At 75.2% G+C, this 56,387-nt stretch carries 55 protein-coding genes (2 of these 55 cut by a window edge); 27 read left to right on the top strand and 28 right to left on the bottom strand.

What is annotated here, in order from left to right:
- The 3 genes in view from cydC to E9565_RS01580 are tightly spaced (at most 32 nt apart) and all read right to left on the bottom strand, a layout consistent with a single transcriptional unit that may run on beyond the window.
- Positions 1-1,464, bottom strand: partial view of a thiol reductant ABC exporter subunit CydC gene (gene cydC / locus E9565_RS01590; RefSeq protein ID WP_236833923.1) — the 5' portion only. It extends 1,875 nt beyond the left edge of the window; only the first 1,464 of its 3,339 coding nucleotides appear in the window; its start codon is at positions 1,462-1,464; its stop codon lies off the left edge, out of view.
- Positions 1,461-2,504 carry a cytochrome d ubiquinol oxidase subunit II gene (cydB, locus tag E9565_RS01585; protein WP_236833922.1) on the bottom strand — a complete coding sequence of 348 codons (1,044 nt, stop codon included), beginning with the start codon at positions 2,502-2,504 and terminating at the stop codon, positions 1,461-1,463. The genes cydC and cydB overlap by 4 nt, the downstream gene beginning before the upstream one ends.
- Positions 2,505-2,536: 32 nt before the next feature.
- Entirely contained in the window at positions 2,537-4,117 is a 1,581-nt protein-coding gene (locus E9565_RS01580; protein WP_236824996.1) for a cytochrome ubiquinol oxidase subunit I, read from the bottom strand.
- Between the two features lie 113 nt (positions 4,118-4,230).
- On the opposite strand from E9565_RS01580, the gene E9565_RS01575 reads away from it, so the two are divergent.
- Complete coding sequence (locus E9565_RS01575) at positions 4,231-4,599, top strand: BlaI/MecI/CopY family transcriptional regulator (protein ID WP_236824997.1); 369 nt, start codon at positions 4,231-4,233, stop codon at positions 4,597-4,599.
- Positions 4,600-4,614: 15 nt separating this feature from the next.
- Complete coding sequence (locus tag E9565_RS01570) at positions 4,615-5,538, top strand: M56 family metallopeptidase (protein ID WP_236824998.1); 924 nt, start codon at positions 4,615-4,617, stop codon at positions 5,536-5,538.
- Here E9565_RS01570 and E9565_RS01565 read toward each other — a convergent pair.
- From E9565_RS01565 to E9565_RS01535, 7 genes are all read right to left on the bottom strand, one after another.
- Entirely contained in the window at positions 5,524-5,883 is a 360-nt protein-coding gene (locus E9565_RS01565) for a hypothetical protein (RefSeq protein ID WP_236824999.1), read from the bottom strand. The genes E9565_RS01570 and E9565_RS01565 overlap by 15 nt on opposite strands.
- Positions 5,884-6,079: 196 nt before the next feature.
- Entirely contained in the window at positions 6,080-8,362 is a 2,283-nt protein-coding gene (locus tag E9565_RS01560) for a cation-translocating P-type ATPase (RefSeq protein ID WP_236825118.1), read from the bottom strand.
- A 50-nt stretch (positions 8,363-8,412) separates the two neighbouring features.
- The gene (locus E9565_RS01555) at positions 8,413-9,306 is read right to left on the bottom strand and encodes a DUF748 domain-containing protein (RefSeq protein WP_236825000.1); all 894 of its coding nucleotides are present in this window, start codon (positions 9,304-9,306) and stop codon (positions 8,413-8,415) included.
- 13 nt (positions 9,307-9,319) lie between these two features.
- On the bottom strand, positions 9,320-9,532 hold the full coding sequence (locus tag E9565_RS01550) for a heavy-metal-associated domain-containing protein (RefSeq protein WP_236825001.1): 213 nt from the start codon (positions 9,530-9,532) through the stop codon (positions 9,320-9,322).
- A gap of 26 nt (positions 9,533-9,558) precedes the next feature.
- Positions 9,559-9,828: a metal-sensitive transcriptional regulator gene (locus E9565_RS22205; RefSeq protein ID WP_211435140.1), complete on the bottom strand. Its 270-nt coding sequence runs from the start codon at positions 9,826-9,828 to the stop codon at positions 9,559-9,561.
- A 118-nt stretch (positions 9,829-9,946) separates the two neighbouring features.
- Entirely contained in the window at positions 9,947-10,273 is a 327-nt protein-coding gene (locus E9565_RS01540; RefSeq protein ID WP_236833921.1) for a helix-turn-helix domain-containing protein, read from the bottom strand.
- A 112-nt stretch (positions 10,274-10,385) separates the two neighbouring features.
- Entirely contained in the window at positions 10,386-10,886 is a 501-nt protein-coding gene (locus tag E9565_RS01535) for an Hsp20/alpha crystallin family protein (protein WP_236833920.1), read from the bottom strand.
- Positions 10,887-11,063: 177 nt separating this feature from the next.
- On the opposite strand from E9565_RS01535, the gene E9565_RS01530 reads away from it, so the two are divergent.
- The 4 genes from E9565_RS01530 to E9565_RS01515 are packed head-to-tail and all read left to right on the top strand — an operon-like array spanning position 11,064 to position 13,846.
- Complete coding sequence (locus E9565_RS01530) at positions 11,064-11,507, top strand: STAS domain-containing protein (RefSeq protein ID WP_236833919.1); 444 nt, start codon at positions 11,064-11,066, stop codon at positions 11,505-11,507.
- A gap of 48 nt (positions 11,508-11,555) precedes the next feature.
- Positions 11,556-12,833, top strand: a complete 1,278-nt coding sequence (locus E9565_RS01525; protein WP_236833918.1) for a YibE/F family protein — start codon at positions 11,556-11,558, stop codon at positions 12,831-12,833.
- Positions 12,834-12,847: 14 nt separating this feature from the next.
- Positions 12,848-13,465, top strand: coding sequence for a class I SAM-dependent methyltransferase (locus E9565_RS01520; RefSeq protein ID WP_236825006.1), 618 nt, complete (start codon positions 12,848-12,850; stop codon positions 13,463-13,465).
- 48 nt (positions 13,466-13,513) lie between these two features.
- Positions 13,514-13,846, top strand: a complete 333-nt coding sequence (locus E9565_RS01515) for a TraR/DksA C4-type zinc finger protein (RefSeq protein WP_236825007.1) — start codon at positions 13,514-13,516, stop codon at positions 13,844-13,846.
- A 76-nt stretch (positions 13,847-13,922) separates the two neighbouring features.
- Here E9565_RS01515 and E9565_RS01510 read toward each other — a convergent pair whose 3' ends face one another.
- The 5 genes from E9565_RS01510 to E9565_RS01490 are packed head-to-tail and all read right to left on the bottom strand — an operon-like array spanning position 13,923 to position 18,855.
- On the bottom strand, positions 13,923-14,870 hold the full coding sequence (locus E9565_RS01510) for a glycosyltransferase family 2 protein (protein ID WP_236825008.1): 948 nt from the start codon (positions 14,868-14,870) through the stop codon (positions 13,923-13,925).
- Positions 14,867-15,748 (bottom strand): glycosyltransferase family 2 protein, encoded by an 882-nt coding sequence (locus E9565_RS01505; protein WP_236825009.1) that lies wholly within the window; start codon positions 15,746-15,748, stop codon positions 14,867-14,869. The genes E9565_RS01510 and E9565_RS01505 overlap by 4 nt, the downstream gene beginning before the upstream one ends.
- A complete protein-coding gene (locus tag E9565_RS01500; protein ID WP_236833917.1) occupies positions 15,745-16,833 on the bottom strand; it encodes a prenyltransferase in 1,089 nt (362 codons plus the stop codon). The genes E9565_RS01505 and E9565_RS01500 overlap by 4 nt, the downstream gene beginning before the upstream one ends.
- Positions 16,834-16,843: 10 nt before the next feature.
- On the bottom strand, positions 16,844-17,608 hold the full coding sequence (locus tag E9565_RS01495; protein WP_236825011.1) for a class I SAM-dependent methyltransferase: 765 nt from the start codon (positions 17,606-17,608) through the stop codon (positions 16,844-16,846).
- Positions 17,602-18,855 carry a glycosyltransferase family 4 protein gene (locus E9565_RS01490; RefSeq protein WP_236825012.1) on the bottom strand — a complete coding sequence of 418 codons (1,254 nt, stop codon included), beginning with the start codon at positions 18,853-18,855 and terminating at the stop codon, positions 17,602-17,604. Before E9565_RS01490 ends, E9565_RS01495 begins: the two co-directional genes overlap by 7 nt.
- Positions 18,856-18,949: 94 nt before the next feature.
- On the opposite strand from E9565_RS01490, the gene E9565_RS01485 reads away from it, so the two are divergent.
- The 3 genes from E9565_RS01485 (at position 18,950) to E9565_RS01475 (ending at position 21,184) form a co-directional block, all read left to right on the top strand.
- Complete coding sequence (locus E9565_RS01485; RefSeq protein ID WP_236825013.1) at positions 18,950-19,243, top strand: Dabb family protein; 294 nt, start codon at positions 18,950-18,952, stop codon at positions 19,241-19,243.
- Between the two features lie 27 nt (positions 19,244-19,270).
- Positions 19,271-20,011, top strand: a complete 741-nt coding sequence (locus E9565_RS01480; protein WP_236833916.1) for a hypothetical protein — start codon at positions 19,271-19,273, stop codon at positions 20,009-20,011.
- 78 nt (positions 20,012-20,089) lie between these two features.
- Positions 20,090-21,184 carry a DUF4192 domain-containing protein gene (locus tag E9565_RS01475; RefSeq protein ID WP_236825015.1) on the top strand — a complete coding sequence of 365 codons (1,095 nt, stop codon included), beginning with the start codon at positions 20,090-20,092 and terminating at the stop codon, positions 21,182-21,184.
- Between the two features lie 9 nt (positions 21,185-21,193).
- On the opposite strand, the gene E9565_RS01470 is transcribed toward E9565_RS01475, so the two are convergent.
- Positions 21,194-23,272 carry a S9 family peptidase gene (locus E9565_RS01470; protein WP_236833915.1) on the bottom strand — a complete coding sequence of 693 codons (2,079 nt, stop codon included), beginning with the start codon at positions 23,270-23,272 and terminating at the stop codon, positions 21,194-21,196.
- Positions 23,273-23,418: 146 nt separating this feature from the next.
- Entirely contained in the window at positions 23,419-24,144 is a 726-nt protein-coding gene (locus tag E9565_RS01465; RefSeq protein ID WP_236825017.1) for a metal-dependent transcriptional regulator, read from the bottom strand.
- Positions 24,145-24,298: 154 nt separating this feature from the next.
- Here E9565_RS01465 and E9565_RS01460 point away from each other — a divergent pair, with 154 nt between their 5' ends.
- Together E9565_RS01460 and E9565_RS01455 are read left to right on the top strand one after the other, a co-directional pair.
- Positions 24,299-25,480: an acetoin utilization protein AcuC gene (locus tag E9565_RS01460; RefSeq protein ID WP_236825018.1), complete on the top strand. Its 1,182-nt coding sequence runs from the start codon at positions 24,299-24,301 to the stop codon at positions 25,478-25,480.
- A complete protein-coding gene (locus E9565_RS01455) occupies positions 25,473-28,166 on the top strand; it encodes a bifunctional GNAT family N-acetyltransferase/acetate--CoA ligase family protein (protein ID WP_236833914.1) in 2,694 nt (897 codons plus the stop codon). Before E9565_RS01460 ends, E9565_RS01455 begins: the two co-directional genes overlap by 8 nt.
- A gap of 78 nt (positions 28,167-28,244) precedes the next feature.
- Here E9565_RS01455 and sigB read toward each other — a convergent pair whose 3' ends face one another.
- Entirely contained in the window at positions 28,245-29,228 is a 984-nt protein-coding gene (sigB, locus tag E9565_RS01450; protein ID WP_308113054.1) for an RNA polymerase sigma factor SigB, read from the bottom strand.
- 277 nt (positions 29,229-29,505) lie between these two features.
- Positions 29,506-29,925 (bottom strand): D-aminoacyl-tRNA deacylase, encoded by a 420-nt coding sequence (gene dtd, locus E9565_RS01445; protein ID WP_374201398.1) that lies wholly within the window; start codon positions 29,923-29,925, stop codon positions 29,506-29,508.
- 162 nt (positions 29,926-30,087) lie between these two features.
- On the opposite strand from dtd, the gene E9565_RS01440 reads away from it, so the two are divergent.
- Positions 30,088-30,624 carry a hypothetical protein gene (locus tag E9565_RS01440; protein ID WP_236833913.1) on the top strand — a complete coding sequence of 179 codons (537 nt, stop codon included), beginning with the start codon at positions 30,088-30,090 and terminating at the stop codon, positions 30,622-30,624.
- Between the two features lie 32 nt (positions 30,625-30,656).
- Here the strand turns inward: E9565_RS01440 and E9565_RS01435 are convergent, their stop codons facing one another.
- From E9565_RS01435 to E9565_RS01420, 4 genes are all read right to left on the bottom strand, one after another.
- Positions 30,657-32,321 carry a cation:proton antiporter gene (locus E9565_RS01435; RefSeq protein WP_236833912.1) on the bottom strand — a complete coding sequence of 555 codons (1,665 nt, stop codon included), beginning with the start codon at positions 32,319-32,321 and terminating at the stop codon, positions 30,657-30,659.
- Between the two features lie 94 nt (positions 32,322-32,415).
- Positions 32,416-34,965, bottom strand: a complete 2,550-nt coding sequence (locus E9565_RS01430) for an HAD-IC family P-type ATPase (RefSeq protein ID WP_236833911.1) — start codon at positions 34,963-34,965, stop codon at positions 32,416-32,418.
- A gap of 264 nt (positions 34,966-35,229) precedes the next feature.
- Complete coding sequence (locus E9565_RS01425) at positions 35,230-35,529, bottom strand: hypothetical protein (RefSeq protein ID WP_236825024.1); 300 nt, start codon at positions 35,527-35,529, stop codon at positions 35,230-35,232.
- A 162-nt stretch (positions 35,530-35,691) separates the two neighbouring features.
- Entirely contained in the window at positions 35,692-35,883 is a 192-nt protein-coding gene (locus E9565_RS01420; RefSeq protein WP_236825025.1) for a hypothetical protein, read from the bottom strand.
- A gap of 366 nt (positions 35,884-36,249) precedes the next feature.
- Between E9565_RS01420 and E9565_RS01415 the strand changes: the two genes are divergently transcribed.
- Complete coding sequence (locus E9565_RS01415) at positions 36,250-36,519, top strand: nickel-binding protein (protein ID WP_236833910.1); 270 nt, start codon at positions 36,250-36,252, stop codon at positions 36,517-36,519.
- A gap of 34 nt (positions 36,520-36,553) precedes the next feature.
- Here E9565_RS01415 and E9565_RS01410 read toward each other — a convergent pair whose 3' ends face one another.
- Entirely contained in the window at positions 36,554-39,439 is a 2,886-nt protein-coding gene (locus tag E9565_RS01410) for an AAA family ATPase (protein WP_236825027.1), read from the bottom strand.
- A 143-nt stretch (positions 39,440-39,582) separates the two neighbouring features.
- Between E9565_RS01410 and E9565_RS01405 the strand changes: the two genes are divergently transcribed.
- The 9 genes from E9565_RS01405 to E9565_RS01365 all read left to right on the top strand — a co-directional run bounded on the left by E9565_RS01405 (position 39,583) and on the right by E9565_RS01365 (position 47,304).
- On the top strand, positions 39,583-40,953 hold the full coding sequence (locus E9565_RS01405; protein ID WP_236833909.1) for an FAD-binding oxidoreductase: 1,371 nt from the start codon (positions 39,583-39,585) through the stop codon (positions 40,951-40,953).
- A 38-nt stretch (positions 40,954-40,991) separates the two neighbouring features.
- Positions 40,992-41,354: a hypothetical protein gene (locus E9565_RS01400; RefSeq protein WP_236833908.1), complete on the top strand. Its 363-nt coding sequence runs from the start codon at positions 40,992-40,994 to the stop codon at positions 41,352-41,354.
- A 106-nt stretch (positions 41,355-41,460) separates the two neighbouring features.
- The gene (locus tag E9565_RS01395; protein WP_236833907.1) at positions 41,461-41,622 is read left to right on the top strand and encodes a hypothetical protein; all 162 of its coding nucleotides are present in this window, start codon (positions 41,461-41,463) and stop codon (positions 41,620-41,622) included.
- 424 nt (positions 41,623-42,046) lie between these two features.
- Positions 42,047-42,337: a hypothetical protein gene (locus E9565_RS01390; protein ID WP_236825031.1), complete on the top strand. Its 291-nt coding sequence runs from the start codon at positions 42,047-42,049 to the stop codon at positions 42,335-42,337.
- 5 nt (positions 42,338-42,342) lie between these two features.
- The gene (locus E9565_RS01385; protein ID WP_236833906.1) at positions 42,343-43,740 is read left to right on the top strand and encodes an FAD-binding oxidoreductase; all 1,398 of its coding nucleotides are present in this window, start codon (positions 42,343-42,345) and stop codon (positions 43,738-43,740) included.
- A 46-nt stretch (positions 43,741-43,786) separates the two neighbouring features.
- A complete protein-coding gene (locus E9565_RS01380) occupies positions 43,787-44,122 on the top strand; it encodes a hypothetical protein (protein WP_236825033.1) in 336 nt (111 codons plus the stop codon).
- Positions 44,119-44,967, top strand: coding sequence for an alpha/beta fold hydrolase (locus E9565_RS01375; RefSeq protein WP_236833905.1), 849 nt, complete (start codon positions 44,119-44,121; stop codon positions 44,965-44,967). Before E9565_RS01380 ends, E9565_RS01375 begins: the two co-directional genes overlap by 4 nt.
- Positions 44,967-46,181, top strand: coding sequence for an NAD(P)/FAD-dependent oxidoreductase (locus E9565_RS01370; protein ID WP_236833904.1), 1,215 nt, complete (start codon positions 44,967-44,969; stop codon positions 46,179-46,181). Before E9565_RS01375 ends, E9565_RS01370 begins: the two co-directional genes overlap by 1 nt.
- A 319-nt stretch (positions 46,182-46,500) precedes the next feature.
- Entirely contained in the window at positions 46,501-47,304 is an 804-nt protein-coding gene (locus E9565_RS01365) for an alpha/beta fold hydrolase (RefSeq protein ID WP_236833903.1), read from the top strand.
- A gap of 138 nt (positions 47,305-47,442) precedes the next feature.
- On the opposite strand, the gene E9565_RS01360 is transcribed toward E9565_RS01365, so the two are convergent.
- Both E9565_RS01360 and E9565_RS01355 read right to left on the bottom strand, forming a co-directional pair.
- The gene (locus E9565_RS01360) at positions 47,443-48,981 is read right to left on the bottom strand and encodes an HD domain-containing phosphohydrolase (RefSeq protein ID WP_236833902.1); all 1,539 of its coding nucleotides are present in this window, start codon (positions 48,979-48,981) and stop codon (positions 47,443-47,445) included.
- 116 nt (positions 48,982-49,097) lie between these two features.
- Complete coding sequence (locus tag E9565_RS01355) at positions 49,098-49,346, bottom strand: glutaredoxin domain-containing protein (protein ID WP_236833901.1); 249 nt, start codon at positions 49,344-49,346, stop codon at positions 49,098-49,100.
- 365 nt (positions 49,347-49,711) lie between these two features.
- Here E9565_RS01355 and E9565_RS01350 point away from each other — a divergent pair, with 365 nt between their 5' ends.
- The 5 genes from E9565_RS01350 to E9565_RS01330 all read left to right on the top strand — a co-directional run bounded on the left by E9565_RS01350 (position 49,712) and on the right by E9565_RS01330 (position 54,833).
- A complete protein-coding gene (locus E9565_RS01350; RefSeq protein WP_236833900.1) occupies positions 49,712-51,349 on the top strand; it encodes a LuxR family transcriptional regulator in 1,638 nt (545 codons plus the stop codon).
- Between the two features lie 135 nt (positions 51,350-51,484).
- Entirely contained in the window at positions 51,485-52,573 is a 1,089-nt protein-coding gene (locus E9565_RS01345; protein WP_236833899.1) for a class I SAM-dependent methyltransferase, read from the top strand.
- A gap of 117 nt (positions 52,574-52,690) precedes the next feature.
- Complete coding sequence (locus E9565_RS01340; RefSeq protein WP_236825041.1) at positions 52,691-53,326, top strand: hypothetical protein; 636 nt, start codon at positions 52,691-52,693, stop codon at positions 53,324-53,326.
- Between the two features lie 470 nt (positions 53,327-53,796).
- Positions 53,797-54,390: an HhH-GPD-type base excision DNA repair protein gene (locus tag E9565_RS01335; RefSeq protein ID WP_236825042.1), complete on the top strand. Its 594-nt coding sequence runs from the start codon at positions 53,797-53,799 to the stop codon at positions 54,388-54,390.
- 98 nt (positions 54,391-54,488) lie between these two features.
- Positions 54,489-54,833 carry a DUF3099 domain-containing protein gene (locus tag E9565_RS01330; protein ID WP_236825043.1) on the top strand — a complete coding sequence of 115 codons (345 nt, stop codon included), beginning with the start codon at positions 54,489-54,491 and terminating at the stop codon, positions 54,831-54,833.
- Positions 54,834-54,840: 7 nt separating this feature from the next.
- Here E9565_RS01330 and E9565_RS01325 read toward each other — a convergent pair whose 3' ends face one another.
- Both E9565_RS01325 and E9565_RS01320 read right to left on the bottom strand, forming a co-directional pair.
- Positions 54,841-55,719 (bottom strand): PfkB family carbohydrate kinase, encoded by an 879-nt coding sequence (locus E9565_RS01325; RefSeq protein WP_236833898.1) that lies wholly within the window; start codon positions 55,717-55,719, stop codon positions 54,841-54,843.
- 8 nt (positions 55,720-55,727) lie between these two features.
- On the bottom strand, positions 55,728-56,387 hold the 3' portion of the coding sequence (locus tag E9565_RS01320; protein WP_236825045.1) for a pseudouridine-5'-phosphate glycosidase. It continues 270 nt past the right edge of the window; only the last 660 of its 930 coding nucleotides appear in the window; its start codon lies off the right edge, out of view; its stop codon occupies positions 55,728-55,730.

Genomic DNA, 56,387 nt, shown 5'->3' with positions numbered 1-56,387 from the left:
CAGCAGCAGCCGGGCGCCGCGGCGCACCCGCACCAGCGCGCGGGCCAGCGCCACCCGCTGCAGCTCGCCGGGGGAGAGCGACTCCGGCGCCCGGCCGGCGAGGTCGTGCGCCTCCACCCGGCCCAGCGCCTCGACGACGTAGGCCTCGGCGACGACCTCGTCGACACCCGGGGCCGCGGCGGCGTGCCGGCGCAGCTCGTCGGCGACGGTCGCGCCGGTGGCGCGGGGGAACTGGGGGACCACCGCGGCGGGGCCGCCGGCGACCACGACGCCGCCGACGTCGGCGCCCGGGTCGGTCAGGCCGGCCAGGGCGGCCAGCAGCGTGGACTTGCCCGACCCGCTGGGCCCGCGCAGCACCACCAGCTCCCCGGGGCGGACGACGAGGTCGGTGGGCGGGAGCGCGGGCACGGCGCGACCCGGGTAGGCGACCCGCAGCCCGGCGACGGCGACCTCCGCACCGCGCGGGTCGTCGTCCGCCGGCGCCGGGGCGGGCGAGATGCCGGTGGGGGCGGCCAGGACGGCGCGCGCCTCGGCGGCGGCGAGCGAGGCGTCCTCAGCGGCGTGGTGGGCGGCGCCGAGCGCGCGCAGCGGGGCGAACGCCTCGGGGGCGAGCAGCAGCGCGGTGAGCCCGAGCGCCAGCACCAGGTGGCCCTCGACCAGCCGCACGCCCACGGTCACCGCCACGACCGCCACCGACAGCGTGGCGATGAGCTCCAGCACGAGGGCCGAGAGGAAGGCGATGCGCAGCGTGGCCAGGGTGCGGGTGCGGTGGGCCTCGCCGAGCGCGGCCAGCGCCGCCGTCTGCTCGGCCGCCCGGCCCAGCCCCACCAGGACGGGCAGCCCGCGGACCAGCTCGGCCACGTGCGCGGCGATCCGGTCCAGCGCCCGGGCGGAGCCGGCCGTCGCGTCCTGGGTGTGCTTGCCCACCAGCACCATGAACAGCGGCACCAGCGGCAGGGTGACCGCGACGACGACCGCCGACAGCAGGTCGGTCCAGGCCAGCGCCAGCAGCAGCGCCGGGGGGACGACGACCGTCTGCGCGACCGCCGGCAGGTAGGTGGCCAGCGCCGGGCCGAGGTCGTGCAGCCGGGTGGTGGCCAGCACGGCGGCCGGGGCCGGGCCGCCGGCCGCGGCCACCGCGGCGGGGGAGGTGGCGAGCCGCTGGAGGAGCCGGCGCCGGAGCAGCTCCTCCGCGCGGCGGGCGTCCCGCGCGGCCACCGCCTCGCCGACGCTGCCGGCGACGGCGCGCACCGCGACACCGGCGGCAGCGAGCAGCAGCGGCACCGCGGGGGAGCCCTCGTCCAGCCCGCTCGCGCGGGCGACGGCGTGGGCCAGGCCGGCGGCGAGCAGGACCAGGCCCGCGGTCTGCGCGAGCGCGGCGAGACCGGCCCGCACCAGCGCGCCGCGCAGGCCCGGGACGCCGGTCAGCGCGGCGAGCGGGCCACGCGGCGCGCCGGCGGTCATGCCGGCAGCTCGCTGGGCGCAGGGGCCTCGCCGCTGCGGGGGGCGTCCTCGTGCTGGGGCTCCGCGGTCAGCCGCTTGCGGAACACCCAGTAGGTCCAGGCCTGGTAGGCCAGCACGACCGGCAGCCCGACGGCGGCCGCCCACGTCATGACGGTGAGGGTGTAGTCGCTGACCGCGGCGTCCGCGATCGTCACGTCGAACGCGGGGTCGATGGTCGAGGGGACGACGACGGGGTAGGCCGCGCCGAAGACGGTGGCGGCGGAGCTGACCAGCAGCACCGCCCAGCCGGCGAAGGCCTGCCCCTCGCGGTCGACCCGGATCCGGGCCCAGGTGACCAGGACGGCCAGCGCGCCGACGACCCACAGCACGCCGGTGACCGGCGTCCCGGAGCGCAGGTGCACCCAGCCGGCCCAGGCCAGCAGCGGCAGCGCGGCCACCGGCGACCAGCGCAGGGCGAAGGCCCGTGCCCGCAGCCGGACGTCGCCGTCGGTCTTCAGCGCCAGGAACAGCGCGCCGTGCACCAGCGAGAAGGCCAGCACCGCGACCGCACCGAGCAGCGCCGCCCAGCCCACGCCGGCGAAGCTGCCGCCGACCCGGATGCCGTCACCGTCGATCGGCAGGCCCAGCGTGGTGGTGCCCAGCGCCGCGCCCACACCGAGGGCGGCGATCAGCGAGCCCACCGTGATGACGTGCGTCCAGGTGCCGTCCCAGCGCGGGTCGTGCGACTGGTGGCGCCACTCGAAGGCCACCGCGCGGATGATCAACCCGAACAGCACGAAGACGAAGGGCAGGTACAGGGCCGGCAGCCAGGTGGCGTACCAGCCGGGGAAGGCGGCGAACACCGCACCGGCGGCGGTGATCAGCCACACCTCGTTGCCGTCCCACAGCGGGCCGATGCTGCGCAGCATCAGGTGCCGGTCGGCGGTCCGGCGGCCCAGCACCGGCAGCAGGGCGGCCACGCCGAAGTCGAAGCCCTCCAGCAGCAGGAAGCCGATCCAGAGCACGGCGACGGCGGCGAACCACAGGGTCTGCAGGTCCATGACGGGGTTCCTCGGGTCTGCGGGGTGGGCGGTCAGTAGGCGAACTGGAGGACGTCGTCGTCGGCGCGGCGGCCACTGCCGGCACCACCGGCGTCGCCGTCCGGGCCCTCGCGGCGGTCGTCGTCCTTGCCGGGGCCGATCGGCGGCGTGGCGCTGGTGTCGCCGGCGGTGATGCCCGACCGGACGAACGTGGTGATCAGCCAGAGCTCGATCACCGCCAGCACCCCGTAGACCAGGGTCAGCGCGCCCAGCGACGTCCAGACCTCCGCGGGGGTGACGCCGGGGGAGACCGCCTGCGCGGTGAAGAACCAGATCTGGTCCTCGACCGGCACGTCCGGGTTGGGGACGACGACGAAGGGCTGGCGGCCCATCTCGGTGAAGATCCAGCCGGCGGCGTTGGCGACGAACGGCGCACCCACGGCGGCCAGCGACCCGTAGACGCCGATCCGGGAGGTCGGCACCCTCCCGCGCCGGGTCGACCACAGCGCGTACGCCGCCACACCGGCGGAGACCGCGCCCATGCCGATCATGAGCCGGAAGCTCCAGTAGGTGACCGCGAGCACCGGCTGGTAGTCGACCGGCTCCCCGGCCAGGTTGCCGAAGCGCGCCGGGTCGTCGGGGTAGGTCGCGCCGTAGACCTCGGAGTACCGCTCCTGGAGCTCGTTGACGCCGGGGACCTCGCTGGTGAAGTCGCCGTGGGCGAGGAAGGAGAGCAGCCCCGGCACGGTGATCGAGTGGACGTCGTCGCACTCGTTGGAGCCGAGCTTGTTCCAGGCGAAGATCGAGAACGACGCCGGCGCCTCGGTCTCGCAGAGCGCCTCGGCCGAGCTCATCTTGAGCGGCTGCTGGTGGTACATCAGCTTGGCCTGCCAGTCGCCGGTGGCGGCGACCAGGACGAAGGCGGCGAGGGAGACCCAGCCGCCGATCCGCACCGACCGGCGCCACACCCCGTGGTCGATCTCCCCGGCCGGCTTCCCGGCGAGCTTCCGCTTGCGCAGGTGGTAGAGCCCGACGCCGACGAGCAGGGCGCCGGCGACCATGAGCGCGGCGACGATGGTGTGGGTGAAGGCGGCCAGCGCGGTGTTGTTGGTGAGCACCGCGAGGAAGTCGACCTGCACCGGGCGGCCGGTCGCGTCGTCGGCGACGACCCCGACCGGGTGCTGCATCCAGGAGTTGGCCGCGATGATGAAGTAGGCGCTCACGATCGAGCCGAGCACCGCGGCCCAGAGCGTCGCCAGGTGCAGCTTCTTCGGGATCCGGCCCCAGCCGAAGATCCACAGACCGAGGAAGGTGGACTCGAGGAAGAAGGCCAGCAGCGCCTCGAGGGCCAGCAGCGAGCCGAAGACGTCGCCGACGAAGCGGGAGTACTCGCTCCAGGCCAGACCGAACTGGAACTCCTGCACCAGGCCGGTGGCCACGCCGAGCACGAAGTTGATCAAGAAGATCTTGCCCCAGAACCGGGTCATCCGGAGCCACTCGGGGTCGTCGGTGCGCACCCACATGGTGTGCATGACCACCAGCAGGATCCCCAGGCCGATGGTCAGCGGGACCATCATGAAGTGGTAGACGGTGGTGATCCCGAACTGCCAGCGTGCGATGTCCAGGACGTCCACGGCCCGGATCCTCTCTGCGGTCTACTATCGACACGTTCTTTCTACGCCTCGTAGAAGACGTTTTTCTACGACACGTAGAAGAGTCGCGTGTGATCTGCCGGACAGGAGGACCGATGGCATCGCTGGGAGACCTGGAGCGAGCCGTCATGGAGCGGCTGTGGGCCGCGGACGTCCCGGTGGCCGCCACCTGGCTGCGCGACGAGCTGACCGACCGGGGCCTCGCGCTGACCACCGTGCACACGGTGCTGAGCCGGCTGGAGCACAAGGGGTTCGTCGTCCACGACGACGCCCGCCCGCGCCGGTTCTCCGCGCGGGCCAGCCGCGAGGACCACGCCGCCCAGGTGATGCGTGAGGTGCTGGGGCAGGCGGCCGACCGGCAGGCCGTGCTGGCGCGCTTCGTCGGCGCCGTCGACGCCGACGAGGCCCGCATGCTCCGCGACCTGCTGGCCGCCGCCGGCGCCGACGACTCCGCCCAGGGCTGACCCGGGCCGCTCCCCGTGCTGCCCGTCACCGCCGCGCTGCTCGCCGTCCTCGCCGCCCTGCTTGCCTGGCCGGTGCCGGCGCTGCTGGCCCGTGCCCGCTGGCCGCGGCGGGACCCGTTGGTGGCGCTGCTCTGCTGGCAGGCGGTCGGGCTGGCCGGCGGGCTGTCGATCATCGGGGCGCTGCTGGTGCACGGGCTGGCGCCGTGGGGGCACTCGCTGCCCGAGGCGGTCTGGGCGGTGGTGCACGGCCGCGCGGCGGCCGAGGCCGCGCGCGGGGACCACTGGGTCGCGCTGACCCTCGCCGGCGTGCTGGCCTTCGAGCTGGTCGGCGTGCTGCTGCTCTCCTGGGCGCGCATCGCCCGCACCCGCCGCCGGCACCGCGAGCTGCTGGAGCTGGTGGTGCAGCCGGCTCCGGAGCCCGACGCCCGGCTGCTCGAGCACCCCGCCCCCGTGGCCTTCTGCATCCCCGGCGCCCGGCCGCTGCTGGTGCTCTCCTCCGGCATGGTCGCCGAGCTCGACGGCGAGCAGCTGGCCGCCGTCGTCGCGCACGAGCGGGCGCACCTGGGCGAGCACCACCACCTGCTGCTGCTGCCGTTCGTGGCGTGGAAGGCGGCACTCCCGGTGCTCCCGGCGGCCGAGCGCGCCCACGGCGCGGTGCGCGAGCTGGTCGAGATGCGGGCCGACGACGTCGCCCTCGGGTCGCTGCGCGGCGCCGCGCCGCGGCGCACCCTCGCGGCGGCGATCGTGGCGGCCGCGGGCGGCGCGGGCGGGGTGCCGGCCGGCGCCCTGTCGGTGGCGGGGGCCGCGGTGCGGGCCAGGGTCGTCCGGCTGCTGGAGCCCGCCGACCCGCTCCCCCCCGGGGCCCGCGCGGCCGCGCTCGCCGCCGCCGTCCTCCTCCTGCTGGTGCCGACCGTCCTCCTGCTGCTACCGGCCCTCTGAGCGCGCCGCGGCGGCGAGCAGCCCCGCGGTCGCGGCCGCGAACCCGCCGCTGACCAGGGCGGTCCGGCGGTAGGCCGGGGAGGCGAGCAGCGGCAGCATGCTGGCCGCGTGGAGGGCGTCCACGGCCGCCGCCGCGCGCGCCGCCGACGGCCGCGGCCGGACCAGGAGCGCGGCGTGCTGGGCGACCAGCCGGGCGCCGAGCACCCGGGTCGCCCAGAGCCGCTCGCGGGGGAACCGCGGGTCGACCGCGCCGACGGTCCTGGCCGGCCGCAGGGCCAGGGCGAGGCCCGCGGCCAGCCCCGCCGTCGCGACGGCGCGGATCGCCGCTCGCTGCACGTTCCTCATCGGTCGGCCTCCGGGGTTGGTGGGTGGGTGGTCGGCACGTAGCGCTCTGCCCCGCTGGTGTGGGCAGAGGGCGACTGTGCCCGAGGGGTGCTGGGTCCTCGGCAGGTAGCGCTGTGCCCCGCTCGTGTGGGCAGAGCGCGACTGTGCCTGACGGGGTGGTCGGTGGCAGGGGCGGTGCTGTGGTCAGGCCGGTCGGTCAGGCGGGGGTGCGGGTGTCGGCGCGGCGGCCGCCGGCCACGGCCCGCGCCGCGTCCCGGTTCTCCGGCAGCGGCGCGAACCCGCGCAGCCGCAGGCTGTTGGAGACGACGAACACCGAGCTGAACGCCATGGCGGCCCCGGCGATCATCGGGTTGAGCAGCCCCGCGGCGGCCAGCGGCAGGGCGGCGACGTTGTAGGCGAACGCCCAGAACAGGTTGCCCTTGATGGTGGCCAGCGTGCGGCGGGAGAGCCGGATGGCGTCCGCGGCCGCCCGCAGGTCACCGCGGACCAGGGTCAGGTCGCTGGCCTGGATGGCCACGTCGGTGCCGGTGCCCACGGCCAGGCCCAGGTCGGCCTGCGCCAGCGCGGGGGCGTCGTTCACGCCGTCGCCGACCATCGCCACCGTCCGTCCCTCGTCCTGCAGCCGGCGGACGACGTCGACCTTCTCCTGGGGCAGCACCTCCGCGACGACCTCGTCGATCCCGACCTGCGCGGCGACCGAGCGGGCGGCCCGCTCGTTGTCGCCGGTGAGCAGGATCGGGGTCAGCCCGAGCGCCCGGAGCTGGGCGATGGCGCGGGCGGAGGTGTCCTTGACCGCGTCGGCGACCACGAGCACGCCCCGGGCGGCGCCGTCCCAGCCGACGGCGACGGCCGTGCGGCCCGCGGCCTCGGCCTCGTCGGCGGCCCGTTCCAGCTCCGCGGGCAGCGGGAGCGACCAGTCGGCCAGCAGCCGGCGCCGGCCGACGACCACCGCGGCGCCCTCGACCACGCCCTGCACCCCGAGGCCCTCGACGTTGGTGAACCCCTCCACCGGGGGCAGCTCGCCGGTGCGCTCCACGGCGCCGGCGGCGACGGCCTGCGCGATCGGGTGCTCGGACGCGGCCTCCAGGGCACCGGCCAGCCGGAGCACCCGGTCGGCCTCCTCGCCCGCAGCGGGGACGACGTCGAGCAGCGACATGCGCCCGGTGGTGACCGTGCCGGTCTTGTCCAGGACGACGGTGTCCACCCGGCGGGTCGACTCCAGCACCTCGGGGCCCTTGATCAGGATGCCGAGCTGCGCGCCGCGGCCGGTGCCCACCATCAGCGCGGTCGGCGTGGCCAGGCCCAGCGCGCACGGGCAGGCGATGATCAGTACGGCGACCGCGGCGGTGAAGGCGGCCGGCAGCCCCGCGCCGGTGCCGATCCAGAACCCGAGGGTCGCCGCGGCGATCGCGAGCACGACCGGGACGAAGACGCCGGAGATGCGGTCGGCCAGGCGCTGCACCTCGGCCTTGCCGTTCTGCGCCTCCTCGACGAGCCGGGCCATCTGGGCCAGCTGGGTGTCGCTGCCCACCCGGGTGGCCCGCACGACCAGCCGCCCGCCGGCGTTGACCGTGCCCCCGGTGACGGTGTCGCCGGGCCGCACCTCGACCGGCACCGACTCGCCGGTCAGCATCGAGGCGTCGACGGCGGAGCTGCCCTCGGTCACCTCGCCGTCGGCGGCGATCTTCTCGCCGGGGCGGACGACGAACAGGTCGCCGGCGCCCAGTTCGGCGATCGGCACCCGCCGCTCGGTGCCGTCGCGCAGCACCGCGACGTCCTTGGCGCCGAGCTCGAGCAGCGCGCGCAGCGCCGCCCCGGCCCGCCGCTTGGACCGCGCCTCGAACCAGCGCCCGGCGAGGATGAACGTCGTCACGCCGGCCGCGGCCTCGAGGTAGATGTTCGCGCCGCCGTCGGTGCGGGCGATGCTGAGCTCGAACGGGTGGGTCATGCCCGGTACGCCGGCGGTGCCCCAGAACAGCGCGTACAGCGACCAGCCGAAGGCCGCGAGCGTGCCCAGGGAGACCAGGGTGTCCATGGTCGCCGCGCCGTGGCGCAGGTTGGTCCACGCGGCCCGGTGGAAGGGCAGCCCGCCCCACACCACCACCGGCGCGGCGAGCGTGAGCGAGAGCCACTGCCAGTACTCGAACTGCAGCGCCGGCACCATCGCCATGGCGACGACGGGGACGGTCAGGAGCGTCGAGACCACCAGCCGGGTCCGGAGTGCCCGCACCGGCTGGTCGGCCGGTGGCGGGACCCCGTCCTCCTCACCCCTCCCGGCCTCGGGGCGAGCCTCCGGGCGGGGCCGGGGGATTGTGGCCGTGTAGCCGGTCTGCTCCACGGTGGCGATGAGGTCGTCGGTGCTCACGCCGTCGGCGTAGCTGACCTTCGCCTTCTCGGTGGCGTAGTTGACCGTGGCGGTGACGCCCTCGAGCTTGTTGAGCTTCTTCTCCACGCGGGCGGCGCAGGAGGCGCAGGTCATCCCGCCGATGAGCAGCTCGACGTCGCTGGTGGCGGTGCCGGAGGCGGTGGTCACGATCCGTGCTCCTCGTGCGGTTCGGCGGTCACCGTGAAGGCGGCCGTGTGCACGGCGTCGCCGTGCCGGAAGTCCAGGAACAGCCGGTAGGCGCCCGCCGACGGGGCGGTGGTGGCGAAGGGGATGTGCGGCCCGGGCGCGAGCTGCGTGCCCCCGCGTCCGGCCGGGTGCACGTGCAGGTGGGCGAGGTCGCCGTCGCGCAGGGCGACGAGGTGGCCGTAGGCGCCGAGGTAGGGCTGCAGGTCGGTGACCGGGGCGCCGTCGCGGCTCACGCTCAGCGTCAGCTCCGACTCCTCGCCGGGGGTCAGCCCGCCGGTGAGGACGACGGTGTAGCCGTCGACCTGCGCGGTCTGCGACGGGGCCGGCAGGGGAGCGGGGTCGTAGGCGCCCGGGACGGCGAGGTCGGCGCCGAGGACGCGGTTCTCGCCGTCTGCCGCGGCGGTGAAGTCGGCGAACAGCCGCCAGCTGCCCGGCTCCAGCGCGAGAGGAGCGCGCCAGACGCCGTCGTCCCCGAGGTCGGGGTGCACGTGCTGGTAGCCGGTGAGGTCGCGGCGCACCGCGACCAGGTGCAGGTCGACGTCGTGGTCGGTCTCGTAGGCGGTGACCGGGGAGCCGTCGGGCCCCAGGACGCGGAAGGCGACCTCGGTCGAGGGCCCCGCCGCGGCCGTGCCGCTGGCCAGGGCGAGGGTGTAGCCGTCCTGGCTCACCTGCAGGCCGCCCGGCACGGTCGCGGGCGCCGGGGCGGCGGCGTGCCCGCCGTCCCCGTGCCCGCCGCCGGTGCTGCCCCCGACCGTGCCGACCGGGCCGACCGCGGAACCCACGCCGACCGCGGCGCCGAAGACGGCGACCAGGCCGACGGCGAACGCGGCGATCCTCGTGGGCGTGTTCATGGCGGCGGCCGCGTCAGCGGCCGCTCACCTCGTATCCGGCCTCCTCGACGGCGGCGCGGACGGCGCCGTCGTCCACCGGGCCCTCGCTGCTGACGGTGAGACCGCCCGTGGCGAGGTCGACCTCGACGTCGGTGACGCCGGGGACCTGCGAGACCTCCTCGGTCACGGCGTTCACGCAGTGGCCGCAGGTCATGCCGGTGACGGTCCAGGTGGCGGTGGTGCTCATGGGAGTTCCTCTCGGGGTCGGGGGGGTCAGGAGCGGACGAGCCGGGCGATCGCGTCGGTGGCCTCGCGGACCTTCTCCTCGGCCTCGCGGCCGCCGGCCCGCGCGGCGTCCACCACGCAGTGGCTCAGGTGCTCCTCGAGGAGGCCCAGCGACACCGCCTGGAGGGCCTTCGTCATGGCCGAGACCTGGGTGAGGATGTCGATGCAGTACTTCTCGTCCTCCACCATGCGCTGCAGGCCGCGGGCCTGCCCCTCGATGCGCCGCAGCCGCTTGAGGTAGTCCTCCTTGCGGTGGATGTACCCGTGCGCGTGGTCGTGGCCGGTGCAGGCACCGTCGGTCGTCTCCACGTCGTCCCTCCTGCCGGCGGCGCACCCTGCGCCGCCGGGAAGAACCATACCCCCCTAGGGTTCCCTGTCAACCGCCGCGGGGTCGGTCGCGCAGCCGGGCCAGATCGGCGCGGGCGGCCGCGAGCTCGTCCTGGAGGCCGACGATCACCTCGGCGGAGGCGACCGGGTGGCCGTCGTCGAGCAGCACCCGCATGCGGGCGGCCAGGGCCAGCTGCCGGCGGGAGTAGCGCCGGTGGCCGCCGGGGGAGCGGTGCGGGGAGAGGATGCCGGAGCTGTCCAGGCTACGGAGGAACGCGGCCTGGACGCCGAGCAGCTCGGCCGCCTGGCTCATCGTCAGCGCCGGGTACTCGGGATCGTCGAGCCGGCGCAGCGGGTCCTGCTCCTCGGGGGTCATCGCGGCGCGCTCCTGTCCTGGTGGGGCGCGGTCCGGCGGGCGGACCGCGAACGGCGCAGGGGCCAGGCCCTCGACGGGCCCGGCCCCTGCGGTGCTGCCGGTCAGGCCGCGGTCAGCTCTCGACCGCCTTGGCCTCCTCCTGCTGCGACTCGCCCTCGATCGTGCGGGCCTCCACCGCGGCGGGGGTGTCGGCGCGGGTCACGGTGATCCGGCGTGCCTTCGCCTTCTCCGCCACCGGGATGCTGATGGTCAGCACCCCGTCGTGGTAGCTGGCCTCGAGCCGGTCGGTGTCGAGGCTGCGCCCGAGCACGAGCTGGCGGGTGTAGCTGCCGAAGGGGCGCTCGGCGATGGTCCACTCCGCGTTCTCCAGCTGGGGGACCGAGCGCTCGGCGCTCACGGTGAGGGTGTTGCCCTCGACCGAGAGGTCGATCGAGCCGGGGTCCACCCCGGGCAGGTCGAAGTGCGCGACGAAGTTGTCGCCGACGCGGTAGGCGTCCATCGGCATGCCCGACAGCGGGCGGGCGGTGGCGGCGCCGCCGCGACCGGTCAGCTGGTCCAGCGCGCGGAAGGCGGCGGACGTGGCGGCGAACGGGTCGTAAGCGGTCAGCATCATGGCTGGAACCTCCTGTGACGGTCGTGCTGGTGTTCGCTGCCCGAGGTAAACCTCTAGTGGCGACTGGAGATTACCTCGGTCGTGCACTCGTGTAAACGTTCGTCGGCACGAAATGTTCCCGGCCGGCCCGCGGGAGCCGGGTGCGTGAACCGTCCGCCGACGGGGCAGGACGGCACCGTGGGAGAGACCAACGACGCGCCGCGCCACGCCGCCCCCGACCACGACGCACCGCCTGCCGAGCCCTCCGTCGCGCACACGGTCGAGGGGGACACCGTCCGCCTGGTCGTCGGCGGGGAGCTCACCGAGGCGGCCCGCCGCCCCCTGGTGCGCACCCTGACCGACCTGCTGCTCGCCGAGCACGCCCTGCAGCGGGTGGAGCTGGACCTGCGCGGCATCGGGTTCATGAACTCCGCCGGGCTGGCGGTGCTGGTGCAGGTGCAGAAGCTCGGCGTGCCCCGGGCCATCGAGACCGTGCTGGTCGACCCGCCGCCCGCGGTGTCCAGGCCGCTGCAGCTCTCGGGGCTGTGGCACCGCTTCACCGTGGTGGCCGACGACGGCCGGGTGGTCGCCGAACCCTCGGGTGGCGGTGGACCGGCACCGCGGGACCCCCGACACACCTGAACCGGCACCGGCGCGCCCGCGGAGCGGCGCGGCTCCTAGCCTGATCGGGTGTCGTCGCACGCCCACAGCCACGGTCCCGATCCGGACGCGCCCCCGCCCACGGAGGAGGCGCTCGGACGCCGGCGGCGCGCCGTCTGGCTGATGCTCCTGCTGCTGGTGCCCGTCGGCCTGGCCACGGTGATCGGCCTGGTCGCCCTCTGGCCGAGCGGGGAGCCGACGCGTGCGGAGCTGGCGGCGGAGCAGGCGCTGCCGCCGGGGACCACCTATCCCGACGGGCGGATCGTCTCGGTCGAGACGTTCGACTGCGGCGTCGACCCCGACCCCACGGCCCCGCCGCAGACCTGCGCCACCGCGGTGGTGGAGGTGCTCGGGGGCGAGGGGGCCGGTGACTTCGAGCAGATCGACATGCCGCCGGAGGTGGTCGCCGCCGGTGTCTCGGAGGGCGACACGCTGGTGCTGACCCGCGACGCCAGCGCCGAGGGCGGCCCGACGTACGCGTTCTACGACTACGCGCGGGACACCCCGATCATCGTCCTGGCCGTCGCCTTCGCGGTGGTCGTCGGGGTGGTGGCGCGGCTCCGGGGGCTGGCGTCGCTGCTGGGCCTGGCGTTCGCGTTCTTCGTGCTGCTCCAGTTCATGCTGCCCGGGCTGCTGAGCGAGGACTCGCCGACCCTGGTCAGCCTGGTCGGCTCGGCGGCGATCATGTTCGTCGTCCTCTACCTCGCGCACGGCTTCACCGCCCGGACGACCACCGCGCTCGTGGGCACCCTGTTCGGGCTCACCATGGTCGCGGTCATGGGGTCGCTCGCGGTCTCGGCCGCCCGGCTCACCGGGCTCACCAGCGACGACGCGTTCACGCTGCAGCGCTTCGACCCGACGCTGGACTTCTCCGGGCTGGTGCTGGCCGGGGTCGTCGTGGCGGGGCTGGGCGTGCTCAACGACGTCACCATCACCCAGGCCTCGGCGATCTGGCAGCTGCACGAGGTCTCCCCGGAGATGACCTGGCGGGAGCTCTACACCCGCGGCATGGCGGTCGGCCGCGACCACATCGCCTCGACGGTCTACACCATCGTCTTCGCCTACGCCGGGGCGGCGCTGCCCCTCCTCCTGCTCCTCGAGATCTACGCCACCCCGGTCTGGACCCTGGTCACCAGCGCGGCGCTGGCCGAGGAGGTCATCCGGACGCTGGTCGGGGCGATCGCCCTGGTGCTCGCCGTCCCGGTGACGACGGCGGCCGGCGCGTTCTTCGCCAAGGCCGCGGACACCCAGGCCGGCGCGGCGACCGAGCGCAGCCTGACCGCGCTGCGGGCGCGGTTCGCCCGATGAGCGAGGCTGTGGCCGTGACCGATCTGCTGCTGGCCGCCCGGGCCGCCCCCGGCTTCATGCCCGACGACGAGGGCCGTGCCCTGTACGAGGCCGCCCGCGCCGTCCCCGTCCCGGGACCGCTGCTGGAGGTGGGCAGCTGGATGGGGAAGTCCGCGCTGTACCTCGCCGCCGCCGCGCGCGAGACCGGCCGCCAGGTGGTGACCGTGGACCACCACCGCGGCTCCGAGGAGCACCAGCCGGGTTGGGAGTACCACGACCCGTCGCTGGTCGACCCCGCCGTCGGGCGGATCGACACGCTGCCGCGCTTCCGCCGGACCGTCGCCGAGGCCGGCGCGGAGGACGTCGTCGTCGCCGTCGTCACCCGGTCGGAGGTGCTGGCCCCGCTGTGGGCCACGCCGCTGGCCCTGCTGTTCCTCGACGGCAGCCACACCGAGGAGTCCGCGCGCCGCGACCAGGACGCCTGGGTGGCCAAGCTCGCCGTGGGCGGGACGCTCGCGATCCACGACGTCTTCCCCGACCCGGCCGACGGCGGCCAGGCGCCCTACGGGGTGTACCGGCGGGTGCTGGCGAGCGGGGAGTTCGAGGAGCTGCCGGGCACCGGGTCGCTCCGGCTGCTGCGCCGCACCGCCTGAACCCGTGCGGGCTGCCGTCCTGCCGGCAGCGGGGTGGAGGATGGCGCGGTGCTCCCACCCGAGGACCTCTCCCGCGCCCGCACGGAGGCGCTGGCGCAGATCGAGGCGCTGACCCGTGAGTTCGACGCGATCGTCGCGGCGTCGCAGGCGTCCAACGCCGACGACGAGCACGACCCCGAGGGCGCCACGATCGCGTTCGAGCGCCAGCAGGTGGCCGCGCTGCTGGAGCAGGCGCGCCGCCGGCTGGCCGACGTCGACGGCGCGGTCGTGGCGGTGGAGAACGGCACCTACGGCCGCTGCGAGACCTGCGGTCGGCCGATCGCGCCGGAGCGGCTCGCCGCCCGCCCCACCGCCCGCACCTGCATCGACTGCGCCCGCTGAGGCGCCCCCGGCGCCGAGCGTGCCCCGAGGGGGTGGTCCGGCCGCGGAACCTCCGCGCCGGCGCACACGCTCGGTGTCAGCTCACGTAGCGGCGGGCGGTGGAGTTCCGCTGGGCCTCCTCCAGCGCGGCGAAGCGGGCCTCCGCGTGCGGGGGCAGCACCCGCCGCTCGCGCAGCACCCACGGCAGGCCCCGGACGGCGCGCGCGATCCCCAGCGCGGTGACCCGGTCGCGCGGCACGGTGCGCAGCAGGTGCAGCGTGCGCCGCAGCGCCGGCCGGAGCGGGCGGCGGAGCCAGGTGGTCCAGAGGGTGTTCCGGATGCCGTCGGCCCGCCGCTTGTGCGGGTCGCGCGCCGTGCTGGCCTGGTGGTGGAGGGTGAGCTGCTGCAGGTAGCACAGCTCCCAGCCGCGGGCGGCGAGGTCGCCGGCCATCAGCTCCTCCTCGCCGCCCAGCCACAGCCGCTCGGAGAATCCGCCCACCTCGTCGAAGGCGTCCCGGCGGAGCACGCTGGCGCCGGCGAGGAAGCTGCCCAGCGCCGGGCCGGGCAGCCAGTCGGCGCCGACCACGGGGGAGTCGCGGAGCTCGGCGACGATCGGGTCCTCGGTGCCCCCGGGCTCCACCAGGATCCGGGCCGTGACGACCGCCAGCCGCGGGTGCGCGTCGAGGACGTCGGCCGCGGCGCGCAGCGAGCCCGGCTCCCACCAGGTGTCGTCGTCGCAGAAGGCCACGTAGGGGGTGCCCAGCCGGGCCACGCCGAGGTTCCGCCCCACCGCGCCGAGGTTCTCGGGGCTGGCGACCAGCTCCACCTGGGGGAAGCGGGCGCGCACGGCCTCCGCGGTCCCGTCGGTCGAGCCGTTGTCGACGACGACGACGTGCGGCTGCTCGGGCAGCGCCACCAGGCGGTCGAGGGCGAGCAGCAGCTCGTCGCGCCGCTGGTGGGTGATCACGACGACGGCGACGCGGGGGTCGGGCCCGACCGCGCGGTTGCCGGTGGACGCCGCTGACGAGGTGCCGGTGGTGCTCACCGCGCCTCCCCGGCCAGCGTGCGCAGCCCGGCCCGCACCGACGCCGGCACCGGCTCCCGCCGGCGCAGCGCAGCCGGGGCGTCGGGCAGCGCCGCCAGCAGCCCCTCCACGCCCGGGCGCCCGGCCCGCACGGCCCGCCCCGCCGTCCGGGCGACGTCCCGCGCCGGGAGCCGCATCGCGGCGGTGAGCAGCCGGCTCCGCCAGATCCCGGCCTGCCGGCGCCCGGGTGCGTCGCGGCGGGGGGACGGGTGGTGGTGCACGGTCACGTCGTCGACGTAGGCCAGCCCCCAGCCGGCGGCGGCCAGGTCGAGGGCCAGCCGCTCCTCCTCGCCGGGGAACCGCACGACCTCGTCGAAGCCGCCGACGGCCTCGAACGCCTCGGTGCGCACCAGCGCGGCACAGGCCACGAAACCCAGCAGCGAGGGCCCGGGCAGGTCGACGGCGGTGCCCAGCGGACTCGCGGCCATCTCCTCGCACACCGGGTCCAGCCGCTCCTCCGGGCCGACCAGGATGCGGGCGTTGAGCAGGGCCAGCCGCGGGTGGGCCCGCAGGACCTCCACGGCGCGGGCCAGGTCGCCCGGTGCCCACCAGGAGTCGTCGTCGGCGAAGGCGACGAACGGGGTGCGCGCGTGCGCGGCGCCCAGCGTGCGGCCGTGCGCGCCCTCGTTGCGGTCCAGCGGCAGCAGGGTCACCTCGGGGTGGGCCTGCCGGACGGCGTCCACCGTGCCGTCCGTGGAGGCGTTGTCGACCAGCACCACCGGCGCCTCGTGGCGGGGCAGGGTGGCGAGCAGGTCGTCGCGCCGGTTGCGGCTGGCGACGACCACGGTCACGTCGGCGGACGGAGGCCGGGTCCGGTCGCTGCTGGGGGGAGGGGTCACGGGTGCACCGTGCCCGCACCCCCGGTCAGCCAATCAACGGGGGCCGTGGCATCGGCCATGCCCGCGGCCGGCAGGGCCCAGGGGTCGGCGAACAGCCCGCTGGCGGGGGAGGCGCCGCACAGCGCGTCGGCGGCCAGCAGCACGGCCGCCGCCGTCCAGGTGGTGCGCTCGACCGGCCACCGCGCGTCGTCGGGGTAGACGAACCCGGTCCAGTAGGACCCGTCCGCGTCCCGCAGGTGCTGCATGGCCGCCACCTGCTCCAGGGCGGCGTCCCGCTGCCCCGCGACCACGAGGGCGAGCGCGAGCTCGCAGGTCTCCGCCCCGGTGACCCACGGGCGGTCCGCGACGCAGCGGATGCCCAGCCCGGGCACGACGAACGTGTCCCAGCCGGCGGCGAGCCGGTCGCGGGCGGCCTCGCCGGTGACCGCGCCGCCGAGCACGGGGTAGTACCAGTCCATCGAGTAGCGGGACCGGTCGGCGAAGGCGCCGGGCCCCCCGCGCAGCGCCGTCCCGAGGTCGGCGACGGCGAGCTCCCAGTCCGGCTGGGCCTCTCCGGCCAGCTCGGCCAGCGCCAGGCCGCAGCGCAGCGCCTGGAACAGGCTGGCGTTGCCGGTCAGCAGCGCGAGGTCGTCGGGGGTGCCGTCGGGCCGCAGCGCCCAGGAGACAGCCCCGCCGGGCAGCTGCATGCGGGTCACCAGGTCCAGCCCGGCCCGGACCACGGGCCACAGGCCGGCGACCAGCTCCTCGTCGCCGGTGGTCAGCCAGGAGTGCCAGAGGCCGACGGCGAGGTAGCCGGCGTGGTTGCTCTCCGCGGCGGGCGCGGCCTCGGTGCCGTCGCGGTACTCGGCCGCCCAGCTGCCGTCGGCCCGCTGCCGGCCGGCGAGCCAGCGGTAGGCGGCGGCGGCGCGGGCGTGCTCGCCGCCGACGTCCAGCGCCATCGCAGCCTCGACGGAGTCCCACGGGTCGAGCTGCCCCCCGGCGAACCACGGGAGCGAGCCGTCGCGGTGCTGCTCCCCGGCGATCCAGGCCACGGTCTGCCGCACCTGGTCGGCGTCGAGCACGCCGGGCAGCTCCGGCAGCGCCACCGCGCCCCGCTCAGCGCGCCGCAGCGGACCGCTCCCGCTCCAGCCCGGCCGCGGCGGCGACGACCTCGGCGGGCTTGTCGGCGTACACCACGAAGCTCTTGCCGATGAGCGGGTCGAGCACGCGCTCCACGGTCCGGGTCAGCCAGGGGCGCTTCGTCAGGTCCCAGACCAGCAGCCGGTGGTAGGCGCGCACCACGGCGGAGTCCTTCTCCACCCCGACGGCGCACTTGAGCCACCAGTACGGGGCGTGCAGCGCGTGCGCGTGGTGGCCGGCCCCGGGCACCAGGCCGGCGGTGGCCAGCCGGGCCCGCAGCACGTCCGCACGGTAGATGCGGATGTGCCCGCCCTCGTTGGCGTGGTAGGCGTCCGACAGCGCCCAGCAGACCCGCTCGGGGCCGTAGCGGGGGACGGTCACCGCCACCCGTCCGCCGGGCTTGAGCACGCGGGCGATCTCGGCCATCGCGGTCGCGTCGTCGGGGATGTGCTCGAGCACCTCGGAGGCCATCACCCGGTCGACGCTCGCGTCGGGGAAGGGCAGGTGCAGCAGGTCCCCGCGGACCACCTCGGAGCGCGCCCCCTCCGGGGCCTCGCCGGCCTCGGCGATCGCGCCCAGCCAGCGCTTCGTCGTCGTCACCTCGTGCCGGCCCCAGTCGACGGCGACGACGTGCGCGCCCCGCCGGTAGGCCTCGAACGCGTGCCGCCCCTCGCCGCAGCCCAGGTCGAGCACGGTCATCCCCGGCCGCAGGTCGAGCCGGTCGTAGTCGACGGTCAGCACGGGCGTCCCTTCCGGTCCAGCGTCTCGGCGTACCAGCCGGCGGTGCGCTCGGCCGTGGCCCGCCAGGTGTAGGTGTCCAGGACCCGGCGCCGGCCCGCGCGCCCCAGCTGCTCGGCCAGCGAGGGGGAGTCCAGGACCAGCTGCAGGGCCGCGGTCAGCTCCCCGACGTCGCCGGCCCGCACCCGGATCCCCGCCTTGCTGCCGACGACCTCGGGCAGCGCGCCGGCGTCGGTGGTGACCAGCGGGGTGGCGCACGCCATCGCCTCCACGGCGGGCAGCGAGAAGCCCTCGTAGAGGGAGGGGATCGCGACCAGCGACGCCGCCCGGAAGAGGCGGATCAGCTCCTCCTCGGGCACCGGGCCGGTGAACCGGACGGCGTCGCGCAGGCCGAGCCGGTCCAGCGCCGCCTCGGCGGGGCCGCCGGGCCGGGTGCTGCCGACGACGGTGAGCCGCACGGGCCGCTCGGTGCGCAGCTTGGCCAGCGCCTCCAGCAGGTGCACCAGCCCCTTGAGCGGGACGTCGGCGCTGGTGACCGCGAGGATCGAGTCTGCTTCGCGCGGCCGGTCGGCCGGTGGCGGGGAGAAGCGGTCGGGGTCGATGCCCACCGGGATGACGCTCATCCGGTCCGGCGCCAGCCCCATGTGCGCGGCGATGTCGCGCCGGGAGTTCTCCGACACGGTGGTGACGGCGTCCAGCTGCTGCACCACCCGCGCCTGCATCCGGGTGAAGGCGTACCACCGGCGCAGGGTCAGCTTCCGGCGCAGCGTGGGGGCTGCCGCCAGCTCCAGGTCGCGGTCGATGGCGATCGGGTGGTGCACGGTCGCGACGGTGGGCACGCCGGCCCGCACCAGCCGGAGCAGGCCGTAGCCCAGTGACTGGTTGTCGTGCACGACGTCGAACTCCCCCCTCCGGGGGAGCAGGTGGCGCGCGGCGCGCAGGGTGAAGGTGAGCGGTTCCGGGAAACCGGCGGTGCACATCGTGGCCCACTCGGCGACGTCGACCCAGTCGCGGATCTCCGAGGGGCGTGGGGTGCGGAAGGGATCGGGCTCGCGGTAGAGGTCCAGGCTCGGCACGCGGGTGAGCGGGACGCCCGCGTCCAGCTCGGGGTAGGGCTGGCCGCTGAGCACCTCGACGCGGTGCCCGAGCTCGCGCAGCTCCCGGGAGAGCGCCCGCACGTAGATGCCCTGGCCGCCGCTGTGCGGCTTGCTCCGGTAGGACAGCAGTGCAATCCGCAACGACCGTCCCATGGGTCGGACTCTAACGACCGCGCAGCGCCCTCCGGCTACCAGCCGGTAGGGGCACCACCCGGCCGGTCCACGGCACGGCTGGCAGAGTTTCCCCATGATCCGTCACGTCGTGCTCTTCACCTGGTCCCCGGACGCCGACGCCGAGCGGCGGGCGCAGACCGTCGAGGCGCTGCGCGGGCTGCGGCGCTCGGTCGGCGGGATGACCTCGCTGGTCGTCGCCGACGACGCCGACCTGGTCGACGGCAACGCCGACACCGTGCTGATCGCGGAGTTCCCCGACGCCGAGTCCTTTCTCCGCTACGCGCAGGACCCCGTGCACCTCGCGGTGATCGCCGAGCACGTGCGGCCCATCCTGGCCGCGCGGAGCGCGATCCAGCACCGCATGTGACCGGCTGCACGGGCTAGCGTCGTGGGCGTGAGCTCCGCGCGCCGTCTCCTCGTGGCCGGGCCGGCCGCCGCCCTCCCGCTCACCGGCTGCGGGGGCGGGGACGCCTCCGACCGCACCGCCGCGGCCGCCTCCTCGGCCGCGGCGGCGTCCTCCGCGCAGGCCGCGGACGTGCCCGACCTCGCCTCGGGGCTGCTGCCCGCGGACGCCTTCGGGCCGGACGCGACCGTGCTGGCGCTCCCGCCGGAGCAGCTGCGCGCCGGGACCGGCATCGTCGCGGGTGGGCCGGACGTGGAGATCACCCCGGAGAGCTGCCGGGCGGCCGTCGACGGCACCCAGCCCGCCCTGGACGCGTTCGAGGACGTCGCCGCGCAGAGCGCCACGGCCGGCTCGACGACGACGGTGCAGGTGCTGGTGCGCGGCGGCCCGGTCCGGGACGCCGCGGCCCAGCTCGCCGAGGCCGCCGAGCGGTGCCCCGAGGCGCGCCTGGTCGCCCCGCAGATCGGGGAGGCGACGATCACCTTCGAGCAGCTCCCGGTCGCCGACCTGGGGGACGGATCGGCCCTGCTGCGGTACACCACCACGATCGCCGCGCCCGGCGGGTCGCGGGTGACGGTGCCGACGCTGGTCGCGGCGGTGGAGGACGGCGACCGGCTGCTGCTCCTGCTGACCCTCGACACGGGCCTCGGGGGCGCCGCACCGGCCGACCCCGCGGCCTTCGCGGAGCTGGTCGAGCAGGCCTACCAGGTCCAGGCCGACGCGCTGGGCTGAGGCGTCCACAGCCGTGGACGTGTCCACGGATCCTCCGGCGGGCCCCCGCGGCCGGCCGGGCGCGAGCAGGGTCGCCGCATGGACCTCCCCACCGCCCAGCAGCCCGCCGACCACCTCGAGATCCGGCTCTCCGACCCCGGGGAGGTGGCCGCCGCGCTGCCGCAGCTGCTGGGGTTCCACCCGGCCGAGTCGCTGGTCCTGGTCGGCCTCGGCGGGCCGTCCGGCGGGCGGGTCGGGCTGACCGTCCGGGCCGACCTGCCGCCGGGCGGCAGCGCGGCGCCGCTGGCGCGGCTGCTGGTGCGGAGTCTTCGCAGCGACGAGCCCGCGGCGGCGCTGGCCGTGGTGGTGTCCGAGGCGCCGGACGACCCAGGTCCGGACGGCGACCCGGCGGCAGGCCTGCTGCCGCACCGGGCGCTGGTGCACGAGCTGGTGCTCGCCCTGGCCGCGGCGCGCATCGCCCCTCGCGACGTGCTGCTCGTGCGGCGGGGGCGCTGGTGGTCCTACGACTGCCCGCACCCCTGCTGCGCCCCGGCGGCCGGGACGCCCGTGCCGGGCGGCGTCAGCGCGCTGGCGGCCGCGGCCGTCTGCGCCGGGCAGGTCGTCGCGGCCGACCGCGCGGCGCTGGCCCAGCGGCTGGACGCCCCGCCCGGGTCGGGCGCCGGGATGCGGGCCGCCTGCGCCCGCGCCGCCACCGACCGCTCGGCCCGGCTCCGGGAGGTGGGGGCGCGGGCGCTGGCCGAGGAGTCGTGGGCCGTGGTGCGGCAGGCGGTCGGGCGCTGCCGGCCCGGGGCGGCCGGGCAGGGTCCGCTGGACGACGACGAGCTCGCCGGGGTGGGCTGGGCGCTGCGCGACGTCCGGGTTCGCGACCACGCCCTGCAGCTGGCGCTGGGCGAGGACGGCGCCGCGGCGGAGGTGCTCTGGACCGAGTGCGCGCGCCGGGTGCCCGCGCCGCTCGACGCCGCCCCGGCCACGCTGCTGGCCGTCAGCGCGTGGCTGCGGGGCGACGGGGCGACGGCCGGCATCGCGCTGGACCGGGCACTGGACGCCGATCCCGGGTACACCCTGGCGCTGCTGCTCCGGCAGGCGCTGGACGCGTGCCTCCCCCCGGCGGACCTGCGCGACCTGGTCGGCCGCGCGGCCGCGCTCACGCCGGCGGACGGCCCGCCGGCGTGAGCTCCGGTGTCAGAGCAGCTCCGGCCGCCGCCACTCCTCGTCCCGCACGTGCTCGGCCAGGAAGGCCAGCACCGTCTCGTACCAGACGCGGCTGTTCCCCGGGGTCAGCACCCAGTGGTTCTCGTCGGGGAAGTAGAGGAACTTCGAGGGGACGCCGCGCTTCTGCAGGCCGTACCAGAGCGCCAGGGCCTCGCCGATCGGCACCCGGTAGTCCTTGTCGCCGTGGATGACCAGCACCGGGGTGCGGATCTGGTCCACGTAGCGGTGCGGGGAGTTCTGCTCGTACCGCCGGGGCTCGGTGAACGGGTCGCCCCACTCCTTCTCCCAGTAGTACGCGGCGTCGGTGGTGCCGGTGAACTGCTCCAGGTTCCACAGGCTGGCGTGGGTGACGATCGCCTGGAACCGGTCGGTCTGCGTGGCCACCCAGTTGGCCATGTAGCCGCCGAACGAGCCGCCCATCGCCGCCGTCCGCGTCCCGTCGATCTCCGGGCGCTGCTCGGCGGCGTCCACGGCGGCCATCAGGTCGGTGTACGGGGCGCCGCCCCACTCGCCCCAGCCGCGGCGGACGAAGTCCTGGCCGAAGCCCTGGGACAGCGCCGGGTTGGGCAGGAGCACGGCGTAGCCCTGGGCCGCCAGCACCCACGGGCACCAGCGCCACGACCACGAGTTCCAGCTCATCAGCGGCCCGCCGTGGATCCAGAGCACCAGCGGCGCGGGGGAGTCCGCCGACGCTCCCTCGGGCAGCACCAGCCAGGACTGCACCCGCGCCCCGTCGGCGGCGGTGGCGTCGAGCTCGTGCAGCGTCCCGGGCAGCCGGTCGAGCGCCACGGGGGTCGGCAGGGGAGCGGGGTCCTGCAGCGGGGCCACCGGGTCCAGGCGCACCGGCAGGGGAGGGGAGTCGACCGCCGACCGCAGGGCGTACAGGGCGCTGCCGTCTCGGGCCACCTGGAGATCGCTGTAGGCGCCGTCGGCGGTCAGCCGCAGCGGCTCCCCGCCGTCCAGCGGCACGCGGAACAGCGCGTGACGGCCGTCGTCGTCGGCGAGGAAGTACACGGCGTCGCCGTCGGCGGAGAACTGCGGGGCGCTGGGCCAGCGGTCGAAGCCGGGGGTGAGGTCGCGGGCGGAGCCGTCGGCGACGTCGACCAGCAGCAGGGTGTAGTCCGAGGGCTCGGCGTAGGAGGACATCGCTTCCCGCACGCACACCAGCCGGTCACCGTCGGGGGAGAAGGCCGCCCCGTGCAGGTCGGCCAGGGGGTCGTCGACGAGCACCCGGGCCTCCCCGGAGGCGGTGTCGACCAGCACCAGCCGGGTGCGCCGGCCGGCGGGTCCGTCGGGCACCTCCTCGGTGCGGACCAGGAGCGTGCCGTCGGGGGAGAGGTCGATGTCGTCGCCGGAGCCGTTCGGCGGCGCCGCGTCGGGGGTCAGGTCGCGCAGCTCGAGCGGCTCCTCGCCGGCGGGCTGCTCGTCGGCCGGGAGCTGCCCGGCCCAGAACAGGTGCGGCACGGCCGGCCCCAGGTCGTGGTCCCAGTACCGCACCGGGTAGGCCTCGTGCAGGATCGCCGAGACGCCGGCGTCGGCCCGGGCCTTGCGCCGTTCCTCGTCGGCCTCCGGCGCGGAGCCGCCGGGCGACGTCGCGGAGACCACCACGACGTCACCGCTGCCGGCGGCGACGGCGAACCCGCCGATGCCGCCCGGGCGGGCCAGCACCGGCCGCGCCTCCCCGCCGTCGGCGGGCAGCCGCCACAGGGCGGGCTTCGGCTCGGTCGCGGGCTCCGCACCGGGGTCGGGCCGGGCGGAGGTGAACAGCAGCGAGCCGTCCGGCGCCCAGGCGGGGGCGGACTCGCCCGGCGCGCTGCGGGTGAGCCGCCGGGCGGGCCGGGCCCCCTGCGGGTCGATCTCCCACAGCGCCGTCTGCCACTTCTTGCCCTCGCGGTCGAGCGTCTGCATCGGCACCGCCAGCCGCGTCCCGTCCGGCGAGAGCGCCAGGCCGCCGATCCGCGGCAGCGCGACGAAGTCGGCCAGGCGGTGGAACGGCGTGGGCGCCGGCTCGCCGGCCGGGTCGTCGGGGGCGGGGGCGGACGAGCTCACGGGGCCTTCTCTCACGCGGCAGCGGGGGGACCGCCTCACCGTAGTGAGCCGGTGCCGCCCCCGCCGGGCGTCGGCGGGCGTCCCCCGGCCTCGGGGGACCCGTCGGGCCGGGCGGGGCCGGCCCGACCCCCGCCCGGCCCGCCCGCTCAGAGGAGCGGCGCGGCCTCGAGGGGGGTCAGCTCCTCGTCGGTGGCGCTGACGAACATGTGCTGGGCCACGCCCATCGGCAGCACGTACCCGTCGAGGCTCACCGAGCCCTCGACGAGCTGCGCGGTCATCGTCACGCCCGGGCGCACCCCGTGGTCGGCCAGCGCGCGGAGCAGCTCGGCGTTCTCCTGCAGCTGCTCGCTGATCCGGCGGACCACCACCGGGCGGCCCTCGGCGGTGGCGGTCGAGGACAGCAGGGTCAGCGAGTCCAGCACCGCGGAGGTCTCGCCGCCCAGCGGCTCGTCGCCGCGCAGGGCCTCCAGCCCGGGGATCGGGTTGCCGAACGGTGACACCGTCGGGTTGCCCAGCAGCGACAGCAGGCGGCGCTCGACCGCCTCGCTCATCACGTGCTCCCAGCGGCAGGCCTCCTCGTGGACGTCGGCGTAGTCCAGGCCGATGACGTCCACGAGCAGGCACTCGGCGAGCCGGTGCTTGCGCATGACCGCCGTGGCGAGCTGGCGCCCCTCCTCGGACAGCTGCAGGTGCCGGTCGCCCTCGACGGTGAGCAGGCCGTCGCGCTCCATGCGGGCGACCGTCTGGCTCACCGTCGGGCCGCTCTGGTGCAGCCGCTCGGCGATGCGGGCCCGGAGCGGGACGATGCCCTCTTCCTCCAGCTCGAAGATCGTCCGGAGGTACATCTCGGTGGTGTCGATGAGGTCGTTCACAGCTCTCCTCCGTGTCGGCGGCCAGTCTACGGGGCCGGAGGGCGTCCACCGGCCCATCCGGGAGTGGTCTCGGCGACGCACCCGGTAGCGCCGGACCGGTAGCGTCCGGTCGAGCCACCGCGCCCGGCCGGGCGCGCCGGGAGGGGAGGTGCCCGTGAGCGACTCGGTCGCGGTCGTCTGGGACGACGCGCTGCTCGGCTACACGATGGGCGGTGACCACCCGCTGCACCCGGTCCGGCTGGACCTGACCATGCGCCTGGCCGACGGCCTGGGCCTGCTGGCCTCGGACCGGCTGACGGTGATCGAGCCCGAACCGGCCGGGGAGGACCTGCTCACCCTCGTGCACGACCCGCTGTACCTCGAGGCGGTGCGGCAGGCGCCGGCCGACCCGGGGGTCGGCCACGGCCTGGGCACCCCGGACAACCCGATCTTCCCGGAGATGTACGAGGCCGCCGCTCTCATCACCGGCGGCAGCGTGCTCGCCGCCCAGCAGGTGCACAGCGGCGCCGCGCAGCACGCGGTCAACATCTCCGGCGGGCTGCACCACGCGATGCGCGGGTCGGCGTCCGGCTTCTGCGTCTTCAACGACGCCGCCGTCGCCATCGCCTGGCTGCTCGGCCAGGGCTACGAGCGGATCGCCTACGTCGATCTCGACGTCCACCACGGCGACGGCGTCCAGGCGGCGTTCTACGACGACCCCCGGGTGCTCACGGTCAGCATCCACCAGACGCCGCTCACGCTGTTCCCGGGCACCGGCTTCCCGGAGGAGACCGGCGACCCCGACAAGGCGCTGGGCAGCGCGGTCAACCTGGCCCTGCCCAACGGCACCGACGACTCGTCCTGGCTGCGGGCGTTCACCGCCGTCGTCCCCAGCGTGCTGAAGGCCTTCCAGCCGCAGATCATCGTGACCCAGTGCGGCTGCGACGCCCACCACGAGGACCCGCTGGCCGACCTCGCGCTCACCGTCGACGGGCAGCGCGCCAGCTACCAGGCCATGCACGAGCTCGCCCACGAGATCTGCGAGGGGCGCTGGATCGCCCTCGGCGGCGGCGGGTACGGCCTGGTGCGGTGCGTCCCGCGGGCCTGGACCCACCTGATCGCCGAGGCCGGTGGCGCGAAGCTGGACCCGGCCACCGAGATCCCCGAGTCCTGGCGGGAGGACGTGCTGCGCCGCGGCCTGCGCGCCCGGCCACCGACGCACATGACCGAGGGCGGGTACACCGGCTTCTCCCGCTGGGACGCCTTCACCGAGTCCCGCGTCGACCGCGCCATCATGCGCACCCGCCGCGCGAGCTTCCCCTACTTCGGCCTCGACCCGGACGACCCCCGTGACTGAACGGACCGTGACGGAGGAGAACCCCGCACCGCCGCCGGGGTGGGAGGCCGACATCGTCGCCGCCGACGGCGGCACGGTGCACCTGCGCCCGATCTGCCCCGAGGACGCCGACGGCCTCAACGGCCTGATGGAGCGCAGCAGCGACCAGACCCGCTACTACCGGTTCTTCGGGCCGATGAAGCGGCTGTCCGAGCGCGACCTGCACCGGTTCACCCACGTCGACCACGACTCCCGGGTGGCCTTCGTCGTGCTCCTGGGCGACCAGGTCGTCGCCGTCGGCCGCTACGACCGGTACCCGGGCACCGACGACGCCGAGGTCGCCTTCCTCGTCGAGGACGCCCACCAGGGGCGGGGGCTGGGGTCGGTGCTGCTGGAGCACCTCGCCGCCGCGGCCCGCGAGCGGGGCATCAAGCGCTTCGTCGCCGAGGTGCTCGCGCAGAACAGCAAGATGGTGCGGGTGTTCCGCGACGCCGGGTACAAGGCCGAGCGCAGCTACGAGGACGGCGTCGTCCACCTGACCTTCCCGATCGAGCAGACCGAGGACGCGCTCGCGGTCGCCTACGAGCGCGAGCAGCGCAGCGAGTCGCGGTCGATCGCCCGGCTGCTGACGCCGTCCTCCGTCGCCGTGGTGGGGGCCAGCAACGACGACGGCAAGATCGGCAACGCGGTGCTCCGGCACCTGCTGGACTACGGCTTCGCCGGACCGGTCTACCCGGTGAACCCCGGGACCCGGCACGTCCGCGGCGTCCCGGCCTACGCCGACATCGAGTCCATCCCCGACGACCTCGACCTGGCCGTCCTGGCGGTGCCGGCCGACGAGGTGGCCGGGGTGGTCGAGGCCTGCCGCCGCAAGCGGGTCCGCGGCCTGGTCGTGATCTCGGGCGGCTTCGGCGAGTCCGGCCCGGACGGGCGGGCGGCCGAGGGCCGACTGGTCGCCGCGGCGCGGGCCTCGGGCATGCGCGTGGTCGGGCCCAACTGCCTGGGTGTGGTGAACACCGACCCCGAGGTGCGGCTCAACGCCAGCCTCGCGCCGATGGTGCCCGGGCGCGGCCGCGTCGGGTTCTTCGCGCAGTCGGGGGCGCTCGGCGTGGCCCTGCTGGAGCGGGCCCGCAGCCGCGGCATCGGGCTGTCGACGTTCGTCTCCGCCGGCAACCGCGCCGACGTCAGCGGCAACGACCTGCTGCAGTACTGGGCCACCGACCCGGGCACCGAGGTGGTGCTCCTGCACCTGGAGAGCTTCGGCAACCCGCGCAAGTTCGCCCGGCTGGCCCGCACCGTGGGGCGCACCAAGCCGGTGGTCGCGGTGAAGAGCGGCCGGCACGTCGGGGTCACCCCGGGCCTGGCCGGGACGTCGGTGGCGGTCCCCGAGCAGTCCGTGGCGGCGCTGTTCGCCTCGGCGGGCGTGATCCGCGTGGAGACCGTGGCCCAGCTGTTCGACGTCGGCATGCTGCTGGCCCATCAGCCGCTGCCGGCCGGGAGGCGGGTCGCGGTCGTCGGCAACTCCACCGCGATCGGGGTCCTCGTCGCCGACGCCGTCCTCGAGGAGGGGATGGAGCTCGCGCAGGCCGCGCCGGTGGACATCGGGGTCTCCGGGAGCCCGGAGGCGTTCCGCGCGGCGCTGCAGGCCGCCGTGGACGACGACGCCGTCGACGCCGTCGTCGCGGTCTTCCTGCCGCCGCTCATGGCCGGCTCGCGGGAGTACGGCCCGGCGCTGCGGGAGGTGTCGGTGCGCTCGGCCAAGCCGATCGTCGCGAGCTTCCTCTCCACGGAGGGCATCCCACCCGAGCTGACCGTGCCCGACGAGCACGGCATGCCCGCGCGCGGGTCGGTCCCGTCCTACAGCACGCCGGAGCGGGCGGTCATCGCCCTGGCCAAGGTCTGCGAGTACGCGCAGTGGCGCCGCCGGCCGGTCGGCGACGTACCCGAGCTGCCCGACGTCGACGAGGCCGCCGCCGAGCGGATCGTGCGGGGCGCACTCGCGGAGGCGCCGGGCGGGCGGGAGCTCACCGACGACGAGCTGATCGGGTTGCTGGCCGCCTACGGCGTCCCGCTGCTGGGGACCCGCACGGTCACCGACGCGGACGAGGCGGTGGCGGCCGCGGACGCGGTCGGGTACCCCGTGGTGCTCAAGTCGACGGCGCCGTGGCTGCGGCACCGGTCCGATCTCGGGGGCGTGCGGCTGGACCTGCCCGACGCCGAGGCGGTGCGCACCGCGTTCGCCGCGATCCCCTCCGGCGACCCGGTGATCGTGCAGGAGATGGCGGCGCCCGGCGTGGCCACCGTCGTGGAGATCGTCGACGACCCGTCGTTCGGCGCCCTGGTCAGCTTCGGGCTCGGCGGCGTCGCCACCGACCTGCTGGGCGACCGCGCCTACCGCACCCTGCCGCTGACCGACCTGGACGCCGCGGAGCTGGTGCGCTCACCGCGGGCGTTCCCGCTGCTGGACGGCTACCGCGGGTCCGAGCCGGTCGACCTCGCCGCGCTGGAGGACCTGCTGCTGCGGGTGGCCCGGCTGGCCGACGACCTGCCGGAGGTGCTGCGGCTGAGGCTCGAGCCGGTGATCGTCGGCCCGGCCAACCCGTGGCACGGCGGCCGCTCGCTCGTGGTTGCCGGCGGGACCGGGCTGGTCGGCCCGCCGACCGCCCGCGTCGACCCGGGCCCCCGCCGCATGCGCTCGCCGATCTGAGAGACGCCGAGAGCCCGCCCCCTGCCGGGGACGGGCTCTCGGTGCGCCGTCGGAGCGGCCCCCGTCGAGGGGCCTTCCTCAGGCCAGGTAGTCGCGCAGGGCGTCGGCGCGCTGCGGGTCGCGCAGCTTGGCCATCGTCTCGCGCTCGATCTGGCGCACCCGCTCGCGGGAGAGACCGAACTGCTTGCCGATCTGCTCCAGCGTGCGGGGCTGGCCGCCGTCCAGGCCGAAGCGCAGGACGACGACGTCGCGCTCGCGGTCCTCCAGCGTGGAGAGGACGTTGCGCACGTCGCCCTTCATCATCTGGAAGGCCACCGCGTCCTCGGCCACGGCGGCGTCGGCGTCCTCGATGAAGTCACCGAGACGGGACTCCTCGTCGGCGCCGACGGTCTGGTCGAGGCTGACCAGGTCGCGGCTGTACTCCAGCAGCTCGGTGATCCGCTCCTCGGGCAGGTCGAGCTCCAGGCCCAGCTCCTCGGCGGTGGGCTCCCGCTCGAGCTCCTGGTGCATGCGCCGGCGGGTGCGGACCACCTTGTTGACCTGCTCGGCCAGGTGGACGGGCAGCCGGATGGTGCGCCCGGAGTCGGCCATCGCCCGGGTGATCGCCTGGCGGATCCACCACGTCGCGTAGGTCGAGAACTTGAAGCCCTTGGTGTAGTCGAACTTCTCGACGGCGCGGATCAGGCCGACGTTGCCCTCCTGGATGAGGTCCAGGAACGTCATGCCGTGGCCGGTGTAGCGCTTGGCCACCGAGACGACCAGCCGCAGGTTGGCCTCCAGCAGGTGGGCCTTGGCCGCCTTGCCGTCGGTGGCGAGGATCTTGTAGTCGCGCTTGCGGGCGGGCGTGAGCCCCTCCTGCTCGGCGAGCAGCCGCTCGGCGTAGAGCCCGGCCTCGATCCGCTTGGCCAGCTCCACCTCCTGCTCCGCGGTGAGCAGAGCGGTCTTGCCGATGGTGTTGAGGTAGACGCGCACGAGGTCGGTGGAGACCAGCCCGCTGGTGTCGGGCTCCCGCCGGGGGGCGCGCACGTCCAGGGTGTCGGTGGAGGACTGCAGCAGCGTCACGATGGGTCTTCGTCCTTGCCTTGGTTTCGGATGCACCCGCCGGGCGTCGGTGGCGGCGGTGCGGTCCAGGCGTGGAGCGGGGCCACGGATCCGGGATCACCGGCCGGTCCCGCTCTTCTCTGTCCGGTGTGGTACGCCCTGCACAACGGCCACTGAGGTGTCCGGTGTTCCGTGATCCGGTCGTTCACAGCAAACCGACAGGGAGTGTCTTCGGTCACCTCCGGTACCCGCGCACGGAGAAGGCCAGACATGTCATTCCCGTGACGGCTCCGGCGGTTCAGACCTCCAGCAGCAGGGTCATCGGCCCCTCGTTGACCGACGAGACCCGCATGCTCGCGCCGAACACCCCGGTGGCCACGGTGGCGCCCCGGCGGCGCAGCTCGCGGACGACCTCCTCGACCAGCGGCTCGGCCAGCTCGCCCGGTGCGGCGTCCTGCCACGACGGGCGCCGTCCCTTGCGGGTGTCGGCGTAGAGGGTGAACTGGCTGACCACGAGCACCGGCAACCCGAGGTCCGAGGCGGAGACCGCGCCGCCGGGCCCGGCGAAGATCCGCAGCTCGTGGATCTTCCGGGCCATCGCCCGCGCGCGCCCGGCGTCGTCGTCCCGCCCCACTCCGACCAGTGACAGCAGCCCCGGGCCGATCTCACCCACCACGGCACCCCCGACCGTTACAGCCGCTGCAGCCACCCGGCTCACCACCGCTCTCACCAGGGCATCGTCCCCGACGGCGGCGTGGCCGCGCCGGGCGGCCGGCTTCACAGGGAGCCGCCCGGCCGGCGCACAGGTGCAGCACAGGCGGCGTGCGCAGGCTGCTGCCGGACCGGTCACCACCGGCCGGTCCGGACCGAGGAGGGGAACGTGCGGAGGAGACTGATCATCGCGACGACCGCCGGGGCGCTGGCGCTGGGCGGGGGGCTGGCGGTCGCCGTCCCGGCGCTGGCCGACGGCGACGCCCCGACGGCCCGGGAGGACCGGATCCGGGACGCTCTGGGCGGGTTGGTGGACGACGGCACGCTCACCGGGGCGCAGGCCGACGAGGTGGCCGCGACCCTGGCCGAGCGCGGTCTCGGCGGCGGTCACGGCCACGGGAGGAGGCCGGGCCTCGACGCTGCCGCGGCGGCGCTCGGCCTGACCGGGGAGGAGCTGCGGGAGGCGCTGGCCACCGAGGGCACCTCCCTGGCCGACGTCGCCGAGCAGCAGGGCGTGGCCGTCGACGCCCTCGTCGATGCCCTCGTGACGGCGCAGCGGGAACGCCTCGCCCAGGCCGTCGAGGACGGTCACCTCACCCAGGAGGAGGCCGACGAGCGCCTCGCCGACCTGGAGGAGCGGGTGGCCGAGCGGGTGGCCGACGAGGAACGCGGCCCCGGCGGGCGCGGGGGCGGCCACCGCGACTGATCAGGTCGCGCACGTCCGGGCCGCCCGGCGGCTCACCCCGCGACGGGGCCGCCGGGCTGCCCGCCGACGCGGGCGCCGTCGAGCAGGAGATCGGCTCCCCGGTCAGCGGCTGCGTGGAACGGCCGCAGGACGACGTCGACCCCGGCCGTCTCCAGGCGCTGCGCGTCGTGGTCGTTGTGCGCGGTGAGGGCCACCGAGCCGGTGAAGTCCGCCTGCTCCAGCCCGTGCAGCAGGGCGAGGTTGATCGACCGGTCGGGCACGGTGCTGACCACCCACGTGGCGCCGCGCAGGGGCAGTGCGTCGATGAGCTCGGGCTCCTCGGCGTCGCCGTACAGCGTCTGGGCGCCGGCGTGCCCGATGTCCTCCAGCGCCTGCGGGTCGGTGTCCACGACCAGGACCCGCAGGCCCCGGTCGAGCAGCCGCCGCACCAGGCGGCCGCCGTAGCGACCGGCGCCGACGACGACGACGTCCACCCCCGACTCCTGCCCGCTGACGCCCTCCCCGTGGCGCGGGCGCCGGCGCTCGAACACCGACAGCAGCGGCGCGAGGCGGGCGTACAGCGGCGCCGAGTAGAGGATGAGGTAGGTGGAGAGCGCGATCGTGACGATGCCGACCACGGTGATCAGCCCGACGACGTCCCCGGTGATGTGCCCGAGGCCCAGGCCCAGGGCCGCCAGGACCAGCGAGAACTCGCTGATCTGCGCGACGGTGAGCCCGGCGAGGAAGCTGGTCCGCTTCCGGTAGCCCATCAGGCCCATGATCGCGAGGACGATCAGCGGGTTGCCGATCAGCACGAACGCCGAGAGGACGGCGGCGGCGACCACCTGACTGCCGGCGTCGGCGAAGTCGAGCCGGGAGCCGAGGTCGATGAAGAAGAACAGCAGCAGGAAGTCCCGCAGGCTGATCAGCCGGGAGCTGATCGCCTCCCGGTAGGGGGTGGTGGCGAGCGAGATCCCGCCGAGGAAGGCGCCGACCTCGATGCTGAAGCCCAGCCAGTCCCCGAGGCCGGCCAGCGCGATGCCCCAGGCCAGGGCGAAGAGCACGAGGAGCTCCTTGGACCGGGCCATCCAGGCCAGCGCCGGCCGCAGCAGGTACCGCACCGCCAGGAAGATGCCGCCGACGAACACGACGCCCTTGCCGAGGACGAGCGCCAGGTCGACGGCCAGGCTGTCGCCCTGCCCGGCGGTGCCGACGGCGGTCAGCGTGATCATCACCAGGACGACGACGATGTCCTGGACGATGAGGAAGCCCACGGCGATGCGGCCGTGCAGCTGGTCGATCTCCCGTTTGTCGGAGAGCAGCTTGACGATGATGATCGTGCTCGAGAACGTCAGCGCGACCGCGACGTAGACGGCCTCGACCGGTGACAGGCCCAGCAGCAGGCCCAGGCCGAAGCCGACCACCGAGGTGAAGAGGACCTGGCCCAGCCCCGTGGCGACGGCCACCGGCCCGGTGGAGCGGATCAGGTGGGGGTCGAGCTTGAGGCCGACCAGGAACAGCAGCAGCGCGATGCCGAGCTCGGCGAGCAGCGCGACCTGGTCGTTCTCCTCGACCCAGCCCAGACCGACCGGGCCGACCGCGATGCCGACGGCGATGAAGCTGATGATCAGCGGCTGGCGCAGCTTCACCGCGGCCGCGGCGATGACGGCGGCGAGCGCGAGCAGCGCGGCGATGACGTGGAATTCGTGCTCGAACACGGTGGCTCCTCCGGCGACCTGGCTCAGACCGACCCGTGGGGTTCCTGCAGCCGGTTCCGGCGGGGGGCGACGTCGGGCACCCGGTCCTCCTCGTTCACGACGGGTCGCGGGGTCCGACGACGGTAGCGGGTGCCCGCCGCTGCGCCCCGCGCAGCCACTTCTCGGCCTCGATGACCAGGAAGACGACGACTCCCACCCGCCACATCGGCCGCTCGAGCGAACGGCAGTTCAGCAGGTAGGCCACCTGGACGACGACGAACACGTTGACCGCGACGGTGCGGGCGACCTCGACGCCCGCCCCCTGGGCCAGCGCCCACTCGAACAACCCGAACGCGCCCACCAGCATCAGCGCCGAGACCAGCACGATGCGTCCGGCGAGCGGCCCGGTGAGCAGGGGACGGGAGGGCGGCACCGGCGGCCGGCGCATCACCCCGGCCTCCAGCGGCTCGAAGGCCAGCACCAGGCCGAGGGCCACGGCGGTGGTCATGTTCACCCAGAGCACCTGGACGGGCAGGATCGGCAGGGTGGTGGCCAGCGCGATCGCCACGAGGATGACCAGGCCCTGCCCGATGCTGGTCGGCAGGATGAAGGTGATGAACTTCCGCAGGTTGTCGAAGACACCGCGCCCCTCTTCCACGGCGGCCTCGATCGAGGCGAAGTCGTCGTCGGTGAGGACCATGTCGGCGGCCTCCTTCGCCACCTCGGTCCCGCTCAGGCCCATCGCGACGCCGATGTCCGCCCGGCGCAGCGCCGGCGCGTCGTTGACCCCGTCGCCGGTCATCGCCACCACGTGGCCGAGGGCCTGGAGGGTCTGCACCAGCCGCAGCTTCTGCTCGGGGCTGACCCGCGCGAAGACCGTCGTGCTGCTGACCAGCTCCGGCAGCTCCTCCTCCGGGCAGGCGGCCAGCTCGGTGCCGGTGACCACGGCCGGGGTGGGGGAGCCCAGCCCGAAGCGCTCGGCGATGGCGCGGGCGGTGCCGGCGTGGTCGCCGGTGATCATCGTGACCTGGATGCCGGCGTCGCGGCAGGCGGCGACGGCGGTGATCGCCTCGGGGCGCGGCGGGTCGAGCATCGCTTGGAGGCCGAGCAGGGTGACGGTGCCGTCGAGCAGCTGCTCGGTGAGCGCGGTGGTGCCCGCAGGCAGCTCGACCCGGCCCATCGCCAGCACCCGGAGGCCCTGCCCGGCGAGCTCGTCGGCGCGGGCGTGCACCGCGTCGACGTCGACCGGCGATGCCGACCCGTCGTCGCACAGCTCGTCGGCGGCCATGTCCAGCAGCCGCTCGACGGCTCCCTTGACGTACGCGACGACCCGGCCGGACCCGGCGTCGCGGTGGAGCGTGGCCATGTAGCGGCGATCGGAGTCGAAGGGCACCGCGCCGACCCGGGGAAGCCGGTGCCGCAGGCCGTCCAGGTCCAGGCCGGCCTTCTCGGCGGCGACCAGCAGCGCCGCCTCCGTGGGGTCGCCGGCGACCTCGCGCCTGCCGGCGTCCCCGACCAGCCGGGTGTCGTTGCACAGGGCCCCGGCGACCAGGCACTCCCGGAGCGCCGGGTGGCTGCCCGGCTCGGCCCGCCCGGCGTCGTCGCGGACGTCGCCGTCGGCCGCGTACCCGGTCCCGGAGACCGCGTAGCTCCGCCGGCCCGCCACGATGGTCGAGACGGTCATGGCGTTCGCCGTCAGCGTGCCCGTCTTGTCCGTGCAGATGACGGTGGTGCTGCCCAGGGTCTCCACCGCCGGTAGGCGGCGGATGACCGCCCGTCGCCGGGCCATCCGCGCCACCCCGATGGCCAGCGTGATCGTCACCACCGCCGGCAGGCCCTCGGGGATGGCCCCGACGGCCAGCGCCACCGCCGCAGTGAGCATCTGGCCGGCCGACTCGCCGCGCGCCGTGCCGCCCACGAATGCCAGCAGCGCCAGCCCGGTGATGGCCGCCGTCAGGATCCGGCTGAACCGGCCGATCTTGCGGGTCAGCGGGGTCTGCAGGACCTCCGCCTCGCCGACCAGCCGGTGGATGCGGCCGATCTCGGTGTCGGCGCCCGTGGCGACCACGACCCCGTGGCCGCGGCCACGCGTCACCAGACCGCTGGAGTAGGCCATGTTGGCCCGGTCGGCCAGCGCGGTATCCGCGGGCAGGGTGACGGGTGCCTTCCCGGCCGGAACCGACTCCCCGGTCAGCGCGGACTCGTCGACCTGCAGCTCGTGCGCGCTGAGGAACCGCAGGTCCGCCGGTACCCGGTCGCCGGCCTCCAGCACCACCAGGTCGCCGGGCACGAGATCCTCGGAGGGGACGCGGAGCCGGGTCCCGCTCCGGACGACGGTCGCCCGGGTGCGCACCATCGCCATCAGCGCGTCCAGGGCGTGCTCCGCCCGCGCCTCCTGCACGAAGCCGATCGCCGCGTTGATCAGGACCACGCCGAGGATGACGACGGCGTCGACTACCTCGCCCAGCAGGAGCGTCGCCACCGCGGCGACGAGCAGGACGTAGACGAGCGGGTGGTGGAACTGCAGCAGGAAGCGGACGAGCGGACCCCGCCGGTGGATCGGCGGCAGGGCGTTGGGGCCCTGCCGCTGGAGCCGGCGGGCGGCTTCCCCGGACTCGAGCCCGCGCTCGTGGTCGGTGTCGAGCAGCAGCACGACCTCGTGCACCGGGAGTTCGTGGTGCTGACCGCTCGGGGCGGGCAACGTCCGTTCCGAGGAGGGCATCCCCCAGCCTGGTCACCGACCCGGACAGGGGGTAAGGGCCCTTCGGCGGGGCCCGTCAGGACCAACGCCCGCCGCGGGGCGCCGGGTTGCCCGGACAGGCGCTGTGCACCGGCGTCCCGGGCGGAGCAGCGCCGGCGCCGTGCTCACGCTCCTCGGTCCGAGGCCGTGCGTGATCCCCGCTCGCGGACGTCGTCGTCCGCGACGGGGTCAGTGCTCGTCGTAGTGGTCGCCGTGCGGCGCGTGGCGGTGCGCGCCGTGCACGAAGTCCACGTGGTCGCCGTGCTGCACGGTCGCGTGGCCGCAGCCGTCCCCGTGCTGGTGGTCATGGGCCCCGTCGACGGCGTGCACCTGGCCGTCGCACTCGTCGACGTGGCCGTCGTGCACGTGGTGCAGGTGCCCGTCGTGCAGGTAGTCGACGTGCCCCTCGTGCTCGACCGCGGCGTGCCCGCAGTCCGCAGAGTGGGCGTGGGCGTGGTCCTCGTGGATCTGGTGCGACGAGGTGGTCATGGCAACTCCTCCGGCTCGGGAACCACGGTCGACGCTAGCGACGGGCATCGGGCTGTGCCACGGGACCCGGGCGGTGCAGCAAGCACCCCGGTCGAACCGGCGCACCGCGCCCTCGTGCCCGCTTCCGTCGGCGGCGCCCAGAGCACGGGAGCCCGGACCGGGTCATGGGCTCGCGGGGGGCTCCTCGCGAGCCGCTCGACGTCGCTGGTGGACGATGCCGGCGAGGTGACCGACGACCAGGACGGCCATGCCGGCGCTCGTCCACCAGAGACCCGCGACGGCCGCGCCTGCTCCGATGACGACGGCGGCAGCCAGCACCCACCAGCGTGCCGGGCTCGTCCACGTCCGCTGCATCTCCCGCAGGTTATGCGCTGCACCGCGTCCGGGACCGTCCCGACGCCGTGCGGCTGACGGCGGTCGGCTGCGGCCCGAAGGGCGACGGTGCCCCTCGGGACCGTCTCGATGCACGGTGCGGCAGGACCGGCGACGTGCCGACCCTCCGCGTCGGCCAGGACGACGCCGCCGACGATCTGCCGGGCTGCGATGCGCTCAGCGCTGCTGACCGGGGTGCTGCTGGACCGACACATGCGTCGACGAAGCGGTCGAGCGGGAGCCGTCGCCTGTCGGAGGCCGGACGCCGGATCGCCGGACCGGAAGCGGCGTCGGGTTCCGGGCGGGCGACGGCGAGTACGGTCGGGGTCCCGTCGAAGGGTCCGACCGATGCCTGTCTTCATGATCGAACGCCGGTACGTCGACGACCTCGACCTCACGGCCGACGATGCGGACGGCGTCAACCGCATCAACGCCGACGAAGGTGTCGAGTGGCTCTACTCGTTCCTCTCCGCAGACAAGCGGAAGACGTACTGCCTGTACGAGGCGCCCTCGGCCGAGGCGATCCGCCGCGCCGCTGCACGCGCCGGGCTGCCTGCGAACGTCATCGTGGAGATGACCGCGACCGTGCGGCCGGACGGCTCGATGGCACCCCTCTGACCGGCCGGGGCGGGTCCCATGGGAGGCCGGCGGGCTAGTCGAGCATTCCGTGGGCGGCGGCGAACATCGCCGCCTGGGTCCGGTTCCCGGACCCGGTCTTGATCAGGATGCTGCGGACGTGGTTCGCGGCGGTGTTCTCGCTGATGACCAGCCGTTGGGCGATCTCCCGGTTGGGGAGGCCCTCCCCGAGCAGTTGCAGCACCTCGGTCTCCCGGGAGGTCAGCCCGGCGGTCCCACGGCCCGGCCCGCGAGACGGCGATCCGCCGAGCAGCCGCAGCACCCGCCGGAGCCCGAGCGGCTCTGCCAGCTCCCGGGTCCGTTCGACGAGCTCCTCCACGGTGCGGGGGGCGGCGCCGATGCGTCGGGCGTGTGCCACCTGCGCCGCCAGGGTGTGCGCCTGGTGCACCGTGGCGCCCATCCGGCTGTCCATGTCCAGCGCCGCGGCCAGCAGATCCGCCGCTCGCGGACCGCCCAGCAGCGACTCCAGAGCGCCGAGGAAACGGTCGGCGCTCCCGAACACGGCGACGAACTGCCCGGCGACGAGGTTGGTGCCGGCGTACTCGGCCACCATCGGCCGCAGCGCTCTCGCGGCGGATTCGTCCCCGAGGAACAGCGCCGCCTCGACCGCGTAGGCCAGGACGCAAGGCCACTGGGCCGAGTCCCGGTGCGGAGCCAGGCGGCCGTCGAGCAGCCAGCCCAGGAGCCGCGTCGTGGGACCGACCATCTCCAGCTCGGTGTACAGGGCCAGCAGGCCCGGCGCCCAGTGGTCCTCCGGCCGTTCAGCGCCGGTGATCAGCGCCCGGACCTGTTCGATCTCCCCGCTCTCCCGCCGGATCATGTAGCTCTGCACCGCGCACGGGCCCTCGGTGTCGTCGCTGCCGAACGACGTGCCCAGCTCGAGCAGGAGGCCGCACGTGCGGTGCGCCGCGGCGAACTCCCCGGCCATGAACTCCCGGGCGTAGCTCATGCAGCCGGCCATGTAGTCGAAGAAGGTCTGGCCGGTGCCCCGGGCCACCCGGGCCAGGTCGTCGTGGGCCTGGACGAGGGCCGCCGGTTCCCCCTGGAGGTAGGAGATGACCCCCCGGTAGTAGGCCGCCGGGCCCAGGTGTCCCAGGGCGCCGGTCCGGTGGGCCAGCCGGGACAGCTCTCCCGCACGAGCGAACTTGTCCGGGGCGTCCTGCGGGCGCAGGCCGTTCCAGAGACTGGCCTGCAGCGCGTCCGCCAGCAGGTGCTCGTCGTCGTGGGCCCGGGCCAGCGTGATCGCCCGCCGTCCTACCGTGCCGGCCTGCTCCGTGGCGCCGGTGAAGGCCAGGGCCCGGCCCAGGCTCGCCAGGCCGCGGACGTAGCGGGGATCGTCGGGGTCCGGTGCGATCCCCGCCAGGGCGTCGGCGAGCAGCTGCACCGCACGGTGTCCGGGCAGGCCGGGGCGCCAGGAGGCGTCCTCGAACAGCACGGCACCGGCCAGCCGCTCCCCGGCGTCCACCTCGTCGAGCGCCACCTGCTCCGCGAGAGCGCGGGCGTGGGCGAAGTCCCCGGCCAGGAGGTGGCTGTCGGCGGCCGCCAGCAGCAGCCGGTTGCGCTCCGTGCCGTCGTCGATCAGGGCCGCAGCCTGCTCGAACCATGCCGCGGCGTCCTCGTGGGCCAGGCCGCGCACCGCCGACCGGGCGGCTGCGGTGAGGTACCGCACGGCCTTCCCGGCATGGCCGAGGGCGCGCGCCTGCGCGTAGTGGAAGGCCAGCTGCCGGGTACGCCGCTCGGAGGCCGGGACCGTGGACTCGACCGCACGTGCGACCGCCGCATGCAGGTTCAGCCGCCGCGAGGCCGGCATCAGGTCCAGCACCGCCTGGCGGGACAGCGCGTGGGGGAAGCGCAGCACGTCGTCGGTCGGGGGCACGGGTTCGAGCAACCCGAACGAGACAGCCTCGTCGAGCCCCGCCAGGGTGGTCTGCCGGCTCCACTCCGCCGCCACGAGAACGGTCGCGACGTCGACGTCCTCGCCGATGACCGCGGCCAGCTCGACGGTTTGCCGGCCCGGTGCCGTGAGCCGCTCCAGCCGGTCGAGGACGGAGTCGCGGACCGAGGCCGGCGCCCGGCGGATCTCCGGGTAGGGGCCGGACCCGATCCGCGCGGAGTGGTCCCGCCACAACTCCCGCAGGAAGAACGGGTTGCCGCCGGTCTGGTCCCGGAGCACCGTGGCGGCACGGCGTGCCGCACGCGGGGACAGGTGGCCCTCCTGCACGAGGTACTGCGCGATGTCCTCGGCGGCCAGCCCGGCCAGGTCGAGCCGGCGGACGCCGTCCAGCCGGTGCAACTGGGCCACGGTGCGGACCAGGCCCGCGGACCGGTCCGGAGCCGTGGTGCGGTGGGTGGCCAGCAGGAGCACCGGGTGGTCCGCGGTCCGCTCGACGAGGTGGCTGAGCAACTGCAGGGACGACGGCCCGGCCCAGTGCAGGTCCTCCAGCGCCAGGACCAGCGGCTGCCGGGCGGCGACGTCGCAGACGGCATCCACCGCTGCGTCGTACAGCGTCCGTCGGTGTGCGTGCGAGGGAGCGTCGGCGTCCTCCGGTGGGCTGCGCCCGGCCAGGGTCGACAGCCGTTCGTCGTGCCGGCGGTCCTCCCGCGTGCCCAGCAGCGCACCGAGGGGAGCGTCGAACGGCTGGTAGGGAGGACCGAACTCTGCGGCGCAGGTGCCGACGAGCACCGCGGCGCCGTGGCGGTGCAGCGCCGTCGCGACCTCGGCCAGCAGGCGGGACTTGCCGGCCCCCGGTTCTCCGCCGACGAACACCACCTGGCGGCTCCCGGCGCGGACCGCCGACCAGACCTCCTCCAGGGTGGCCAGTTCCGCCCAGCGGCCGACGAAGGACGGGCGCGCTGCTGCCGACCAGCGCGCCGGCAGCGGAGGTGGCGCCCAACCGGACACGAACCCGACGCTAGCCCCGACCCGCGCCGGCGTCGATGGCCAGAACTGACCATGCGGATCCGCCGGGCGGGTCGCGCACATCTGGTCATGTGGGGCGAGGCCCCCGTCCCTAGCGTCGAGGTCCCACACCTCGAGGAGGAGTCATGGCCATGCCAGCACTCGACAGTCTGTCGGCGCGGGTGAGCGGACCGGTCATCCGGCCGGGGGACGAGGGCTACGAGGAGGCCCGGCACGTCTACAACGCCATGATCGACGCACATCCGGCGGTCGTGGTCCGGTGCGCGAGCACGGCCGACGTCGTGGCCACCGTGCGCTGCGCCGCCGAGAGCGGCAGCCTGCTGGCCGTGCGCGGCGGCGGGCACAGCGTGCCCGGATTCGGCACGGCGGACGACGCGGTCGTCGCGGACCTGTCCGGGATGCAGTCGGTCGACGTCGACGACGCGATGCGCACCGCCACGGCCGGGGGCGGCACCACCTGGGGCCGCTTCAACGACGTCACCGCCGCGCACGGTCTGGCCACGACCGGCGGCATCGTCTCCACGACGGGGGTCGGCGGCCTGACCCTCGGTGGTGGCATCGGCTACCTGTGCCGCGGCTACGGGCTGTCCTGCGACAACGTCGTCGAGGCCGAGGTGGTGACCGCCGACGGAGCGGTGGTGACGACCAACGAATCCGAGCACCCGGACCTGTTCTGGGCACTGCGAGGAGGCGGCGGCAACTTCGGCGTGGTGACCCGGTTCACCTTCCGGCTGCACCCGGTGACTGCCATCTACGGCGGACCGATGTTCTTCGAGCTGTCCGACGGTCCGGCGATCCTGAGGTACTTCCGGGAGTTCATCCGGACGGCGCCGCGCGAGTACGGCGGCTTCCCTGCCTTCCAGATCGCGCCGCCGCTGCCGTTCGTGCCGGAGAACCGGGTCGGTGAGCCGTTCGTCGCCGTGGTGTCCTGCTGGACCGGCTCCGCGGCCGAGGGCGAGCGGATCATCGACGGCTTCCGCGAGGTGGCCCGTCCGGTGGCCGAGCACGTCGGTGAGATGCCGTACGCGGCGCTCAACAGCGCCTTCGACGGGCTCGTCCCGCCGGGTCTCCAGCACTACTGGAAGGCCGCCTTCGTGCGCGAGCTGACCGACGACGCGATCGCCGCGCACATGGAGCACGGGCCGAGGGTGCCCACGGTGAACTCGACGGTGCACCTGTACCCCATCGACGGCGCCGTCCACGACGTGGCGGCGGACGCGACGGCGTTCGGGCACCGCGACGCCTCGTTCGCGCCGGTCATCGCCGGCATGTGGCCCGACCCGGCCGACAACGAGCGCAACACCGCGTGGGTCCGCGACTACCACGCGGCGATCGCACCGCACTCCGAGGCCGGGGGATACGTCAACTTCGCCTCGGCCGACGACCAGGTGCGCGCCGACGCCAACTACGGCGCCAACCACCCCCGCCTCCGGGAGGTGAAGCGTCGCTACGACCCCGACAACGTGTTCCGCCTGAACCAGAACATCCAGCCCTGACCCGGTGCCCGCCGCGGCACCCGAACCGAGGAGACGACATGCGCGTCATCAACCGCACGGACCTGCCCATGGCCATCGAGGGGGACGGTCTCGAGTTCCGGAAGGACGAGGCCGGCGAGAACACGATCGCGTGGGTCCGGGTCCCCGCCGGCACGGACCTCCGGCCGGCGTTGGCCGGCCTGCCCGGTGACCTCTGCCCGTGCCCGCACTGGGGCTACATGATCTCGGGCCGGCTGCGCATGCACACCAAGGACGGCGACTCCACCTACGAGGCCGGGCAGGCCTTCTACTGGGCGCCCGGGCACGCACCGGAAGCACTGGAGGACTGCGAGTACCTCGACGTCTCGCCGACCGCCGAACTCGAGGAGGTCGTCCGCCATCTGCAGGGTGGGTCGGCCTAGTCCTCGCGATCACCGCGATCGCGCGGTCGGACCGACCGTGCCACGCGGACCGCTCCGGTCGACCCGGACCACCCCCGTTCACCTCACCGACCGGGAGCTCGAGGGGGTGACCCCGGTCCGGGGAGGCCGGAGCGAGGCCGGCATCGCCGCGGTGCTGCACCCGTCACCACGAACCGTCGTGCACCACGTGGCCGGGAGCTCCACCGAGCTGGGCGTCACCACCCGCGCCGAGGCGGTCGCACGCACCGCCGACGCCGATCTGTTCTAGGTATCCGCGGCCGCGAAGCCCGTGCGCGCCCGGCCCGATGCCCGTGCAGATACCGATGTGCCGGTCCGGCGTCGTTCCTACGTTGGTGGCAGGCGGTCCTTTCCGGACTGCTGTCCCGGCCGACAGGGAGGACACCGTGACCACCACGGGATCGACATGGGGATCGACGTCCGGGCGCTGACCGGGACGGCCCAGGCCATCGAGGAGGACCCGGGCCTGGGCGCCTCCACGTTCCGCGCCCGCAGCCGGTGGCAGGACGGGACGTGCGACACGGGGGAGCTCCACCCGTGGACAGCTCGAGGAGCTGTGCCGGTCCGTCCGCGGAGCCCTCGCCGGTGCGCGACCCGCCGGCCGATCCGCTGCCGATCGAGACGGCCCTCGATGTCCTCTGACAGCCAGGGCGCTCGGCAGAAGGGAGAGACAGATGTACATCCAGCTCATCGAATTCCGCACGTCCCGCCGGGAGGAGCTCCTCGAGCTCGCTCGGCGGTGGTCGGGCGATGCGACCGGCAACGGCACGGCCGACGCGACGTGGTTGTGCACCGACCGCGACGATCCCGGTGCCTGGCGGTTGATCGTCCGGTTCCCGTCGTACGACGCGGCCATGCAGAACTCCCAGCGAGCCGAGACCGACGCGATGTCCCGTGAGTTCGCCGCCCTGTGCGACGGCGAGCCGGTGTTCCGCAACCTGGACGTCGTCCACTCCGAGGGGTAGGGGCCATGTCTCCGACGCGACTCGTGCAGGACGACGTGGACCTCCTCCGTCGACGGCTGGACGGCGCCGTGGCCGCTCCGGGGGATCCGGGGTACGACGAGGCCCGCGCGGTCTGGAACGCGATGATCGACCGGCGTCCTTCCGCGGTGGTCCGGGTGGCCGACGTCGACGACGTCGTCTCGACGATCGGCGCGGCGAGGGACCACCGGCTGGACCTGGCCGTCCGGGGCGGCGGTCACAACGTGGCGGGCAACGGGACCGTGGATGACGGGATCGTGCTCGACCTCGGCGACCTGAACGGGGTGTCGGTCGACCCGGACAGCGCGACCGTCCGGGTCGAGGGGGGATCGACCCTGGCCGACGTCGACGCCGCGACCGCGCCCTACGGGCTGGCGGTGCCGCTGGGCGTGGTGTCCGCCACCGGGGTCGGCGGGCTGACCCTCGGCGGTGGGGTCGGCTGGCTGACCCGGCCCCACGGGCTGACCGCCGACAACCTGCTGTCCGCCGAGCTCGTCACCGCCGACGGCGAGCTGCTGACAGCCGGGCCCGAGGAGCACGCCGACCTCTTCTGGGCCCTCCGCGGGGGCGGCGGCAACTTCGGCGTCGTCACCGCCTTCACCTTCCGTGCCCACCGGCACGGGCCGGAGGTCTTCAGCGGCAACCTGGTGTACGGCCAGGACCGCTGGCCCGAGGCCTGGGCGGCGCTGGAGCGGTGGACGCGGGACCTGCCCGACGAGATGACCATGATCACGACGACCCTGACGCCGCCACCGGCCATGGAGATGGGGAGCGATCCGCTCCTGGTCGTCGGGTTCGCCTGGTCCTCGCCCGACCGGGCGGTCGGTGAGGCCGTCGTCGGGCGGTTGCGCGAGCTGGCGCCGCCGGACCAGGAGGAGATCGCGGACAACCGGTGGGTCGACTGGCAGTCGGTCCTCGACGGGCTGGTGCCGAAGGGCGTCCGTGCCTACTGGCGCAACGCCTCCTTCGACCGGCTCGACGCCGAGGTGATCGACGTCCTCACCCGGCGTGGCCGCGAGCAGACCTGGACCGGCACGGCCTTCGACGTCCACCACCTCGGTGGCGCCTTCGGCCGCGTGCCCGAGGACGCCACGGCGTTCCCGAACCGAGCGGCTCGCTTCTGGCTCAACGTGTACGGCTTCTGGGACGACGCCGCAGCCGACGGCGACCGGGTCGCCTTCGTCCGCGGCCTGTCCGCGGACATGGACGAGTTCGCCACCGGCGGCCAGTACCTGAACTTCCAGGGGCAGGAGACCGCCGGCCATCGGGCCGTCGACCCACGCACCGTCTTCGGCCCCGCCAAGTACGGACGGCTGGTCGAGGTCAAGCGGCGGTACGACCCCGAGAACCTCTTCCACGTCAACCACAACATCCCACCCGGCTGATCCTGCGGGGAGCCGAGGATGCGCATCCGGATCCATGGGAGGACGCATGCTGGAGCACACGAACCTGGACACCGGCGCCGGATCCGTGCAGGAGTTCGAGCACGGCCACCTCGCCTGGGGGGCCGTCGGCGAGTACACGGCGTGGAAGCTGACCGCCGGACCCGGCTGGCGCTACTCACAGCACGTCGGACCGCTCGAGGGCACGGGGAGATGCCAGGAGGACCACGTGCTCTTCGTGGTGTCCGGACGGATGGGGACCCGGATGGACGACGGCGAAGAGCTGGAGAGCGGACCCGGCGACGCCGTCCGCATCCCCCCTGGGCACGACGCCTGGACGGTGGGGGAGGACACGCTGGTCGCGCTGGGGGTGGACCCGCGATGACCACGGAGATGCTCTGGCTCGACGGCGCCCGTCTGGCCTACGACGAGCAGGGATCCGGCGCCCCGATCGTCCTCGTGCACGGTGCGGCGACCGGGCCGGCGGCGTGGGGATCCGTGCCCGGGATGCTCGCCCAGGAGCACCGGGTCATCCGGTACGACCGCCGCGGGTTCCCGCGGTCCGGAGGCAGTCCCACTGCCGATGCCCGACGGCACGTGGCTGACCTGGCCGCGGTGCTGGAACGCGTGGCACGCACGCCGGCCACGCTGTTCGGCTGGAGCAGTGGTGGCAACCTCGCGCTGGCCCTGGCCGCGCAGCGGCCGGACCTGGTCTGGTCCGTCGTGGTGCTGGAGGCGCCCTTCCACGGCCTGCGCAGGCCGTGGAACGGGCTGGTCCCCGCTCTCCTCGGCGCCAAGATCCGCCAGGCACGGGGTCGACGCCGCGAGGCCGCGGCGCACTTCTTCCGCTGGGTGAGCACCCGGCGCTCCGGCGGCAACTCCTTCGACGACGCACCGGCCGAGGTCCGCGGAGACCTGCTGAACTGCGCGGACGCCATGCTCGCCGAGCTGAACCCGCATCCCAGCGGCATCCTGATGCACCACGTGAGGGCCGGCGACGTCGCGGCCTGCCCCGTCCCGCTGACCTGGCTGCTGGCCGAGGACAGCGGTCCCTGGTACGCGCAGCTGCACGCCGACATGCAGCGCCGCCGGCCGACGCTGCGCACCGTCCGGATCGAGCGGGCCGGGCACTTCGCCGTCCTCGACCGACCGCGCGCCGTCGCCGACGCGGTGCGCGAGGCGGTTGCGGACTCACCGCAGGCAGTCCGACCGGCGAGAGGTCATCGGTGATGAGGAGCGGCACAGCAGGTACCGAGTCCGAGGAGACGCTGCCGGTCGTGGTGATCGGGGCCGGGCCGACCGGTCTGGCCACCGCGGCCGGCCTCGGCCGCCGCGGGGTGCCGGCCGTCGTCCTCGAGCAGGGGGACGGCGTCGGCGCCGCGTGGCGCGGGCGCTACCGGGGGCTCCGGCTGAACAGCGGCCGTACCTTCTCCGGGTTACCGGGGATGCGCATGCCCCGCCAGGCCGGCACGTTCCCGGGCCGGGACGACGTGATCGCCTACCTCGAGGCGTACTCCGCCGCGGCCGGGATCGACGTCCGCACGGGCGTCCGCGTGCGGCGGGTGACCGACGATCGCGGCCAGTGGCGGGTCGTCACCGACCACGGCGACCGCCGCACCGGCGAGGTCGTCGTCGCCACCGGGCTGCTGTCCCGCGGGTGCGTGCCCTCGGAGTGGGGCGCGGAACGATCCTCGATCCGCGCTCTGCACTCCACCGGATACGGGGACCCGGCCCCGTTCACGGGATGCGATGTGCTCGTGGCGGGGGCCGGCTCGTCGGGGCTGGAGATCGCGCACGACCTGGCGCGCGGTGGCGCCCGCAGCGTCTGGCTGTCGGTGCGGAGGCCCCCGAACATCCTGCCCCGCGCCGTGGCCGGGATGCCCGGAGACCCGGCGGTGCACCTGCTGCGCCGGCTGCCACCACGGGTGGCCGATGCGGCCGTGCGGCCGCTGCAGCGGCGCACCATCGGCGACCTCACCGACGTCGGCCTGCCCGCACCGGACGAGGGGCCGTTCACCCGCCAGCGCCGGCCGCTCGACGCCGGGCCGGCCATCGTCGACCGCGAGGTCGTGGACGACCTGCGGGCCGGCCGGATCCGGGTGGTGGCGGCGGTCGAACGGCTGAGCCGCGACCGCGTGCACCTGGCCGACGGCAGCAGCCTGCGGGTGGACGCGGTGATCGCTGCCACGGGCCTGCGCCCCGGGCTCGAGCCGCTGGTGGGCGACCTCGACGTGCTGGACGGCGACGGTCTCCCGGTGGCCCAGGACGAGCAGCCCGCGCTGCCGGGTCTCCGGTTCGTCAACTTCGGGATGCGGCCCGGGCTGCTCGCCGCCGCCGGTCAGCGCGCCCGCCGCACGGCGATCGCGATCAGCCGTGAGTACCGGGAGAGGGACGACGAGGCGGAGCGCCCCCGGTGGCTCGCTCGCCGCCCCGGAACGGTGTGAAGCGGCACCCCGGTGACGGCTCCGAGGGGGCTGCCGTTCGACGGCCCTGCGCTCGTCGAGGCCCGGACGGGCCACTGGTTGGCAGCGGGCCGGTGCGCCTCCGTCGGGGTCCGCCCAGTCGCCCGGGTGCTGGCGGTCTCGCCAGCGGGATGAACGACGCCCATGCACAGCACGTTCTCGCGGGTCATGCGACGGAGGCTCTCCGCTCCGGGACCGGCCGGCCACCCGCCCGACGGCGGATGGGGTGTTCGCCCGATGTGCTCGAGCACGGGTCGGGGCGACGCTGGGTCCTGTCAGGCATCACGGACGAGGAGGAGCCATGACCACGCGGACCACGCCCGGGGCGATCGCACGGAGCACGAGGTCCCGGGACGGGACCGCCATCGCCTGGTGGACGAGCGGAACCGGGCCCGACCTGCTGCTGGTGCACGGCACCACCGCCGACCACACCCGGTGGGAGGTGATGACGCCGCTGCTCGAGCCGCACGTGACCGTGCACGCGATGGACCGTCGCGGCCGTGGCGGCAGCGGCGACGCGCCGGACTACTCGCTGGCGGCCGAGGCGGACGACGTCGCCGCGGTCGTGGACGCGATCGGCGGGCCGGTCGACGTCTTCGGCCACTCGCAAGGAGCCCTGTGCACGCTGGAGGCGTCGCTGCGGACCTCGGGCATGCGGCGGATGGTGCTCTACGAGCCGCCGATCGAGGTGGCCGCGCCCCCGGAGGTCCGCCGGCGCGTGGCTGAGCTGGTGGCGCGGGGCCGCCGGGACGAGGCCGTGGGGGTCTTCCTGCGCGAGGTCGCCGGACTCACCGATGACCAGCTGGCCCGGGCGCGGACGTTGCCCTCGTGGGCGGCGCGGGTCGCGGCGGCGCACACGGCGGTGCGCGAGGAGGAGGTGTCGGCCGCCTACCGGTTCGACCCCGCCCGGTTCGCGCGTTCCGCCGTCCCCACGCTGCTGCTGGACGGGACGGAGAGCCCGCCGGACCTGCGTGAGGGCACGGCGCGGGTGGCTGCGGCGCTGCCCGGCGCCCGAGTCACCCGGCTGGAGGGCCACGGGCACGTGGCGATGCTCACCGATCCCGAGCTGGTGGTCCGGGAGGTCCTCGCCTTCCTGGCCGGGTGACGGCAGCGGCCGGGCGGATCGAGGACCAGGCATCGTCGCGGGCGTGCGCGGTCCGGGCGGGTCATCGGGTGCTCCCCGCGGACGGTCGGAGGCACCCAGCGCCGACCGGGCGGTGGTCCGACGCATCGGACGGACGCCCTACTCGTCCAGCAGGCCGTTCTCCATCGCGAACAGCGCGGCCGCGGGCCGGGTGCTGACGCCGACCTTGGCGTAGATGTGCTCGACGTGGTGGCCGACGGTCTTCGCCGAGATCCACAGCCGGCCGGCCACCTCCCGGTTGGAGTGGCCGCGGGCGATCAGGCGCAGCACCTCGACCTCGCGGTCGGAGAGCCCGGCCGGCCGGGGGATCGACCGGTGGACGGTCGTGCCCTCGGACGCGGCCAGCACCGCCTCTGCGGCCGCCGGATCCAGGCGCCCCCCGGTGGCCTCCGCCCACAGCAGGTCGCGGGCGCGTGCCGGCGACAGGGCCGGCCGGTGCGGCCGGTCCTCACCCAGGGCCGTCCACACGTCGGCCTCCGCGAGGAGGCGGGCGGACCGCGAGAGCCGGCCGCCCGCCGTGCCGCGGTGGTAGCCGGATCCGTCGAGCCGCTCGTGGTGTGCACCGGCCACGGCGGCCACGGCCTCGAGGCCGGTGCACCGGCCGAGCACCCGCTCCGACAGGTAGGGGTGCAGCCGCACCCGCTCGGTCGCAGCCACGTCGAGGGGACCGGTGTGCTGCCACACGCCCGCGGGAACGCCGACCGTGCCGACGTCGGCAACCAGCGCAGCACGGCGCAGCGTGGCGAGATCCGTGCCGGCGAGGCCGCACGCCTCGCCGGCCCGCCCGACCGTGCGGGTCAGCTGCGCCGAGCGGCCCCGGGTCCAGGTGGAGCGGAGGTCCGTGAAGTCACCGACCGCTGCCAGCGCGCGGTCCACCCCGTCGGGGTCCATCCGGGCCACGGGCGCGGGCTCGGCCGCCAGCACGTCATCCCACGGCGAGCGGCCGTCGTCGGGCAGACCGACGACCGGGACGGCGTCCACGACCGCTGGGTCGTACGCGGCGCCCCGGCGGCGCGCCAGCACGTCCAGGGCCACCTGCGCGCCGGCCAACCGCTGCCACAGCACGGCGTCGCGCGCGACGACCACCACCCGGACGGCGACCGGCACCGCCTCGCCGGCCAACCCGTCGGGCAGTCCCCGACCGTCCCACCGCTCGTAGGCGTGCCCGAGTGCCTCGACCACACCGCTGCCGAGGCCCAGCCGAGCAGCCAGCCGGGCGCCCACCTCGCAGTGCGACACCTCCGACCGGGAGGCCCGCAGCGTCTCGACCACGAGCCGGGCCCGTCGGGCCGGCGGCTGCCCCCGGCCCGCGCCTCGTACGACGGCGCGGAGGCCCTCTGCGGTCGAGCCCATGTAGACCGGTGCGAAGCCGGCGAAGAACTCCAGGTTGTCACCCCCGGCCAGGTGCGCCATCTCCGGTGCATCCGCCGTGCACCCGAGGAAGCGCAGCAGGGCGACGTAGTACACGTCGCTCGTCGTCCCAGGATCCAGGCCGAGTTCCCGGGCGAGGCTGGTCGCCAGCCGGCAGGTGCGCAGCGCGTGCTCCATCGGCTGACCCGTGGCCAGATCGATGGCCAACGAGATCGCCGAGATCAGCTCGCTCAACCGCGGGCGCTCCGCGGGTGGGGGCGCGGCCACGGTTCCGAGTATGGCAACGGTCGGAGCGGTTCGGACCGGTCGGCGCGTGGGTCGGGGGACGGGTCGCCGGCTCTGCACACGAGCAGGCGTACGGCGGCGATCGGTCGTGCCGCGCGTCAGCGGCGCGCCATCGCCTCGCGAACCTGCCGGACCGAGGGATTGGTCAGGTGCTCGTCCCCGACGACCACGGTCGGCGAGAGCTCGTACCCCTTCTCGTGCCGGGCCCGTACCTCGGCCGCCCCCTCCTCGTCGTCGCGGAACCGCACCGACCGGTGCGGCACGCGAGCGAGGGTGAGCTGCGCCCGGAGCTTGGTGGAGTAGGGGCAGCCGGGCCGGTAGTACAGGATCGGGATGTCGGAGTCCATCGCGGACCTTCCTCAGCGTCGGAGGCCTGCCGTGCCGGTCACCGGGCCCGGCACGGTCCCGCCGGACAGTCTGGTCCCCCACGAGCCGAAGGGGGAGCCGGTTTCACGGCTCCGGTCGCGGAGCGCTCACGAATCCCCGCGACGACCGGCGGTACGGGGTACGCCGTGCCCGGACCGGGCACCTCCCGACCGTCAGGACGACGGGACCGAGAGCCCGAGGATCGACGTGTTCGGTCCGGTGGCCGTCGTCACCGGCGTGATCCAGGTGGCACTCGGAGTGGCGGGGGAGCAGGTGACGCGCCGTCGTCGGCGCCGTGGCGGTGAAGGCGTAGCCCTACGACGCCGTCAGGGTCGACACTGGCGGCATGGCCACGGCGGGGCCGGCGCTGGACGCGGCGCGGGCGGCCTCCCGGGGCGGCGACTGGCCTGCGGCCCGGGAGGCGTTCGCGCGCGCGGCCGAGCAGGGACGGCTGAGCTCCCCCGACGACCTGGTCGCGGCGGCGCAGGCCAGCTGGTGGTGCGGACGGGCGCAGGAGTCGGTCCGCCTCGTCGCCCGGGCGCACCGGCAACTGATGGACGCCGGCCGCATCGAGGCGGCTGCGCTGGCGGCCCTCGACGTGGCGATGCACCACCTGCTCCTCGGGCAGCTCCCGCTCGGCTCCGGCTGGATGAACCGGGCCGGGCGGCTGCTGCGCGACGTCCCGGAGTCGCCGGCGCACGGGTACGTCGCGTTCTACCGCGACGTCGAGTACAACCTGCCGCAGGCCTCGCCGGAGGGCGTTCTGGTCGCGGCCCGCGACATCGTCGCGCTGTCGCACCGGCACCCGGACCGGACGCTGGCGCTGGCCGCCCTCGTCGCCGAGGGGTACGCCCTCGTCGGGACGGGGCGGGTCCGGCAGGGGATGACGCTGCTCGACGAAGCGATGGTGGGGCTGGACGCCGAGGCCCTGTCGCCGGAGTGGCTGGGCAACGCCTTCTGCATGGCCATGGAGGTCGCCGAGCGGGTCGGTGACGTCGCGCGGATGCGCCTCTGGCTCGAGGGCGCCGAGCAGTGGCTGGACTCGCTGCCGGCGGCGGTGCTCTTCACCGGCGCGTGCCGCGTGTACCGGGCCCGGCTCTGGCAGCTGTCCGGTGAGTGGGAGCGGGTCGAGCCGGCGCTGGACCGGACCTGCCGCGAACTGCACGAGCTGTGCCAGGAGACGGTCGGGGCGGCCTGGCTGGTCCGCGGGGAGGTGCGACTGATCACGGGGGACCGGTTCGGGGCCGAGGCGGCGTTCGCGGAGGCGCACCGGCGCGGCGCCGACCCGCAGCCCGGATTGGCCCTCCTCCAGCTCGACCGCGGCGATGTCGCCTCCGCCGGCGCTGCGGTGCGGACGGCGCTGCTGGCCAGGACCGAAGGCCACCTGCACCACCGCGCCCGCCTGCTGGCGGCGGCCGTCCGCATCGCCTGCGCCGCGGACGACCTGCCCGAGGCGCACCGGCGTTCGGAGGAGCTGCACGAGCTCGGCCGGACCTGGCCGCAGTCCCTCGTCGTCCCGCTGTCGGACACCGCAGCCGGTGCGGTCGCGCTGGCACGGGGATCCCCGGCCGAGGCGTTGCCGTCCCTGCGGGCCGCCTGCCGTCGGTGGCAGGAACTGGGCACGCCCTACGAGGCCGCGTGCACCCGGCAGCTGCTCGCCCGCTGCTACCGGGCGCTGGGCGACCGGGCCAGCGCGAAGTTCGAGGAGGCAGCGGCGGCGCAGGTGCTCGCCCGGCTGCGCGCCCGTCCCGCCTGGTCGGATCTCGGCGGCCGGTCTGCCGCGCCGGCGCGGTCCCGCCTGACCCCGCGGGAGGGCGAGGTGCTGCGCCTCCTCGCGGAAGGGCTGCCCAACGCCGGCATCGCCGCGACCCTCACGATCAGCCGGCGGACGGTGGAGCGGCACCTGACCAACCTCTACCCCAAGCTCGGCGTCACCTCCCGGTCCGCCGCCACCCGGTACGCGGTCGAGCACCGCATGGTCTGACGGGAGTACGCGGGAACACTCACCCGCGTCCCGCGCGGATGGGTGTTCGCACCGAAGCGCCGCGGTCCGCGCCCGCCCTAGCGTCGGCCCGAGCAGCCGAGCGGTTGCTCGAGCGCGGATCCCCCGGAGCGGACCATGACCACTACCCAGACGCAGCAGCGCCCGAAGGACGAGCGGCGCGCGGCGGCGTTCGCCGATCGGATGGTCGGCGCGGTCGATGCGGCGGGCCTGGTGCTGCAGTGCAGCATCGGCGACCAACTGGGACTGTTCGACGTGCTGGCGGATCTGGACGACGCCACGTCGGAGCAGATCGCGCAGGCCGCCGGGTTGCAGGAGCGCTACGTGCGCGAGTGGCTCGCCGCGTTGACCGTGGCCGGCGTCGTGGAGCACGACGCGTCGTCGCGCAGCTACCGGCTGCCCGCCGAGCACGCCGCCGTGCTGACCCGAGCCGCCGGACCGGACAACCTGGCCCGGCTGTGCCGGTACATCCCGATGCTCGCCGAGGCGGAGCACCTGGTGGTGGAGGCGTTCCGCTCGGGCGGGGGAGTGCCCTACTCGGCGTTCAGCCGGTTCCACGAGGTGATGGCCGAGGACAGCGCGGCCGTCAACGACGCCTCGCTGCTCGACACGATCCTGCCCCTCGTCCCGGGTCTGCCGGAGCGGCTCACGGCCGGCGTCGACGTCGCGGACTTCGGCTGCGGCTCCGGCCACGCGGTCAACCTCATGGCCCGGGCCTTCCCGGCGAGCCGCTTCGTCGGCTACGACTTCTCGACCGAGGCCATCGGCCGGGCCCGGGCCGAGGCAGCCGGCTGGGAGCTGCCCAACGCCCGTTTCGAGGTGCAGGACGTGGCCGTGCTGGACCACGCCGACGACTTCGACCTGATCACCGCCTTCGACACCATCCACGACCAGGCGCAGCCGGCGCAGGTGCTGGCCGCCATCGCCCGGGCGCTGCGGCCGGACGGGGTCTTCCTCATGGTGGACATCACCGGGTCGAGCGAGGTCGCCGACAACATCGACCTGCCGCTGGCGACGCTCCTGTACACCTGTTCGTTGCTGCACTGCATGCCGGTCTCGCTGGGCCTGGGCGGGGTGGGGCTGGGCACCATGTGGGGCCGGCAGACCGCGCTGCGCATGCTCGGCGAGGCGGGCTTCGCCGACGTCGAGGTCCGCCAGATCGACACCGACCCGCAGAACGCCTACTACGTCTGCACCCTGGGCTGAGGTGAGGCTGGAGCGAACCGGAGAGGGGCCGGCGGACCGGCCCGTCGACGACGTCGTGCGGTGTGGCGGAGAGGCGGTTCGATGTGCGCGGTGGTCCGGTGCGAGACGCAGTCCGCGATGCAGCTCGTCGCCCGTGTCGAGAAGGTCGACCCGCCGTCGCGCACGGCGGTGTGCCGGGCCGCCGCCGTTGCGGTGGTCCGACTGCTCTCCGACGACCGGGCGCTGCCCGGCGGCGAGTGGGCCGCCGATGTCGACCGTTGGCTGACCGGCGGCGTGCGAAAGCTCTGCCGCCGAGCCCGGGGCGCTGCCTGGGAGCGAGTGCAGGCGGTCGCCGGCATCACCGCCGTGGTGGCCGGTGCGGAGGTGCGCGCGCTCGTGCCTCGATCGACCGTGCGGACCCCGTCAGCGATCGGCAGGCTGCCGCTGACCGGGAGGGAACCGGCCGATCCGGACGCGGCCGCAGCCATCGATCCGCGCCCGTCGGGGTCGGTCGTGGTGTCCATCTGCCCGGATCCGTCCCTGTCGCTGGGCAAGGCCTGCGCGGCGGCCGGTCATGCTGCCCAGCTGGTGGCCATGCGGATGCCGGCCGACCGGCTCACCCTGTGGAGGTCGGCGCGGTTCCCCGTGCTCGTGGAGCACCCGGACGTCGAACGCTGGCAGCACCTGCGGCTCCACTCACAGGTCGAGGTCCTCGACAGCGGGCTCACGGAGGTTCCGCTCGACACCTGCACTGCACTCGCCCGGTGGGCATGAGCCGCCCGGGACGAGGTCGCCGCTGACCTGCTGTGCGGCGATCCGGTCGGTCCTGCTGATCGGGATGCTGCTGGACCAGCACACGCGTCGACGAGACGGTGAGGGCTTCGCTGCCGGTGCCTCGACCCGGTGGACCGCGCCGCGGAACCACACGTCGGTCTGCCGGACAGGTCGTCGTCCGCCGATCGCTCGGCGTCGGCACGGGCCCGGGCGAGCCACGGTGCACGGTCGAGCAGGCGCAGCGCGGCGGAGGACATCGGCGCTCGTCGTCCCGCATCGGCTCACGGAGGATCTGCTCGCCGTCCTCGGTCGGACGGAACCCGATCGTCATGCTCACCTCCGAGGTGCTGGACAGCGGCTTCACGGATGCACAGCAACGGCGGACCCGGTGAAGACCGGTTGACCGGGGCGATCGCGCCACCTGCCGGTGGGTGATCTCTCCAGGGCCGTCCTACGGCACCATCTCCGGTGTGCCGACCCTCCGCATCGCCCAGGACCCCGCTGCCGACGAGCTCCTCGGCAGGGACCCGCTCGCCCTGCTGATCGGGATGCTGCTGGACCAGCAGTTCCCGATGGAGCGCGCCTTCGGGGCCCCGCGGCTGCTGGCCGACCGGCTCGGCGTCGAGACCCTCTCGGCGGAGCAGCTCGCGGCGATGGACCCCGAGGAGCTGGTGCGGGTCTTCCAGGGGCCGCCGGCCCTCCACCGGTACCCGGGGTCGATGGCCGGCCGGGCACAGGAGGTCTGCCGGACGCTGGTCGAGCGGTACGACGGCCGGGTCGAGGGGCTGTGGGCCGACGGCTGCGACGGCGCCACCCTGCTGAGGCGCCTGACCGGCCTGCCCGGCTTCGGTGCGCAGAAGTCGAAGATCTTCCTGGCCCTCCTGGGCAAGCAGTACGGCGTCACCCCGGCCGGCTGGCGGGAGGCGGCAGGGGACTACGGGACCGACGGTTCACGGCGCTCGGTCGCCGACATCACCGGTCCCGAGTCGCTGGCCGAGGTGCGGGCGTTCAAGCAGGAGCAGAAGCAGGCGGCGAAGGCGGCGAAGCAGGCTTCGGCGGGGTGACCGAGGCGCCTGCACCGGGCCCCGCGCGGTGGCACCATGGGGGTGGTCCGGGAGCCGGCGGGGCGCGACCCCGCGGACACCGGCCAGCGGAGGGAAGGGTGCCCGTGGCCTCGAGCCAGCAGTTCCCGCGAGCGCGCAAGCCGGAGCCGGTGCTCATCACCGAGGCCGCCCCGAGCCTGGCCGAGCAGCAGGCCAGGCGGAAGCGGCGCTACGCCATCACGATGGCGATCCGCGCCCTGGCGCTCATCCTGGCCGCCATCTTCTACAAGGTCGTCTGGCTGATGGTCATCCTGGCGGTCCTGGGCACGGTGCTGCCGTGGATCGCCGTCGTCATGGCCAACGACCGCCCGCCGAAGCCCGGGACCCGCCTGCGCGGCGTCGACGTCCGGCCCGACCGGGTGCTGGAGAACCCCGCCCGGCCCGGGCGGGTCATCGAGGGCTGAGCGCGGGTCAGCGGGCGCCGGGCCGACCGACCACCTCGGCCGCGCAGGCCAGCCCCGCGTCCAGCGCCTCCGCGGGGGAGCAGTGCGGGGTGCCCAGCCACGCCGCGAGGAGGCCGGCGGCGAAGGCGTCCCCGGCCCCGGTCGTGTCCACGACGGCCGCCGGCCGGGCGGGTCGGTGCACGACCTCGCCGCCCGCCGCCCACAGCGCGCCCTCGGCCCCGAGCGTCACGACGGCGACGGGGTGCCGGGCGGCCAGGGCTCGCGCGGCCTCGGTGACGTCGGCGCAGCCGGTCAGCAGGTGCGCCTCGTCGGCGTTGGGCAGCACCATGGTCGCCCCGGCCGTGTCCGCCAGCCAGCGCTGCACCCCGTAGCCGCGGAGCGGGCCGGTCGAGGCCGGGTCCACCGAGACGGTGCACCCGGCGCCCGCGGCCGCCTGCAGTGCCGCCAGCCCGGCGGCGCGGGGCCCCGGGTCGAGCAGGGTGTACCCGGACAGGTGCAGGTGGCCGCCCGTTGCGGGGGTGGGGACGTCCGCGGGGCGCAGCGCCAGGTTCGCGCCGCGGTCGGCGAGCATGCTCCGCTGCCCGTCGGGCTCGACCAGGCTGACGATGGTGCCGGTCGCGGCGCCCGGCACGGTGCGCACCCGCAGCTCCACCCCGGCCGCCGCCAGCTCGGCGGTCAGCCCGGCGCCGGCGGCGTCGTCCCCGGTGCAGCCGACCAGCACGACCGGCGTCCCCAGGCGGGCGAGGTGCGCGGCCACGTTCGCGCCCGCGCCGCCCCCGCGGCTGACGATGCGGGCCGGCCGGTCCGAGCCGGGGGCCGGCTCCCCGGAGAGGACCGCGACGACGTCGGTGGCGACGTCGCCGACCACGACGACCCGGGACGTCACGGTCGCGCTCAGGCGGGGCGGGCGGCCAGCGCCGCGGCGATCCGGCCGGCGAGCTCGGCGTTGCGCAGCACCAGGCGCACGTTCACCTCGAGCGTCGCGCCTCCGCTCGCCCGGTGCAGGTGGTCGAGCACGAAGGGCGTCACGTCCTTGCCGCGCACCCCGGCCGCACCCGCCGCGGCCAGGGCGTCGGCGATGACCCGGTCGTGCAGCTCCCGGTCCAGCTGCTGGTCGGCCGGCAGCGGGTTGGCCACCACCACCGCCCCCGGCGCCAGTCCGCGGCGGGCGGCGAAGACCGCGGCGGCCTGCTCGGCGTCGGCGACCGACCAGTCCACCGCCGAGCCCGAGTCGGCGACGTAGAAGCCGGGGAAGGTGGTGGTCCCGTAGCCGACCACGGTCACCGACAGCGACTCCAGCCGCTCGAGGGTCGCGGGGACGTCGAGGATCGACTTCACCCCCGCGCAGACCACCACCAGCGAGGTGCGGGAGAGCGCGGTCAGGTCGGCGGACTCGTCGAAGGTCTCGACGGACTCCCGGTGCACCCCGCCCAGGCCGCCGGTGGCGAAGACCGCCACCCCGGCCGCCTCGGCCAGCAGCGCGGTGCTGGACACGGTCGTCGCGCCGCTCATCCCGAGCGCGGCGGCCACGGGCAGGTCGCGGACGCCCAGCTT

The sequence above is a fragment of the Blastococcus sp. KM273129 genome (assembly GCF_021698995.1).
Taxonomy (GTDB): domain Bacteria; phylum Actinomycetota; class Actinomycetes; order Mycobacteriales; family Geodermatophilaceae; genus Blastococcus.
This window is presented reverse-complemented; position numbering and strand designations above follow the sequence as displayed.

Excerpts from the sequence above, each read along its gene's own strand:
- E9565_RS01555 (WP_236825000.1), bottom strand. The coding sequence starts at position 9,306 with ATGAACACGCCCACGAGGATCGCCGCGTTCGCCGTCGGCCTGGTCGCC.
- E9565_RS01385 (WP_236833906.1), top strand. The coding sequence starts at position 42,343 with ATGTCTCCGACGCGACTCGTGCAGGACGACGTGGACCTCCTCCGTCGA.
- E9565_RS01575 (WP_236824997.1), top strand. The coding sequence starts at position 4,231 with ATGGCATCGCTGGGAGACCTGGAGCGAGCCGTCATGGAGCGGCTGTGG.
- E9565_RS01400 (WP_236833908.1), top strand. The coding sequence starts at position 40,992 with ATGCGCGTCATCAACCGCACGGACCTGCCCATGGCCATCGAGGGGGAC.
- E9565_RS01345 (WP_236833899.1), top strand. The coding sequence starts at position 51,485 with ATGACCACTACCCAGACGCAGCAGCGCCCGAAGGACGAGCGGCGCGCG.
- E9565_RS01380 (WP_236825033.1), top strand. The coding sequence starts at position 43,787 with ATGCTGGAGCACACGAACCTGGACACCGGCGCCGGATCCGTGCAGGAG.
- E9565_RS01405 (WP_236833909.1), top strand. The coding sequence starts at position 39,583 with ATGGCCATGCCAGCACTCGACAGTCTGTCGGCGCGGGTGAGCGGACCG.
- E9565_RS01565 (WP_236824999.1), bottom strand. The coding sequence starts at position 5,883 with ATGAGGAACGTGCAGCGAGCGGCGATCCGCGCCGTCGCGACGGCGGGG.
- E9565_RS01365 (WP_236833903.1), top strand. The coding sequence starts at position 46,501 with ATGACCACGCGGACCACGCCCGGGGCGATCGCACGGAGCACGAGGTCC.
- E9565_RS01560 (WP_236825118.1), bottom strand. The coding sequence starts at position 8,362 with ATGACCTGCGCCTCCTGCGCCGCCCGCGTGGAGAAGAAGCTCAACAAG.
- E9565_RS01485 (WP_236825013.1), top strand. The coding sequence starts at position 18,950 with ATGATCCGTCACGTCGTGCTCTTCACCTGGTCCCCGGACGCCGACGCC.
- E9565_RS01425 (WP_236825024.1), bottom strand. The coding sequence starts at position 35,529 with ATGACCACCTCGTCGCACCAGATCCACGAGGACCACGCCCACGCCCAC.
- E9565_RS01375 (WP_236833905.1), top strand. The coding sequence starts at position 44,119 with ATGACCACGGAGATGCTCTGGCTCGACGGCGCCCGTCTGGCCTACGAC.
- E9565_RS01490 (WP_236825012.1), bottom strand. The coding sequence starts at position 18,855 with ATGGGACGGTCGTTGCGGATTGCACTGCTGTCCTACCGGAGCAAGCCG.
- cydB (WP_236833922.1), bottom strand. The coding sequence starts at position 2,504 with ATGGACCTGCAGACCCTGTGGTTCGCCGCCGTCGCCGTGCTCTGGATC.
- E9565_RS01550 (WP_236825001.1), bottom strand. The coding sequence starts at position 9,532 with ATGAGCACCACCGCCACCTGGACCGTCACCGGCATGACCTGCGGCCAC.
- E9565_RS01390 (WP_236825031.1), top strand. The coding sequence starts at position 42,047 with ATGTACATCCAGCTCATCGAATTCCGCACGTCCCGCCGGGAGGAGCTC.
- E9565_RS01355 (WP_236833901.1), bottom strand. The coding sequence starts at position 49,346 with ATGGACTCCGACATCCCGATCCTGTACTACCGGCCCGGCTGCCCCTAC.
- E9565_RS01415 (WP_236833910.1), top strand. The coding sequence starts at position 36,250 with ATGCCTGTCTTCATGATCGAACGCCGGTACGTCGACGACCTCGACCTC.
- E9565_RS01540 (WP_236833921.1), bottom strand. The coding sequence starts at position 10,273 with ATGACCCCCGAGGAGCAGGACCCGCTGCGCCGGCTCGACGATCCCGAG.
- E9565_RS01475 (WP_236825015.1), top strand. The coding sequence starts at position 20,090 with ATGGACCTCCCCACCGCCCAGCAGCCCGCCGACCACCTCGAGATCCGG.
- E9565_RS01535 (WP_236833920.1), bottom strand. The coding sequence starts at position 10,886 with ATGATGCTGACCGCTTACGACCCGTTCGCCGCCACGTCCGCCGCCTTC.
- E9565_RS01350 (WP_236833900.1), top strand. The coding sequence starts at position 49,712 with ATGGCCACGGCGGGGCCGGCGCTGGACGCGGCGCGGGCGGCCTCCCGG.
- E9565_RS01420 (WP_236825025.1), bottom strand. The coding sequence starts at position 35,883 with ATGCAGCGGACGTGGACGAGCCCGGCACGCTGGTGGGTGCTGGCTGCC.
- E9565_RS01340 (WP_236825041.1), top strand. The coding sequence starts at position 52,691 with ATGCAGCTCGTCGCCCGTGTCGAGAAGGTCGACCCGCCGTCGCGCACG.
- E9565_RS01370 (WP_236833904.1), top strand. The coding sequence starts at position 44,967 with ATGAGGAGCGGCACAGCAGGTACCGAGTCCGAGGAGACGCTGCCGGTC.